This window comes from Halobellus sp. H-GB7 (assembly GCF_030848585.1).
GTDB lineage: Archaea > Halobacteriota > Halobacteria > Halobacteriales > Haloferacaceae > Haloquadratum > Haloquadratum inordinatus.
Genome location: NZ_JAVDDW010000004.1, coordinates 275430 through 326920 on the forward strand (window position 1 = coordinate 275430; position 51491 = coordinate 326920).

Here is a 51491-nt window from a genome sequence, read left to right on the forward strand (position 1 = left end):
CTACGAGGAGGACGCCTGGCAGTTGGACCTCTCGGCGTTCGGGTTAGAGAAGAACCTCGTCTTCCTCCGCTCTGACGACACCACGCTGTACACAACCCGCGACCTCGCACACCACGAGTGGAAGTTCGACAACTACGACGAGGCGGTGACGATCCTCGGAGAAGACCACAAGCTCCAGGCCGAGCAGCTGGAAGCCGCGCTCGACATTCTGGGTAACGACACCGACCAGCTCCGGCAGACGTTCTACTCGTGGGTAAACCTCCCGGAGGGCGGGATGTCGACCCGCGAGGGGACCGGCGTCGACCTCGACGACTTACTCGACGAGTCCGTCCGGCGTGCTCGCGAAGAAGTCGAGGAGCGTCTGGACTCGCGGATCCGGAACGACGAACTCACCGACGACGACATCGACCGCATCGCCCGCCAGGTCGGCATCGGCGCCGTCCGCTACGACATCGTCTCGAAACAGCCGACGAAGGGCATCACCTTCGAGTGGGAACGCGCGCTCGACTTCGAGGCGCAGTCGGCTCCGTACGTCCAGTACGTCCACGCGCGCTGTTGCGGCATCGAGAGCGAAGCCGCCGATGCGGGCATCGAGGCGTCGGCCGACGTTTCGGTGCTCGACACCGACGCCGAGCGCGCGCTCCTGCGAGACGTCGCGCGCTTCCCGGCCGTGATCGAACAGGCGGCCGACGACCTCGAACCCCACGTCGTCGCGACGTTCGCTCGCGAGTTCGCAGAGACGTTCAACACGTTCTACCGCGAGTGTTCGGTCCTCAACGCCGACGACGAGGCGGTCGCAGCGGCACGGCTCGGTCTCGTGGAGGCGTCGCGGCACACGGTCGCGAACGCGCTCGACGTCCTCGGGATCGAGGCGCCGGGTTCGATGTAGCTCCCGTAGGGGCACACCCCGTCGAGAGTCTCGATTTCCCTAGATTACAGTCCGAACGGTGTGACCGGAACGATGGCCCCGGCGACGAGCGATCCGCCGACGGCAAGCACCGTTGCGACCCCGGCTCCGAGCGCTAACAGTAGGAACAGGACGAGCCACCAGAAGGGAACGCTGGAATCTTTCTCTGCCATATCCTCGATTCACCGCACCCGCATAAAAGAAGCTCCCGCTTCGGCGCGCTGACAGCTAGCGGAAGATGCGCCCGAAGAACCCCTTTTTCGTGTCGTCGCCGTCTTCGGAGGCATCGTCGGCGGCGTCTTCGTCGTCGGCGTCGGCGCTGGAACGGTCGTCGGCGTCGTCTCGCCCGGAACGGTCGGCGTCGCTACCCTCTCCGAGATCGGCCTCCTCCGCCAGCGACGTCGTATAGACGCCGCCTTCCGAGTCCTCCTCGGCAGTCGCGTCCGACCCGGACGGCGTTACTTCGGCGGCGCTCGCAGACTCGACGAGCGGCCGCTCGTCCTCGGTAGCAGCGTCGGCGTCCGATTCGGCATCCGAGTCCGACTCCGCATCCACGTTCGGCTCGACGTCCCTGTCCAATTCGGCGTCTCGAACGTCGGCCGGCGTCGGCCCGACCTCGGCGTCGGGATCGACCGACGACGCTTCCTCGTGTGCTTCGATCACCTCGACTGTCTCTGGGTCGAGGTCACCTTCGTGTCTCCCGGCGACGACGATGTCTTCCTCGGAGAGGCGTACGTCTTCGCCGTCTGCTCCCGTCGATTCGCTGTCGTCGGACGGCGTTTCCGGAGTCGCATCCGCCTCGTCGTCGGAAGCCGTCTCGTCCGTATCCGGGGTCGTCTCGAGGATCTCCGCATCGTCGTCGACGCCCGGCTCCGATTCGTCTTCTGAGGCCGTAGCGGACTCATCGCTCGACGGGAGGTCGCCTCCCGACAGCGACTCCTCGTCCGGAAGTGGATCGTCCTCTGAGAGTGCGTTGCCGAGGGGGTCGTCGGGACCGAGCGCGTCGTCGGCGCCGAGTTCGGCGGCGGCATTCGTACCCGGAACGTCGGTGTCGGCGGCGGCAGAGGCTTCGGACGCGTCGTCGACGGAGGCTTCGGACGTGTCGTCGACGGCAGACGCGTCGGGCGTATCGTCTGCAGACGCTCCTGAGACGTCGTTGGATGCTGTTTCGGGAGGTTCGTCTGCTGCGACGTCTTCGCCGGTGAGACTGCTCGCGAGCGATCGATACGCCGCGGCCGCCGTGCTCCCGGGGGCGAACGTGGTCAGCGGCTCACCGGCGTCGGACGCCTGCCGGACCGCGGCGGCGTCCGGAATCGTCTCGATGACGTCCGCATCGAGCAGTTCGGCGACAAGTTCGGCGTCGACCTCGACGGGATCGGCGCGCGTGAGTGCGGTGCCCGCGACGGGGATGCCGAGGCGGTCTGCGACCTGCCGGGTCTTGTCGGTGTCGCCGAGCGCGTCCCGCGTCGGGGTCGAGACGAGAAGTGCCTCGTCGACGTGGGTAAGCGGTACCACGGTGTCGTTGCTGAGTCCCGCGCCCGTGTCGAGGACGACGTACTCGTAGCGGTCGGCGAGCGCTTCGAGGACGGATTGCATCTCCTCGGGATCGGCGCGCGAGAACGCGTCGAGATCCGCCGATCCGGGGACGACCGCCATCCCGTGCGGTCCTTCGTGGATGGCGTCGTCGACGTCGGCGTCGCCGGCGAGAACGTCGTGAAGCGTTACGTCACCGACGGTGACGCCGACCGCACCGGCGAGGTTCGCCATCCCGAGATCGCCGTCGACGATGGCGACGCTCGATCCCGCGGCGGCGAGCGTGGCAGCGAGATTCGCCGCCGTCGTCGTCTTGCCGACCCCCCCTTTCGCGCTGACGACTGCGTACACACGGCCCATTGTTTCGTTCCGTGAGTCCCGCGTGGAGAATATAAATCTGTCCGGGGCGTCGAGGTGACGCGCGAGCACGCTGTGACGACATAGTCGCAGGTTACTTACCCACTGGAGGGGCTAGTACGGGTAATGAGTACCGACGCCGACGAGGTGAACGAGGACCGCCGGAAATACGAGTTCCGGAAGGTCATCGAGGAACTCAAAGACTACGAGGGTTCCGGCACGCAGCTCGTCACGATCTACATCCCCCCGGACAAGCAGATCTCCGACGTCGTCGCCCACGTTACCCAGGAGCACTCGGAGGCGTCCAACATCAAGTCCAAGCAGACGCGGACGAACGTGCAGGACGCGCTCACGTCGATCAAAGACCGGCTCCGCTACTACGACACGTACCCGCCGGACAACGGTATCGTCCTGTTCTCGGGTGCGGTCAACTCCGGCGGCGGCCAGACGGATATGGTGACGCGGGCGCTCGAAAGCCCGCCCGAACCGATCCAGTCGTTCCGCTATCACTGCGACTCGAACTTCCTCACCGAGCCGTTAGAGGAGATGCTGACCGACAAGGGCCTCTTCGGCCTGATCGTCCTCGACCGGCGCGAGGCGAACGTCGGCTGGCTGAAGGGCAAGCGCGTCGAGCCGGTCAAGTCCGCCTCCTCGCTCGTCCCCGGCAAGCAGCGGAAAGGTGGCCAGTCAGCGCAGCGGTTCGCCCGCCTCCGTCTCGAAGCCATCGACAACTTCTATCAGGAGGTCGCAGAGATGGCGAACGATCTGATGGTCCCCAAGCGCCACGAGATGGACGGGATCCTCGTCGGCGGCCCCTCGCCGACGAAAGACGAGTTCCTCGACGGCGACTACCTACACCACGAACTTCAGGACCACGTGAAAGGGAAGTTCGACGTCTCCTACACCGACGAGTCGGGACTCTACGACCTCGTCGACGCCGCACAGGACGTCCTCGCCGACCAGGAGGTAATGAAGGACAAAGCCCAGATGGAGGAGTTCTTCGAGAACCTTCATACGGGCGAGGAGGCGACCTACGGCTTCGGACCGACCCGTAAGAACCTGATGATGGGATCCGTAGACCGACTCTTGCTCTCGGAGGATCTCCGCTCGGACGTCGTGATCTACGAGTGTCCGAACGGCCACGAGGAGTACGAGGTCGTCGACCGCCGCCACAGCGACCCCGGCCACGTCTGCACCGAGTGCGGCGAGGAAGCCGAGAAAGTCGACCGCGAGGACGTGATCGAGCATCTGATGGAGATCGCCGAACAGCGCGGCACCGAGACGAAGTTCATCTCGACGGACTTCGAGAAGGGCGAACAGCTCTACGACGCCTTCGGCGGCATCGCCGGCATTCTGCGGTACTCCACCGGCGTCTAAGCGGACGCTGTTATTCGAGAATCGATTCGAGCTGTCGCCGTCGACGCGCTAAATCCACGTATGGCTCGACCGTCTCGTCGGCCGCGAGTCGATCTAACGTCAGAAAGACGTCCGCACCCGCTCGCTCGGCGTACTCGACGAGTGACTGGATCGCCGGGCGGTTCGTCGCCAGCGAATCGAGCAGGCCGACCGCGAGAACCAGTGCGACTCCGCCCTCCCCGGTTGGGATGGCCGACGGGGCTTCCGCCGATCCAGCGTCCGTAGTCGCTTCTGTCTCGAATTCGTCGTCGTCTTCGAGCGGATACGTGCGAAGACAGCGCGGACAGTACCCGACGACGGCGGCCGGTTCGGGGGCGAACTCGCGTATTTCTGACGGGACCGCGACGCGAACGAGGGGGCGCTCGCAGTGCGAGCACGTTGCTGACATACGAGGGCCTACGCGGGCAGCCCTGAAAGACGCTGTCGCTGTGGCTCCCCGGCCGACGAGCGACACGGGACCGGTATCCCTATTCACGCCGACGCCCTACCGCGAGGCAATCAATGGCCTCGGACGCCCACTCCTCGCTCGACGACCCGCGGACGCACCTCCGCGCGTTCGGTGGCACCTTCGTCGTCGTCGCGCTCGTAGTGCTACTCGCGTCAGTGACCGTCTCGCTCGGGATCGCGCTGCTGGACGCCGCCGGCGTCGATCGAGAGAGCGCGCTCGGTCTCGCACTCCGGAGCGCGTTCCAGTTCGTCGGCTTCGGCATCGCGGGCGCCGGCTTCCTTCTCGTGACGGACCAGAGCGATCTCGTCCCGGTTCGCAGGCCGACGCGGCAGGATCTGACGTGGCTCGTCGGCGGTTTCTTCGGCCTACTGGGACTGTTCGTCGCGGTCTCGGGCCTGCTGAGCGTGCTCGGAATCCAGGGGGCCGACAGCGCGATCGTCGCCCAGGGGAGCGATCAGCCGATCTACTTCCTGTATCTGATTCCGGTGACGATCCTGCTCGTCGGACCGACTGAGGAACTGATCTTCCGGGGAGTCGTGCAGGGACTGTTCCGCCGTGCGTACGGATCCGGGTTCGCTATCGCCGCCGCCAGCGCGGTCTTCGCCGCCGTGCACGTCACGTCCTACAGCGGCGATGGCCTGCTCGCGACGCTCGCGACCGTGCTCGTCCTCGGGGGTGTCCTCGGCGTCGTCTACGAGAAGAGCGAGAACCTCGTGGTTCCCGCCGTGATTCACGGCCTGTTCAACACCGTGCAGTTCGTCGCCGTCTACGCGACGACGACCGGGCTCGTCAGTCTATAAGTACGCATAGGCGCGTTCGAGACAGGGACGCGTCGCTCAGTAGGTAATCTGGACCCGATAAGCGAGAGCGCGATCGGCGTTCGGACCGACGCTTACGCTGGGTTCTTGCGCGCCAGCTCCATCCCGCAGATCGGACAGCGGTCGCGGTGTTCGTCGAACTCGCGGCCACAGCCCTGACACTGGAACTTCCAGTCGCGCTTCTCCGAGATGCCCTCGCGGGCGATGATCTTCACGTCGATGTCGACGTGGTCTGCGACGTTCTGCATCGCGTAGTCGTCAGTGACGAGCGTGGCATCGAGTTCGAAAGCCGCGGCGAGAAGCCTGACGTCAGTTTCCGAGAGCGTCTCGGAGTCGCCGGTCTCGCGGGCCGCGCGCTGGATCTTCTCGACCGTCCCGCCAGCGGGGATGTGGATGTGCATTCCAGACCCCTCGTCGGCGTCGTAGCGATACGACGCCTCGCCCTCCAGTTCCTCGCGGACCATCGGGATCGACGCGATGTCGTCTGTGGTGTGATACTCGTGGATGAACGCCGAAGAATCGAGAACCTGCATCGGACGTCGCCCTGAGTTATGGTTGCACGACGATGTAGTCTTTGACGTCCTGTACGTGAGAGACGGGGACCCGGATGACCTGCTCGTGGTCGTCCTGGATCGTCTCGAACCGGAGTTGATCCGGATTGACGTCTTCGTACGGCGAGACGAGGAGATCGTTGACCGTTCCGGTCTTTACGTTCATCTCGACGTTGTACAGCACTCCGAGTTGCGCGCCGTCTGACCCCATCACGCCTTTCCCGGAGAGGTCCTCGGCGAGTTCGTCCGGCATACCCCGCAATACTGCGTACTGTTACATAAACGCCACGGGCCACGCGGCCAGCGGCCGCACAGCGGAGGTCAGATGACGCGTACAGACGACGTACGAAGGCGCACACAGAGGACGTACTATGCGTGGACCGCGCCGCGACACAGACGTTCGATATCGCCGAAACGACGCCATCCGCGGATGACGATGGACTTAACTACAGTCCAGCAGTGATCTACACACAAGGAACTTCTCCGGGGTGATTCTCTATGTCTGACACCGACGCCGACGCCGCCTCGACAGCCGAATCGAACGCGCTACGCACACCGATCGTCGCCGTTCTCGGCCACGTCGACCACGGCAAGACGACGCTGCTCGATAAGATCCGCGGCTCCGCGGTGAGCGAAGGCGAAGCCGGTGCGATCACCCAGCACATCGGCGCGACCGCCGTCCCGCTCGACACCGTCTCGGAGATGGCGGGCGACCTCGTCGACCCGACGGACTTCGATCTCCCCGGTCTCCTCTTCATCGACACCCCGGGGCACCACTCGTTCACGACGCTCCGCTCGCGCGGCGGGGCACTGGCCGACATCGCGGTCGTCGTCGTCGACGTCAACGACGGCTTCCAGCCACAGACGATCGAGGCGCTCGAAATCCTCCAGCGGACGGGCACGCCGTTCGTCGTCGCCGCCAACAAGATCGACACGACGCCCGGCTGGAACCCCAACGAGGGGATGCCGATCCAGGCGACCTACGAACAGCAGTCGGGCAACGCGCGAAGCCGCCTCGACGAGAATCTCTACGAGATCATCGGCGACCTCTCCGATGAGGGCTTCTCGGCCGACCTCTACTGGCGCGTCCAGAACTTTACGAAGAACGTCGGTGTCGTCCCGATCTCTGCGATCACCAGCGAGGGAATCCCGGACCTCCTGGCCGTCCTGATGGGCCTCTCCCAGCGCTATATGAAAGAGCAGATGGCCGTCGACGTCACCGGCCCCGGCGCGGGGACGGTCCTGGAAGTCAAAGACGAACGGGGCTTCGGAGCGACCGTCGACGTCGTCCTCTACGACGGGAGCATACGCGCGGACGATCAGATCGTCGTCGGCGGCATCGACGGGCCGATCGTGACCGACGTCCGCGCGCTCCTCCAGCCGCGCCCGAACGCCGAGATCCGAGTCGAGAAGCGCTTCGACAAGGTCGAGGAGGTACGGGCCGCAGCGGGGATCAAAGTCGCCGCCCCGGAACTCGACGATGCGATGGCTGGCGCGCCGATCCGCGTCGTCCGCGACCGCGACCTCGACGACGTCATCGACGAAGTCGAGGCCGAACTCGCCGAGATTCAGGTCTCCACCGAGGAGGAGGGCGTCGTCGTCAAAGCGGACACGCTCGGCAGCCTCGAAGCGATGGCGAACGCCCTGCGAGAGGCCGAAGTGCCGATCCTCCGTGCCGAGGTCGGCGACATCGCGCCGCGGGACGTCGCCGTCGCGTCGACCGCGAACGAGGAGAAACACCGCGTCATCCTCGGATTCAACGTCGATGTGCTCTCGAACGCCGAGACCGAACTCGACGAGAGCGAGGTCAAACTGTTCGACGACGACGTCATCTATCAGCTCATCGAAGACTACGAGGGCTTCGTCGAGGACCTCGAACGCGCCCAGCAGGAGACCGTCCTGGACAAGATCGTCCGGCCGTGTCGCTTCCGCATCCTCGAAGACCACGTCTTCCGGCAGTCGGATCCGGCCGTCGTCGGCGTCGAGGTCCTCTCGGGGACGCTGAAGAACAACCAGAACGTCGTGAAGTGGGAGGGTAACGAACCCACCCGCGTCGGCCAGCTCTCGGGGATCCAAGAGCAGGGCGAAGACGTCTCGGAGGCTCGTTCGGGCACGCGCGTCTCCGTCGCCATCGACGGACCGACCGTGGGTCGGCAGATCGACGAGGGTGACGAACTGTGGATCGAACTGCCCGAAAAGCACGCGAAGATCCTCGAACAGGAACTCTCCGACGACATCCCGGCCGACGAACTGGAGGCACTGACGAGCTACCTCGACAAGCACCGCAAGCGCGACCCCTTCTGGGGCAAATAGCGACGCTGGCGGCGACGAGTTCTTTTCCAGTACGCAGTCCGAACGAAACGAGTCGCGACTATCGCGCCGTCGGCGTGAGGCCGTCGCCGACGGTGTTCATCACCTGGAGCGCGGCGGAGGCGGCGAGACCGCGGGCGACCTCGTCGCGGTCCTCGTCGGTGAGGCCCGATTCGAGGTCCTCCTCGTCGGGCGTGAAGCCCGCGCTGACCGGGCGGCCGGCGGGCGGACGGACCGCCACCGTCGCCTGCGGCCCGTTCGCGCCGTAGGAGAGTTCCGAGCCGACGGCGTAGCCGTCGGGAAGATACGCCTGCGTCCGGGAAACGATGCCGGCGACAGCGGTCCGAAGCTGCCGTACCTGCGCCACCGAAAGCTCGACGTCCTCGGGACGGCCCGCGTCGACGACACCAGGAGCGCCTGCGTAAGGGTTGTTTCCGTTCATACAGTGAGTCACCGTGAATAGGGTTACGCGTCGTATAAAGCCGTCGGCAGCATCAAAACGTTCGGCCTCACAGCGCCGCCGGTCGCCGACGGCGTCGATACGCTAGAAGATCGACTCGCTGTCGCCGTAGACCGCGAGCGTGACAGCCGTTGTGTAGCCTTCGCCGTCGGCCTCGGCGGTCGTGACCGTGACCTGCTCGTCGGTGAACTCCCAGTCGTCGCGGAGGTCGCGGCCGGCGTCGAGTCCGACCACGACACTTCGGCGAACCGCGGTCGGATCCTCGCCGGACGCTTCGTAGAACAGTCCCGGGCCGGGGCCCGTCGCCCAGCCGAGCCCTGCGGAGACGCTCCCGACGCCACCGATCGTGGCCCGCGCTTCGACAACCGTGAGTCGGTTACCCGCCGGCCCCAGGTCGGGTGCAGTGCCGACTTCCTCGACAGTCGCGTCGGCGGGGATCACCGAGGAGACGGCGACCAGATTGTAGTTGTGGACGTTCGCGTCGGCGAGGGCGGCGTCGTACGACGCCATCTTCGTGGGGGCGTCGCCCACGCCGTGAACGATCCGGATGGTGCTCATACCGGACAACGACGGCGCGGAGAATAAGCGGTTACGAATCGACCGCGAAACGACAGTCGACCGCGAAACGACAGTCGGACGCGGAGTCCGCAGAAAAGAGCCCAGGTGGCCGCCTCAGTACTGATAGGTCGTCGGACCCGGAATCGTCGTCTGCTCGTCGGCGTCTTCGATCTTCGCGTAGGCGTCGTCGAAGTCCCGGCGGCGGACTTCGGTGCGACCGTCGCGGATGGCGAACATCCCGGCTTCGGTCGAGAGAGCGGCGATCTCGGCGCCGGAGTAGTCGTCGAGCAACTTGGCGAGGTCGCCGAAGTCGACGTCGTCGGCGACGTTCATCTCGCGCGTGTGAATCTCGAGGATGTGTTCGCGACCTTCCTGGCCGGGCTTGGGGACTTCGATGAGGCGGTCGAAGCGGCCGGGGCGGAGGATCGCCTCGTCGAGCATATCGAAGCGGTTCGTCGCCGCCATAATCCGGACGTCGCCGCGGTCGTCGAAGCCGTCCATCTCCGAGAGTAGTTGCATCATCGTGCGCTGGACCTCGGCGTCGCCGGAGGTCTTCGAGTCCGTCCGCTTGGAGGCGACGGCGTCGATCTCGTCGATGAAGATGACGGCGGGTTCGCGCTCGGCGGCGAGGTCGAAGAGGTCCCGGACGAGCCGGGAGCCCTCGCCGATGAACTTCCGAACGAGTTCGGAGCCGGCCATCTTGATGAACGTCGCGTCGGTCTCGTTGGCGACGGCCTTCGCGAGCATCGTCTTGCCGGTGCCCGGCGGGCCGTACAGCAGGACGCCCGAGGGCGGGTCGACGCCGACTTCCTCGAACATCTCGGGGCTCGTGAGCGGGTCTTCGACGGCCTCGCGGACCTCGCGGATCTGGTCGTCGATACCGCCGATGTCCTCGTAGGAGACCGTCGGGGAGGCGTCGATCTCCATCGCCTGCGCCCGCGAGTCGGTTTCGTCGTCGAGCAACTGCTGAATGGCGAAGGAGTCGTTGATCGCGACGCGGTCGCCAGCTTCGAGTTCGCTATCGAGGTGTGGCGACGCTTCGGTGAGGACCTCCTGGTTGTTCCCGTGCTGTTTGATCACGACGCCGTCGTCGGTGAGTTCCTCGACCGTCGCGAGGTACAGCGAGGAGGTCTTCAGCGTCTCGTTGCGACGCTTGAGCTGTTCGACCTCCTCGTGTAGTTCCTCCTGGCGGTCGGTCGCCTCCGAGAGGCGTTCGTCGAGTTCGTCGTTGACGGAGACGAGTCGTTCGTAGTGTTGGCGGATCGCCGCTAAGCGCTCCGCATCCGACATCTCTGGGTCGAGGTCCAGACGCGGCCGGTCTGGTAGAGAGGGACTCCGGGACATCAGTTAGCCGCACTTGGAGGTGGGCGTAAATGTGCTTTTGGGTAGTCCCGATCCCCTGTGGGTATCCGGCGGCGGGACTCGGCGGGCCTCACATCGCCGTCACTCGTCAAGGCGCTCGCGCTGGTAGGAGCCGTCGTAGACGTCCTCGTGCGACGCCTCGGCGAGGACGAGCTGGGCGACGCGCGCGCCGCGTTCGAGCCGGACGGGATGGTGCACCTGGAGCAGCCCTTCGCCCTTTCCTTCGTAGCCGGCGTCCCAAACGGCCGTGTTGAGCATACAGGAGTTACGCATCAGCGTCGACCGCGGGTAGAGGAATCCGACGTGGCCCTCGGGGATCGCGATCGTCTCCGCGTACTGGAGAATGTAGCCGCCGGTGTCGAGCTGGAAGATCTCGTCCGCGTCGGCGCCGACGGACTCGCGCTCGCCGACGGTTTTCCCGTCCGTGCCGACGAATCCGGGTTCGGTCTGTTCGAGAACGTCGCCGAGGGTCAGATCGATGCCGTTCGGCTGCACTTGCTCGTCGTCGATAGCGTCGATGTGCGAGGCGACGAACGATCCGGAACGGAACATATCGGGAGGCTGCGGGCCGGGCGCAAAACCGTGTCGTTCTTCCGGGTCGAGGGAAGGGTGACCGGACCAGCCGCGCGCGAGATATTTATTATACTGGGGGTAAACTAATCGGCAGCGAGAGAGCCTGTTCCTATTGAATTAGGACAAACTATGTGTATTATGGACATACTTCTGGCCTCAAACATGCGGGATTTATAGTCGTAGACGGTCGACCCACGGATGTTATGGGACAGACGCTCACAGAAAAGATTCTCGACGATCACCTCGTCGAGGGCGAACTCGAACCCGGAGAGGAGATCGGGATCGAGATCGACCAGGTCCTCGCACAGGACACGACAGGTACGATGGTATGGCTGCAGTTCGAGGCGCTCGAGCTCGACGAAGTCCAGACCGAGCTCGCAGCCCAGTACTGTGACCACCAGACCTACCAGTTCGACTTCAAGAACACCGACGACCACCGCTTCCTCCGCTCTGCGGCCGGCACCTACGGCGCGTACTTCTCTCGCCCAGGCAACGGCATCTGCCACAACGTCCACAAAGAGAACTTCGCCGCACCCGGTAAGACGCTGCTCGGCTCGGACTCGCACACCCCGACGCCCGGCGGCCTCGGTCAGCTCGCGATCGGCGCGGGTGGCCTCGACATCTCCGTCGCGATGGGCGGCGGCGCGTACTACGTCGAGATGCCGGAAGTCGTCAACGTCCGCCTCGAAGGCGAGCTCCCCGAGTGGGCGAGCGCGAAGGACGTCATCCTCGAGATGCTCCGTCGGCTCTCCGTGAAGGGCGGCGTCGGCAAGGTCTTCGAGTACACCGGTCCCGGCGTCGAGACGCTCTCGGTTCCGGAGCGGACGACGATCACGAACATGGGTACCGAACTCGGCGCGACCTCCTCGATCTTCCCGACCGACGAGAAGACCGAAGACTACCTCGCGCGACAGGGTCGTGAAGACGAGTACGTCGAGCTCTCGCCCGACGAGGACGCCGAGTACGCCGACGAGGTCGTCATCGACCTCTCGGAGATCGAGCCGCTCGTCGCGAAGCCGTCGATGCCGGACAAGGTCGTTCCCGTCCGCGAAGTCGAAGGCGAGTCCGTCGAGCAGGTCATCGTCGGCTCCTGTACGAACGGTGGCTACGAGGACATCCTCCCGGCCGCGAAGATGCTCGAAGGCCGCGAGGTCGACATGAAGACCGAGATGATCGTCGCGCCCGGTTCCAAGCAGGCGTCGGAGATCCTCGCCCGCGAAGGCTGGACCGCCGAGATGATGGCGGCCGGCGTCAACTTCTCGGAGGCGACGTGTGGTGCCTGTATCGGCATCGGCCACGTCCCCGCCTCGGACTCCGTCTCCGTGCGGACGTTCAACCGCAACTTCGAGGGTCGTTCGGGCATCGAAGACGACTCCGTCTTCCTCGCCTCGCCGGAGGTCGCCGCCGCCGCGGCGATCAAAGGCGAACTCGTCGACCCGCGTGACCTCGCCGACGAACTCGGCGACCTCGAAGCGCCCGGCGTCGAGCTCCCCGACGCGTACGACGGCTCGAAGACCGACATCATCGAGCCCGAGGAGGCCGTCGACGACGAACTCGTCAAGGGCCCCAACATCGGCTCCGCGCCGATCGGCGAGCCGCTCGAGGCCGACATCGAGGGTGAAGTGCTCCTGAAGATGGAGGACAACATCACGACGGACCACATCATCCCGGCCACGTCGGACATCCTCAAGTACCGCTCGAACATCGAGAAGCTCTCGGAGTTCACGCTCTCGCGCGTCGACGACACGTTCGCACAGCGCGCACTCGACGCGGACGGCGGCGTCCTCGTCGCGGGCGAGAACTACGGCCAGGGCTCCTCGCGCGAGCACGCGGCGATGTGTCCGCAGTACCTCGGCATCGAGGCCGTTCTCGCCGAGTCGTTCGCCCGCATCCACAAGGCGAACCTGTTCAACTTCGGCATCGTCCCGCTCTCGATCGACGAGGAGACCTACGCGGACATCGAGCAGGGCGACGACGTCGAGATCGTCACCGACGTCGCCGAGGCCGTCGCGTCCGGCGAAACCGAGTTCACCATCCGCGTGAACGACGACTGGGAGGCCACCGCGGAACTCGACGCCTCCGAGCGCGAGCGCGGCATCCTCGAAGCCGGCGGCAAGCTCCGACTCACGAAGGAGCAGTACAAAGAGGGCGGTAGCGGCGCAGCCCCCGCCGACGACTGATCGGGCCAGCTCCGTCGGCACTCACGACAGCGCGATTTTTCTTTCGTTGCGATCGACTCGGAGCCACAGCAGCCGCAGCGTCGCGTCGCTGGGGTGCGGAGCGATGATCGCGACACCCCTGTCTCATCGCCAGTCGAACTGCCCCGAGCCAGCGGATTTTTGCCTCTCACTGTCGAACCCACTCGCGTGAGCGACTCCGAGAGTGACCGCGGAAACCGGACGGACGAGACGGAATCCGGTGTGGACGGATCGAACATCGCACCCGACGTCCGGGTCCGTCCGGTCGACCGCGCCGACCTGCTCGACGTTCTCGGCATCGAGCGCGCGTCCTTCTCGGAGCCGTGGCCCTACGCGGCGTTCGAGTCGGTACTCGACGCGCCGGCGTTTCTGGTGGCGGTTCGGACCACAGAGACCGTCGGAAGCAACGAGGAGATTCTCGGCTACGTCGTCGGCGACGTGATGCCGAATCACGGCCACGACATCGGCCACATCAAAGACCTCGCCGTCCGTCCCGACGCGCGCGGGGAGGGCGTCGGTCGCCGGCTGCTCCGCGAAGCACTGTTCGGGCTCTCGCTCGCGGGCGCGGCGATCGTGAAGCTCGAAGTTCGTGAGAGCAACGACGTCGCCCGGTCGCTGTACCGCAACGAGGGCTTCGAACCGACCCGGCGGATTCCGCAGTACTACTCCGATGGCGAGGATGCCCTTTTGCTCGTCGTCGACCTCCAGAGCCGGGACAGCGACGGATAGCCCACGGCTGCAACATACGGCCGCTCGGGACCCACACGCCCTTGTACTCCGACGCCGTACCCGCGGGTATGGGCTTTTCCTGTCCGGTCTGTGAGGTTCCGCAGCAAGATGCGACCCACCTCGCGAACCATCTCGCGTTCACCGCGATGGTCAACAACGACGACCACGAGACGTGGCTCGACGAGCACGTCCCAGAGTGGTCCGAGCACGGCGAGGCGGAACTCGCTCCGAAAGTGGCCGAACTTGCATCGGAGGCGGACTACGAACAGGTATTCGAAGACACCGCCCACGCGCACGGACACGACGGTCACACCCACCAGCACGGCCATCAGCACGGGCACCAGCACGACCAGTCCGGTCCGGGCGCGGTCGATCCCGAAGCGGCCGCCGCGGCCGGGCAAGGGTCGCTCGACGAGGAGGCCCGCTCGATTCTCGCGGAGGCGCGGGAGATGACCGCCGAGATGATCGGCTCGGACGCGGAGGCCGAGGCGGACGCGGAGACCGACGGAGAGGCAGATGAGGAGTCAGAACCCGAACCTGGTCCGAACACGGGTGCGGCGGGCGAAGAAACAGACCAGTAGCGCCGGAGAACTGATAGGGATTATCGTAAGTCCTCATAGATTTCTCGCCGGACGGTACGGCGAGAATCTCCGAACAGTTACGATAATCTCTATGACGAGACCGAAAACGTTTGTTCGCGAGTGGCCGACGGACGCGTATGGAGACCGAGGGAACCCTCTCGCCGGAGTCGCTGGCGACGGCGCGTGCGGCGTTCGAGTCGGCCGGCCCGACCGCGAAGCAGGTCGTTCGGGAGGCGGCCAAGGCGATGGCGTTCGATCGCGAGGAGTATCGCGAGCGCGTGACGGGCGAGGTCGTCGAACGGGCGCGAAACGTCCTATTCGCCGATCAGCTAGCTGTCACCGTCGGGTCACGTGCGGAGTTCGACGCGTGGGTCGACGAGCATCCCGACTACGAAGTGATCACGCTCGGCAGCGACGACGTCGACCGCGTCGCCTGGCACGCCGCGCCGTTCGCCGAGACGGCCGTCGCGGCGACGTTCCAGAACGAGCGCGAGGCTGCGGTCGGGACGCTCCGCAAACAGGCGTTCAGTCGGCTGTACCGGCCGGAGTTCGAGGTCGACAGCGACGGCTCATCGACAGACGACGATAGTCAGACCAGCGACACGGACAGCGAGACGAGTGACAGTGGCAACGAAGCAGATAGCAGTACCGAGACGAACGGACCCGAGTAACCACACGATTAAGCCGCGTCCCGCCGGACTGTCGTGTGATGACTGAGGACGGACGCAGACACGAGCCGTTACCGGATCCCGAGTGGCCCGTCCGCGAGTCCGAAACCGAGTACGAGACGGGCTGGTACACCGGCGGCTACGACCTCGTCGAACAGCCGAACGGGACGACGAAGCAGTACTACTGGGCCGAACTCGCCACGGCCGTCGTCGTCGTCGCCGTCGAGGACGACTCGGTGGTGTTCGTCGAACAGTACCGGCCGACGATCCGAGAGACGCAGTTGGAACTGCCCGCGGGGATCGTCGAGGCGGGCGAGTCGTTCACGACCGCCGCGGCACGCGAACTCCGCGAGGAGACGGGCTTCGAGGCCGGAAGCACGGCGCTCCTGCAGGACTTCTGGTGTTCGACGGGTGTGCTGCGACACCGCCGCGGCTTCGTCTTCGCGACCGATCTCACGCCGGTCGAGCGCGACCTGGACGACAACGAGTTCCTCTCGGTTCACTCGGTGCCGGTCGAGGAAGCCATCGACGTCGCCCGTGCCGAACCGACGAACGACGCGACGCTGGAAGGCGTGCTGCTGGCTCGCGAGGAAGGACTGCTGTAGCGCCGCGTCCAGGTCGATACTGTCGGACAGACGTTCGTGAACCATGTTGGCACCCACGGGGTGCCGAGAATTTTCACATCGTTCTGTCCGACAGTATGACGACCACGATTCGGGGTGTGAGCGTCAGCGTTAACCGCGGCGACGGCCTCCGCTCGCGTATGTTCGAAGATCGCCCGGACCGCGAGGAGGTCGTGCTCGTCGGCCGGTCGAACGTCGGGAAGTCGACGCTGATGCGGGAGTTGACCGGGCACTCGAAGATCACGACCGGACAGAAGCCCGGCGTGACGCGGTCGCCGAATCACTTCGATTGGGTCTCGGAGAACTTCATGTTCACCGACCTCCCCGGGTTCGGCTTTATGTCCGGCGTCGACGAGGAGCGGCGCGAGCAGATCAAGACCGACGTCGTCCAGTACGTCGAGTCCAACGCCGATGACATTCTCGCGGCCGTACTCGTCGTCGACGGCAAGAGCGTCATCGACATCATCGACCGGCACTCCGGCCCCGACGAGATCCCCCACGACGTCGAACTGTTCCACTTCCTGTGGGAACTCGACGTGCCGACGGTCGTCGCCGTCAACAAGATGGACAAGGTCGGCGACCGCGACGAGCGGCTCGACGCGCTCTGTGACCGACTCGGCCTGCACCCGCCGTGGAAGCAGTGGCGCGAGACGATCGCCCCGATCAGCGCGAAGCGTGGCGACGTCGACGCGCTGAACGAGGCGCTCCGGACGCAGTTCCACGAACAGAAGCGCGACGATCTGCTGAAGTTCGTCAGCTAGCGGCGTTGCTACTCGGGTGCGTGGCTCGGAAACGGTGGCTCAGTAAAGAGGCGTCATCACAAGGGGCTGAGTGGGGGTAACCCTCGTCATCGCCACCGGTAGACGATCGGCGCGCGCGAGTGAAGAACCTCTCGCTTCTCGTACTTCCGTCCGACCGCCGCACTCGTTCCTCGCCGCGCTCGCTGCGCCCCTCAGTCCGTGCGCTCCGCGTCCCACGCCGCGTTCGCCGCGTGGGCTTCGGCCACCGCCTGTACGTCGCGCCCGCCGAGCAGCCCCGCCTCGGTGGCGACGCCGTCGACGAGCGTTCCGGGGACAATCTCGAACGTCGGCGCGTGGACGTCGATGTCGGCGTCGCCGTCGTAGACGGCGCTTGCGGGCGAGGTCGCTGCGGGGGCGCGCTCAGCGTCGCCGTGCTCACCACCGGTCGCGGCCGACTCATCGATCGCGGCCGGCCGGATCTTATCCCGCGCGGCCACGGCGTAGACGGGAACGCCCACGTCGCGCGCGGCGAGCGCGAGCACGCGGGTCCCCGTCTTGTTCACCACGTCCCCGTTCGGGAACACCGCGTCGGCGCCGACGAGGACGGCGTCGACGTCGCGGTCGTCGAGCGCCGTCGGGAGCGCGGCCTCCGTCGTCAGCGTCACCCAGGCGTCCGTCTCGGCGGCGGTCCACTCCGCGACGCCGACGCCCTCGCATTCGGGGCGCGATTCCGCCACGACGACCGTCGAGGGGTTCAGGGCCGCGAGTGCCTCGCGGACGGTCCCGGAGCGCGAGAGCGTCGCCACCGCCGTCGCATCGGCGTCCCGAAGGCGGGTCGCGGCCGTCGTCGCCGCGCCGGAGTCAGCCTCGAACGCGTCGTGGATCGCGTCGATTGCGCGCTCTGCGACCGCGTGTGGGTCGGGCGCCGTGCCGTCGTCTGTGGCCTGCCACACCTCGGCGACGACGCGATTCACGCGGTTCGGGACGGCAGCCATCTCCGGTCGCGCGTCGCCGAGACTGCGCGCGACCTCCGCGACCGCCGCCCAGTCGTCGGCCTCGATAGCCGCGTCGCGGAGCACTTCGAGCGCGCGTGCGGCGATCCACGCCGAGCCGTGAGTCCGATCGTCTCGCACGTCCGCGACCGTGGGGGCGACTCGCAGCCAGGTCTCCCAGAGGCGCGGGACCGTCGCTCTGTCTCTGATCGCGGTCGGGTCGACCCACTCGACGGCGGCGAGTTCCTCGTTGGTCGTGAGTTCGCGCGTCCCGGTCTCGAACAGGAACGGGTGGACGGTGAACGAGCCCTGCTCGTCGTCGACCGCGAGTGCGTCGCCGGCGCGGACGAATGCGAGGTCGGTGTCCGTCAGGCCGACCTCCTCGCGGAGTTCCCGATACGCGTCGCGCTCGGCGTCGGCCGGGTCGCCCTCGACGTACCCCGAGACGCCGGCCCAGCGGCCCCGGTAGGTCCCGACAGCGTCGCTGCGGCGAGTGAGCAGGATCTGCCCGCGGTTTCTGAGGAAGCTAGTGACTACGTGTGCCATTGCCAGTAGTTCGCACGCCGGGCGAAACGTCTTTTCGGTGGGTCACCGAGATACCGTCGGTCGTCCAACTCACACGCGTCGCAAAACTGTGGTACTCGACCGTATACCGGAGACGCTAGCCATCACCTGTTCGCTTTTTACCGCCGCGCACGCTCACTCTGTATGGAACTGTTCGCTGTCCCCGATCTGCCAGAGGTACGGGCAGGCGACGACGTCGCGGCGCTGATCCGCGAGCGCGTCGATCTCCGCCCCGACGACGTCGTCTGCGTCGCCTCGACTATCGTCTCGAAGGCGGAGGGGCGTAGCGCCGATCTGTCTGACTTTCCGGCCGGACCGCGAGCCCGCGAGATCGCAGACTCGCTCGCCGAGCACACCGGCGAGGAGAAGGACCCGCGCTTCGCACAGGCCGTCCTCGAAGAGAGCGTCGAGATTCTGATGGACGCGCCGTTTCTCCTGACGGAGACGCGGTTCGGCCACGTCGGCGTCAACGCCGGCATCGACCGCTCGAACGTCCCCGACGGCGACCTGCTGTTGCTCCCGGAGCGCCCCACAGAGAGTGCAAAACGGATCCGAGAGGGCCTTCCCGCCGATCGCGTGGTGGTCACCGACACCTGCGGGAGACCGTTCCGGCACGGCCAGCGCGGCGTCGCCATCGGCTGGGCCGGACTCTCGGCGTCCCGCGACTGGCGCGGCGAGACCGACCGCGACGGGCGCGAACTCGGCGTCACCGTCGAAAACGTCGTCGACGAACTCGCCGCCGCCGCGAACCTCGTGGCCGGCGAGGGCGACGACGGCACCCCCGCGGTCGTCGTCCGCGACTTCGAGTGGGGCGACCACGGCGGCAGCGACGCGCACTTCCGAGAGATCGAGACCGACTTCGTTCGCCAGGCGGTCCGGGGGTGGTCGTATGCACAGTGACGACGCGACCGGTGCCGGAAGCGAGCCTCACGACGAGAGGGGACCAGACGACGGACCCACGCTCGGCATCGAACTGGTGCCCGACGACCGGATTTCGGCGGTCGTCGACGAGGGCGCCATCGCCGAATCCGTCGGCTACGACGTCGCGTTCGTGACGTGTCACTACAACAACCGCGACCCCTTCGCGACCCTGACGCGACTCGCGAGCGAGACCGAGACGATGCGGATCGGTCCGGGCATCGCGAACCCCTACGAACTGCATCCCGTGACGCTCGCCTCGAAGACCGCCACCGTCGCGGAACTGTCGGACGGCCGGGCGGCGTTCGGGATCGGCCCGGGCGACCCCTCGACGCTCCGGAACCTCGGCCTCGAGGACGAGCGCGGCCTGCGGTCGGTGCTGGAGGCGTTCAAAGTCGCACAGGACCTCTGGGCGGGCGAGCGCGTCACCCACGACGGCACGTTCGAGGCGCACGACGCCGGACTCAACTTCGAGGTGCCCGGCGAGATCCCCGTCTACGTCGGCGGCGAGGGACCGCATATGTGCCGGATGGCGGGCAAACACGCCGACGGACTGCTGTACAACGGCTCACACCCGGACGATCTCGCGTGGGCGCGCGACCGGGTCGAAGAGGGCAGCGAAGACCGCCCCGACCACCGCGGCGACTTCGAGTTGCTGGCGTACGCCAGCGTCAGCGTCGACGACGACGCCGAGGCGGCGCGCGAAGCGGCCCGCCCCCCGGTCGCGTTCATCGTCGCCGGAGCGGCTCCACCGGTGCTCGACAGACACGGCATCGACGCGTCGCTGGCCGAAGAGATCGGCGAGCAGATCAGTGCGGGCGCGTTCGGCGAGGCCTTCGAGCGCGTCACGCCGGCGATGATCGACGCGTTCTCGATCGCCGGCACACCCGCGGACGCCGTCCAGCGAATGAGCGCACTCCTCGATCACGCGGACGGTATCGTCGTGGGATCGCCGCTCGGGCCCGATCCCGAGACGGCGATCGAACTCGCAGCCGACGCGTTCGAGCAGGCGCAGTAGCTCGGCGGCGGTCTTCGTACAGCGGAAGAAAAGCGCGGTGCGGCTTATTGGACCGGCCGGTTGGGCGACGATTCGCGGGCGCTCGATCCCAGGCCGGTGAGCTGGTTCACGAGCGCACCGAGCGTGAGGTAGGTGAAGTACAGCACCGCTGCGGTCGTCAGCCCGCCGCCGAACAGGAACAGCACTGCGGTGAGCGGATCGACGCCGAGGAACACCTCGAAGAGGAACGTCCTGACGAGAGTGACGATGCTCGTGACCAACTGCACGATGAAATCGATGACCGAGACCATAGCCGGGGGTTCGTCCTCATCGTATATGTGTGTGCGGAACTCCGCGTGGCGAGTCGCCACCGCTAAGCCGACGCCGCCACTGGAGACTCGTATGGAGCGGGACCGGTCCCTCGAGGAATTCGTCGGCGACGCCGCAGAGGAATCGGGAGCGGACGAGCCCGAGACGGAGTCAGAAAACGGCGGCGCCGAGACGGAAGCAGGCGACGACGAGGGCGAGGCCCCCACCGGAACTCGCAGCGGCGACGTCGACGACGGCAAAGCCCCCATTGACGACGTCCAGGCGGCGACGGCCACGTACCGCTGGGACCCCGACGGCGTCGAGTGCCCTGCCTGTGGCAACGTCGCCGACCGGCTCTGGTCGCAGGACGGCCGACACGTCTGTGTGGACTGCAAAGACTGGTGAGCCGACAGCCGCAGGCCGATCCTGCATCGCTCCCGGCCGATCACTGCCTACGATTCTGAGACGCGGAGAGTGAGGAGGATCACGGCCGCGAGAACGACGGCGACGATCCAGTACCCCTCGTCGAAGTAGCCGCGGTCGGCGATCGCGCCGAACAGGACCGGACCGGCAGCCCCAAGCGTCGCGGTCGTGGTACGGACCACACCCAGGCCGGTCCCGCGGATCTCTTCTGAGAACGCATCCGAGAAGTACGACTGCGTGATCGCGCCGGAGCCGAGCATCGTGCTCACGAGCGCCGTGATCCCGACGAGTCCGACGAGGCTGTCGACGACCGGAAGCAGCGCAAAGCCGACGACGGGGCCCGAGAGCACGATCACGAGCGACCGACGGAGCCCGATCCGGTCGTAGGCCGCTCCGGCGACGGGCTTGACGAGGACGCCGATGGCGAAAAAGAGGCTGAAAAGAAGCGCCGCCGTCGAGGAGGATAACCCCTTCTCCTCGACGAGATACGTCGGATACAGCCCCGTGAACGCCTGCCAGACGAGGATGTAGAGAAAGAGGATGAACGCGAGAAAGACCACGTTGCTCGCGCGGATTTCGGCGAGTACGTGCCGCGCCGTGTCGGCGGAGAGTTCGTCGATACCGCTCTCGGAGTCAGTCTGTCGCGGTAGCAACACCCAGAGCGCGATCGCCGCGGCGGCGAGCAGTGGAATCATAAACGCGAGCCCCGCCTGCCAGACGACGGCGACGGCCAGCGCCCCCGCGACCGGCGGGAGGACGGTCTGTCCGAGGTCTCCTGTCGCCATCGTCACGCCGAGCGCGCTCCCGATTCGATCGGGGTAGATGGTCGCGAGGATCGTGATCCGCGCGATCGGGTACAGCGACTGGCCCAGGCCGACGAACGCGGTCGCCGCGAACAGCGCCAGCGCCGTGGGTGCGGCGACGACCGCCGCGACGGCGACGGCGACGACAGCGGCACCGGCCGTCATCACGAGGCGTTCGCTGTATCGGTCGGCCAAGATTCCACCCGGAAGCTGTCCGATCGCCGACCCGAGCCACAGGATCGTCACGAGCAACCCCGCGACCGAGAGACTGAGGCCGAAGGTCTCGCGGAAGTACGGGAGAAGAACCGGGTAGATCATCCGCGTGCCCAAGAGGAGGCCCCAACCGCCGGCGATGACGGCCAGCGAACGGCCCTCGCCGTCGCCCCAGAGCGCACTGGCTTCCCGACCGATCGAGCCGAGAATCGTCATCGACGTATCGGCTCCCGGCGAGGCTGTTCAGGGTGATCGGTCGGACGGACGTGCACTGCCGAAGCCTCGTGAGGGCGGTTGTAAAGAATTTCGACATCCCGCACTATAGTAGCGTTTGCAAGTCTTCACGCGCCTAATCGCACGCAGTCGTGCGATTGGCTGTGTAATCATAGGGATTATCGTCACTGTTCGGAAAGTCTCGCCGTACCGTCCGGCGAGAAATCTATGCGGACTTACGATAGTCCCTATCAGTTGCAAACGCTACTATAGCGCCGACGCCCCAGTGACGCGACTAATCCGGCGATGCGGCTGCCCCGGCGACGGTCGCGGTATCTCAATCCATCCGGGTGCCGCGTCGTCCGAATCCCCGAACGAGCGCGTCCTCCCCGATCGTGAGCACCGTCGGGCGGCCGTGCGGGCAGGCGTAAGGGTTCTCACAGGAACCGAGCCGGTCGACGAGCGCCGTCGCCTCCGCGTCGCTCAGTTCGTCGCCGGCCTTCAGCGAGGGGTGGCACGCGAGGTCTTTCAACAGCGCGTCGCGGCCGTCTTCAGGTGTCTCGCCGTGCCGAAGCGCGTCGACTGCGTCGCGGACGCTCTCGGGGGCGGCCGCTCGGCCCATCGGTGCCGGTACCGAACGGACGCGAACCGTCGTCTCGCCGAAGCAGTCGAGGTCGTATCCGAGTTTGGACAACTCATCACGGTGTGAGTCGACGGCCGCGTACTGTCCCGGCGTCAGTGAGACGCTCTCGGGCGGTTCGACCGGGGCAGTCGGGGTCTCACCCGAGACCGCGGCCCGGAGACGCTCGTAGTTCACCCGCTCGTGGGCCGCGTGCTGGTCGACGACGAGCAGTTCGTCCTCGAACGCACAGAGGAGATAGAGATCGCGGAACTGTCCGAGCACGCGCACGTCCTCGAAGGCCGATTCAGTGTCCGACAGCGGTTCCAGCGTGTCGTCGAGAGCCATCGAGAGGTCCGCCGCGCGCCGCTGATCGGCAGTCGAGAGCGCGTCACGGACGGCGCCCGCGACTGCGTCCGCGACCTCGTCGGACGACCGGAGACGGACCCGCCGCTTGCGCGGGTGGACGTTGTGGTCCGCCCACGACGTCGGCAGCGACAGCGACACGACCGCGATGGGCGCGCGGCCGTCAGCGAGCAGATCCCCGTAGCCATCGACGACGGCGCGCTGCAACTGCGCGTTGCGGACGGGGCGCCCGTCGACAGCGACGTACACGTGATCACGCCGCGCGCGGCTGATCGACGGCTGGACGAGCGCCCCGTCGAGTGTGAGCCCCGCGCCTTCGCCTTCTGGGCCGGAACCGACGCGCAGCACGGCATCGAACGCCGTCGCTCGCGAGGCGACCTGGCGGTCGTACACGCCCAGTAGCGCGTCGGCGAACTCGCCGGTCCCAGGCGTCGAGAACACCTCCGAGCCGTCGTGTCCGAGCGTGATCGCGACGTCCGGACGGACGAGCGCGTACCGGGAGACCGCGTCGCTGATGCGGGCGAACTCCGTCTGAGAGGCCGCGAGCGACTCGCGGCGCGCGGGCGTCTCCGCGAACAGTTCGCGGACGGTGACTGTCGTTCCCCGGCCGCGCCCGGCGGGTTCGACGCGGTCCGGGCCGGGACCGCCCGACGCGACGACGCGCGTTCCGCGCGGCCCGCCGTCGTTCGTCACGACTTCGAGTTCGGCGACCGTCGCGATACTAGCGAGCGCTTCGCCGCGGAAGCCGAGCGTCTCGACCGCCGAGAGCGACTCCCCGGAGGCGAGTTTGCTCGTCGTGTGCCGCTCGACCGCGAGCTCGGCGTCCCGGCGGCTCATTCCACCGCCGTCGTCGCGGACGCGGATCCGCGCTGTCCCATCGCCGTCGACCGCGACGTCGATCCGCGAGGCTCCGGCGTCGAGCGCGTTTTCGAGCAGTTCGACGACGACGTCCGCCGGGCGGGTGATCACCTCGCCGGCCGCGACGCTCGCGACCGTCGCGTCGTCCAGCCGACGGACCGAGTCGGGGTCGCCGCGCGACCCCGGGCGCTCCTCACTCATCTAGTTGCCGTCGTAGGGCTTCCAGCGTGTTGAGCGCTTCGAGCGGGGTGGTTCGGGCGACGTCGAGATCCCGGAGTTCGTCGAGGACGGCGCGCTCGGCGTCTGTCGGCGCGGCGTCCGTCGGCACGGCATCGTGCGAGTCGTCCGGTCGGCCGGGGGCATCCGGTCGATCGGGGTCGTCCGTCGCGTCGAGGCCGTCGACGTACGCCGCGAGCGTGTCGTTTCGGTCGGCTGCAGGATCGTCGAATTCGCCGTTCGTCGCCCGTGCCGGCGGGTGTGACGCATCCTCCGCGGGCGACGCACCCTCGTGCGGGAGACGTGCGTGCGCCGGCTCCGAATCCGTGTCGTCGCCGGCCGACGCCCGGAGGTGCTCTCTGGCGCGGGCGACGACGCGGTCCGGCACGCCGGCCAGTTTCGCCACCTCGACGCCGTACGACGACGAGGACGCGCCGCGCGCGACGCGGTGGAGAAACGTCACGTCGGGCCCGGAGGGAGACTCGCTCCCGTCGTCCGACGGGGAGTCGCCGTCCTCGCTTTTGCTCACCGTGAAGTGGAGGTTGAACGCGTTCGGCAGGTCGTCGGCGAGCGCGGTCAGATCGTGATAGTGAGTCGCAAAGAGCGTCGTCGCGCCGATCTCGTCGTGGATGAACTCCGTCGTCGCGCGGGCGATCGCGAGGCCGTCGGCGGTAGAGGTACCGCGCCCGACCTCGTCGAGGAGCACGAGCGAGTCGTCGGTGGCATCGTGGAGGATGTCGGTGAGTTCGGCCATCTCGCGCATAAACGTCGACTGCCCGCCAGCGATATCGTCGGAGGCACCGACCCGGGTGAAGATTCGATCGATGACGGGCAATCTCGCCGCGTCCGCCGGGACGAAACTCCCCGCCTGCGCGAGCAGCGCGATGAGTGCCGTCTGCCGCATATACGTCGACTTGCCACTCATATTCGGGCCGGTGATGACAGCGACGTGGCCGTCCGTGAAGTCGACGCCGTTCGGGACGAACTCCGCTTGGGTCCGCTCGACGACGGGATGCCGCCCGGCCTCGATACGGAGCGTCTCCGCACCCATCTCGGGGCGGACGTAGTTCTCGCCGGCGGCGACGGCGGCGAACGACGTCAGCACGTCGAGGCGGGCGAGCGCGTCCGCGAGCGCCTGGATCCGCTCGGTCTCGTCGGCGACGCGCGAGCGCACCTCGCAGAACACCTCGTACTCTAAGGAATCGGCGCGGTCGGCGGCCGAGAGAATCTCGTCCTCGCGACGCTTCAACTCCGGCGTGTAGAATCGCTCGGCGTTCTTCAGCGTCTGCCGCCGGGTGTAGTCGTCGGGGACGCGGTCGAGGTTCGGGTTCGTCACCTCGATGTAGTAGCCGTGGACCTGGTTGTAGCCGACCTCCAGGGAGTCGATGCCGGTCCGCTCGCGCTCGCGCGCTTCGAGCGAGGCGACCCACTCGCGGCCTTCCCGCTCGGTCGCGCGGATCTCGTCGAGTTCGTCGTCGAATCCCTCGCGAACGACGCCCCCCTCCGTGATCTCCTGCGGCGGGTCGGGTTCGATCGCCTGCTCGATCAGGTCGCGGACGTCGGCCAGTTCGTCGAGCGACGCCCGAAGGTCACAGAGGGCGTCCGATTCGGCGTCTTCGAGGGCGGCTCTGACGTCCGGGACGACGTCGAGGGTCGTCTGCAGCGAGCGCAGGTCGCGGGCGTTCGCACGCTCTCGGGAGAGGCGAGCGGCCAGACGTTCGAGGTCGTACACCTGTTCGAGGTGGTCTCGGACCGTCTCTCTGGCCATCGGCCGGTCGAGCAGTTCCGCGACGGCGTCGTGTCGGCGCTCGATTCGCTCCCGGTCGAGCAGCGGGCGCCGCAGCCACGACTCCAGTTTGCGGCGGCCGGGCGCGCACGCGGTCCGATCGAGCGCGTCGAGCAACGTCTCCCCGCGTCCGGGGTGCCGCGAGTCGAACAGTTCGAGACTCCGCATCGCCGTCGCGTCGAGTCTGAGCGAGCGTCGGAGGTCGTACCGGCGGACGCGCGAAACGTACGAGAGCGCGCCGTCGTCGCCCTGCGTGTACTCGGCGTAGTCGAGGAGCGCCCCCACAGCGCGCCGTTCGGTGGGTGAGTCGAGGACGGCGGTTGGTTCCGCGACGTACGCCGCGAGCGTCTCGTCGGCTCGATCGAGAGCGAACGCCTCGGGGTCGTGTTCGGTGAGCATCGTCTCGAAGCCGAGCGTCGACGGCTCGACGCCCGCGTCGGGGGCGACGAGCAGTTCAGCGGGTGCGAGGCGTTCGAGTTCGTCGTCGATCCGCGCGGCGGGGGCGCTCGTCACCTGACACTCGCCCGTCGAGACGTCGAGCGTCGCGAGTGCGGCCTCGGCGTCGGTCGCGTCGGTCGACTCGCCCGCGCGTCTCTCGTCGCGCCCCCCGTCTCGCCCGAGGCCGACGACCGCGCCGAGATACGTCGCGCTCGCGCGGTCGAGCAGTTCGTCGTCGACGACCGTGCCCGGACTGACGACGTTCGTCACGGCGCGGTCGACCAGCCCCGAGGCCTCCTCGGCGTCTTCGACCTGATCGGCGATGGCGACCCGGTACTCGGCGCCGAGGAGTGATTCGAGATACGACGCAGCGTTGTCGATCGGGATGCCCGCCATCGGATAGGTCCCCGTCGAGTCCTCGCGCTTGGTCAGCGTCACCTCGCAGACGCGGGCGACCGTCTCGGCCGCCTCGCAGAACGCCTCGTAGAAGTCGCCGACCTGAAAGAGCACGAGCGCGTCGGGGTGCGCCTCGCAGAGTTCGAGATACTGCGAGAGCATCGGCGTGAGTTCCTCTCGACGGTCGAGCATCTTCTGTGGTGGCCCCTCCGGGCGTCGCTCGGACTCGTCGCCGGACTGCGACGGCGCGCCGGCCGCAGCCGTCTCCTCGGCGTGCTCTCCGGCCCCGTCGCTCGCGTCGGACTCCGCGCCTTCCATACCTACCGGACGGCGGTCGAAGACCAAAAGCGGACGGGAAGACGGCGCTCCCGCGACGCGTCCGGTGGCCTCGCGGACGGCACCGTCAGGAGCGGTCGTCGAAGAGGCCGACGATCCGATCGCGGTTCGCGTAGCCGAGCGCCGACAGAGCGAGGATGACGGCAGTGAGCGCGGCGGCAGCCACGAACTGATCGCCCCCGAGGAAATCGCCGACGACGTTCGCGAGGAAGAACGCTGGCGTCCGGCCGACGATCGCGAGCGCGACGAGTTGCCACAGGGGTAGTCTGGTCAGGCCGCCGGCGAAGCAAATGACGTCGTCGGGGAGTCCGGGGATGAAAAAGAGGACGAACAACCCGAGGCGGGCGTAGTCGTCGCTGATCGAATCGAAGGACGCGAGCGCGTCTTCGTGGACCATACGTTCGACGTAGGCTCGGCCGAACCGCCGGGAGAGCCAGAACGCGATCGTACTCCCAATCGTGATGCCAATCATATTGTAGAGCGTCCCCCACCACGCGCCGAAGAGGTAGCCGGCGACGACTGCGAGGATCTGCCCCGGGACCGGAGCGGCGACGACTTGCACGGCTTGCAGCACGACGAGCACGAGCGGGGCCCAGATGCCGTACTGGGAGATGAACGCGCGGAGGGCGGGCGCGTCGGTCAGAAGCGCGAGATGGGGACGGGCGAGGAGAGCGAGCGCGACGAGCACGACGATGGCGACGGCGAAGTGGAGCAGAAAGCGCCGTCGGGTTCGTTCCGAGGCGAAGATCTGCACCCCTTCGAGCCGTGTTCGCATCCGGTCGATGAATGTGTCACTCACGCGTTACTCGTGGTGAGGATGCCTCGATACTTAGAGCCCGAGCCTCTCGGCGTGTCGGTCGAGTATCGACGCCAGCGTGACGTTCTTCTCTTCGAGTTCGTAGCGAACGCGCACGATCGGCACGTCGACGTCGAGAACCCGTCCGAGGTCGTGGGGTGTTCCCGAGACGACGACCTCCGGGTCGGCGTTTCTGATCGTCGCCTCCAGATCTCGGATCTGTGCGTCGTTGTACCCCATCGCCGGGAGGACGGCGTCGAGGTGGTCGTAGGCGGCGAAGACACGTTCGAGCGATCCGACCGCCGCCGGTTTTGGGTCGATGATCTCCGCCGCGCCGTACTTGCGGGCGGCGATCAGTCCGGCCCCGTGGGAGGCGTCGCCGTGGGTAAGCGTCGGCCCGTCCTCGACGACGAGTGCGCGCTTGCCCGCGATGGCGTCCCCGTCGGCGGTGATCGTCGAGTTCGCGTGGACGATCTCGGCGTCGGGATTCGTCTCGCGAACGTTGGCTTCGACTTCCTGGATGCCCGCGACGTCGGCGGTGTTCTCCTTGTTGATGAGGACGTAGTCCGCGAGGCGGAGGTTGGTCTCGCCCGGGTGGTATCGCAGTTCTGCGCCGGGGCGGTGTGGGTCGGCCACGACGACGTGGACGTCCGGGACGTAGAACGGGAGTTCGTTGTTGCCGCCGTCCCAGACGATCACGTCGGCCTCGGCTTCGGCCCGTTCGAGGATCGCCGCGTAGTCGACGCCGGCGTAGACGACGTGGCCGCGTTCGATGTGGCTCTCGTACTCCTCGCGCTCTTCGATCGTGACGTCGCTCTCGTCTAAGTCCGCGAGCGTCTCGAAGCGCTGGACGCGCTGGGCCGCGAGGTCGCCGTACGGCATCGGCTCTCGGACGACGACGACGTCTCTCCCCCGCTCGGTCAGCAGGTCGGCGAACTTCCGGGCTGTCTGTGACTTGCCACAGCCGGTTCGCACCGCGTCGACGGCGACCACCGGGACAGCGGCTTCGAGCATCATCCGATCGGGGCCGATCAGTCGGAAGTCCGCACCAGCCGCGAGCGCTCGCGACGCCTGGTGCATCACGTGCTCGTGAGAGACGTCCGAGTACGAGAAGACGACCGTGTCGACGTCCGCTTCGTCGACGAGGCGCTCTAAGTCCGATTCGGGATAGATCGGGATTCCGTCGGGATAGCGGTCGCCAGCCAGTTCCGGTGGATAGCGTCGCTCGGGGAGTTCGTCGAGTTCGCCGACGTTCTGGGTGCTCGTCTGGGTGAACGCGACGACTTCGTGCGCCGGGTCGTCGCGGAAGACGGTGTTGAAGTCGTGGAAGTCGCGTCCGGCCGCACCCATAATGAGGACTCGCGTGGGGGCCATGCGGTACACTTCGCCGGGATCGTACATAGAATCCCGGCCAGTTATCGACCGGGCGAACGCTTTCGGTCGCGGCCGGTAGAGGATGTCGTATGGCAGCCGAATCTTCCGCGAGCGACGCCCCCGTCGTCGTCGCATTGGGCGGGAACACCCTGCTCGGCGAGCACGGCCCGTGGACGCTCGACCAGCAGTTGGCGGTCGTAGAGCAGACGGCCGCGCGAATCGCGGCGGCCGTCGACGCCGGCTACGACGTCGTGCTCACGCACGGCAACGGCCCGCAGGTCGGCAATCTGCTCCTCCAGCAGGAACACGCGAGCGAGACGCCACAGCTCCCGCTGGACGTACTCGTTGCCGAGACGCAGGCGCAGATCGGCTACCTCCTGCAGCAGGCGCTCGACAACGGGCGCGAGGCACGGACAGACTCGATGACGATCGTGACGCAGGTGGTCGTCGATCGCGACGACCCCGCGTTTGCAGAGCCGACGAAGCCCGTCGGCCCGTTCTACACGGAGTCTGAAGCGGCGGAGAAACCCTTCGAGACGCGGCGCGTGTCCGACGGCGAGCGCCCCTTCCGGCGGGTCGTCCCGTCGCCCGATCCCGTCGAAATCGTCGAAGCCGACGAGATCGGACAACTCGTCGAGCGTGGGAACTCCGTGGTGTGTGCGGGCGGCGGCGGCGTCCCGGTCGTCCGCGGCGAGTCCGGCCTGCGCGGCGTCGAGGCCGTCGTCGACAAAGACAGCACGTCGCGGTTGCTCGCGGAGAAACTGGGCTCCGAGACGCTCGTCATCCTGACCGACGTCGCGCACGCCTACGTGAACTACGGCGAGGACGGCGAGCGACCGCTTCGGCGAGTCGGCGCCGACGAACTTCGCTCGCACCTCGACGCGGGCGAGTTCGGCGCGGGGAGTATGCGGCCGAAAGTCGAGGCCTGTCTCCAGTTCGTAGAAGGCGGCGGCGAGCGAGCCATCGTTACCACGCCAGAGCAGTTGACGGACGCGCTGGCGGGCGACGCCGGGACACAGGTGTACGCGGACGCCCCCGCAGAGGACGAACCATAGTGTGATAGTTAGTATCACTCTATGCCAGCAAAGTTACGTGGACCGGGAAGCAATGGATCGGTGATAGCGTGAACAGGGCGCGTGACGGTCGGGACGCCCTCGTTCAGCGCTCTCTGCCCCCACACAATGACCGACGTAGACGCCCTTCCCGAGTCGACTCCGGACGCAGATTCGGTTACCCCGCTCGCCGTCGACGAGGCGGCTGAACTGACCACACGTATCGTCGACAACGTCGAGCGCGTCATCGTCGGCCACCGCGACGCGATCGAACACATCCTCGTCGCGCTGTTCGCCCGCGGCAACCTCCTCTTAGAAGACGTGCCGGGCGTCGGAAAGACGATGCTGGCGCGCGCGGTGGCGACCTCGCTCGACTGCTCGTTCAAGCGCGTGCAGTTCACGCCCGATCTCCTGCCCTCCGACGTGACCGGTGTGAGCGTGTTCAACGAGAAGACGCGCGAGTTCGAGTTTCAGCCGGGACCGGTGTTCGCGAACGTCGTCCTCGGCGACGAGATCAACCGCGCGCCGCCGAAGACGCAGGCGGCGCTCCTGGAAGTGATGGCGGAACAGCAGGTGACCGTCGACGGGGAGACCTACCCCGTCCCGGACCCGTTCACCGTCATCGCGACCCAGAACGACGTCGAACCCGGACGGACCTACGAACTCCCGGTCGCCGAGATCGACCGCTTCACGAAGAAGATCCGACTCGGGTACCCCACCGAAGCCGAGGAGACCGAGTTACTCGGCCGCCTGACGGGCGAGCATCCGATCGAGTCCCTGGCGCCGGTCGCGACCGTCGAAGACGTCCGGCGCGCGCGTGAGACCGTCTCGAAGGCGACGGTCCGCGAGCCCGTGCGCGCGTACGTCTCTCGGCTGGCGGGCTACACGCGGGAGCACGCTCGCCTCGGTGCGAGCCCACGCGGGGCGCTCGCGCTCGTCCGCGCGTCACAGGCCCGCGCGGTCTTCGAGGGCCGCGGCTACGTCACGCCCGACGACGTCCAGCTGGAAGCGCCGACCGTGTTGAGCCATCGCGTCCGGACGGACACGGAAGTCGACGGCGCGACGGTGGTCGAACGCGCGCTCGAAGACGTCGCCGTCGAGTAGTATGCGACCGACACGACGCGGCTACACGGTCGGCATCGTGGTGCTCGGCGCGCTCGCGCTCGGGGCGCTCTTCGGGGCGCGCGCGCTCGACGCGGTCGTGATCCCCGGCGCACTCGCGCTCGTCGCCGCCGCCGTCCAGGTCTGGCGCGCGCCGACGCCGGAGGTCCAGCGGACGCTCCCGCCCGCCGACGTTCCGGGCGTGACCGGAACGGTCGAGGTGACGCTCGACGCTCCCTCGTCGTACCCGGCGACGGTCCGGGATCGACTCCCCCCTAGCATCGATAGCGGCGCGAGCGGAGGGGCGCAAGCGGTATCGAGCGGCGACGCCGGCGGTGCGTCGACCGCGACACACGAGGCTGTCGTCGCCGGAGCGACCGACGCGGACGTCACCTACGAGATCACGCCACAGCGGCGCGGCGAGCACGAACTCGGCCCGGTGAGCGTCGTCGTAACCGACGTCCTGGGACTGCTCAAACGCACGACGACGGTCGACGAGCGGGACGGACTCGTCGTCTTTCCCGCCGTCGGCGTCCTCTCTGAGGGGGTGCAGGCCGACCTGCGGACGCTGACGCAATCGCCGCGCGCGAACCGTCGCGAGGAGTTCGACGACCTGCGCGAGTACGTACGCGGCGACGCGCTCCGCGACGTCCACTGGAAGTCCTCGGCGAAGCGCGGCAATCTGATGGTTCGGGAGTTCACTGCCGAGGCGGACCCCGATCAGGTGCGCGTCGTCGCCGGCATCGAGTCCAGCCGTGGAGCCGACAGGGAACACACGACGGCGAGCAAATCGACGACTGCTGTGGGGGAAGCGGCAGACACAGCGGACGATGCGGCCGACACGATGGCCGAGGCGGCGGCGACGGTCTGTCTGTCGCTGCTCCGCGACGGGGCGTCGGTGGCACTCACGACGCCGTCGGGATGTGTCGAGGCGACACCCGGAACGACCAGACCGCTGCTCGATCACCTCGCTGTCGCCGGGGCGGGCCCGGTACCGACGCGGGAGTCCGACGTCGTCGTCGTCGCCGACGGGGAGTCGGCGTCGATCAGATTCGACGGGCGTGAACATCGCTTCGAGGAGTTGACGACCGGGGCCGGAGACACAGCGGCCCCCACCGCACAGGAGGTCACCGGATGAGTTCGGGCGTCGGCCGCGACGCGCCGTCGCTTGGTGGGTCGCAGTCAGGCCGGAGCGACAGGTCCGACGGGATCGAGACCGCGGGATTCGTAAGCGATATCGACGGCAGCCGTGCGCTCGCCGTCGTGAGCCTCCTGGCGCTGACGTGGTCGTACGCGGGCGTCCTCTGGCGCGTCACCGACGTCGTCGGCGGGAGCACCGAATTCGCCGTCGTCGTGGCTGGGACGATCGCGTTCGCCGTCCTCGTCGGTCGCTTCGTCGGTGTGCGCGTCGCGTTCGTCGTCACCTCGCTCTTGCTCGGCCTCGGTCTAGCGGTGTATCTGTTCACGCTCCCACAGAGCCAGATCCAGTTGTTGACGCCCGAGCGCGCCCTCAGCGACACGGTCGCGCTTTTGACCGGGCTCTCGGTCCTGCGACTCGTCGGCGCAGGCGTGTGGGCGATGGCCGTCGTGCCCGGCCCCGTCTTTCTCTCGTGGTACCTCACGGTCCGGAAGCGCTACGTCTCCGCGGCGGTCGCCGGCGGCGTCGCGCTCGGATTGGTCGTTCTCACCGGCGACGCGGAGGGCGTTGCGACGCTCGTCGGCGTCGTGGGCGCGACGGGACTGCTCGCGGCGTCCACGTTCGACCGCCACGGGACCGCCGTCGGGCAGGCGGACGTGCTGACGGTCCTTCTCGCGGCGATGATCGTCGCCGCCTCGACGCTGTCGGTCGTCCCCGGCGCAGCGGGATCGCCGATCCTCCCGGACCGCGGCGCGCCGACGGTCGAAGCGAGCCTCGTCGACGCCGACGACAGCGTCGAAATCGTCGGGAGTATCCGGCTCTCGCCGTCGGTCCGGTTCACCGTCGATAGCCCGCGCGCGGAGTACTGGCAGACGGCCGCATACGACCGCTACACCGGCAGCGGGTGGGTCCGAACCGGGAACGAACGGCCGTACGACGGTCGCCTCCGGGGACCGCCGGGACCGTCCCGTCGACTCGAACAGACCGTCACGGCCGAGGATCCGATCTCGATCCTGCCGGCGGCGTGGCGACCGGTCGATCTCGACGGCCCGGTGAGGTCGAGCGCGCTCGTGACGCCACAGGGGAACGTGCGGCCGGGCGGGACGCTCCAGGCCGGCGAGACGTTCACGGTCACGAGCAGAGTCCCGAACGCGACGAGCGAGCGACTCCGGCGAGCGGGGACGGACTATCCCGACAGGGTGACCGAAGCGTACCTCCAGTTGCCCGAGAGCACGACCCAGCGAGTCCGTGAGCGGGCCGAATCCGTCGCCGGCGACGCGGAGACGCCCTACGCGAAGGCCGTCGCGATCGAAGCCCACCTCGAATCCAGCAAGGAGTACTCCCTCAGCGTCCCCGCGCCGTCGGGCGATGCGGCGGACACGTTCCTGTTCGAGATGGACGCCGGCTACTGCACCTACTACGCGACGACGATGGTCGTGATGCTGCGTTCCCAGGGCGTCCCCGCACGGTTCGTCACCGGCTACACGCCGGGAGAGAACGTCGGGAACGACAGCTACGTCGTCCGCGGGCTCAACTCCCACGCCTGGGTCGAGGTGTACTTCCCCGACGTCGGCTGGGTCCGGTTCGACCCCACGCCGTCGGGGCCGCGCGAGACGGCGGAGAACACGCGCCTCACCGAGGCACGACAGAACGAAGAGGAGAACATCGACCTACCGGGCCCGAACGAGACGGTGACGCCGCCGCCGGGGGCGGGCATCGAGAACCAGACGCCCGCCGTGTCTGGCGCCCCCGGCGGATCGACGCCGGCGGGGGTGACGGCGACGACGCCCGCGAGCGCGACATCGGCGGCCACTGCGGACGCGACCGACACGTCGTCGGCGCCGATCGGCGGCGGGATCCCGGTGCCGAACCTACCGTCGGGACGGACGCTCCTCGTCGGAGCCGTCGCGCTCGTCGGCCTCACAGCCGGCGCGCACCGAACCGGTGCAGCGGATCGGACCGTGCGGTTGCTCGCGATCCAGTACCAGCGGCGGCGCGACCCAGAGGCCGACGTCGCTCGGGCGTACCGTCGTCTCGAAGGCGTGCTCGAACGCGAGTACCGCCCGCGTCGCCGGGGCGAGACGCCGCGGTCGTACCTGCAGTCGGTGCCGTTGACGGAGCAGTTCGAAGACGCACGGCGCGTCGGCGAGTACTACGAGCGCGCACGCTACGGCGACGGTGTCAGTGCGGCCGAGGCCGACGAAGCGGTCTCGACTGTCGACCGACTGGTCCGTTCGTCGACGCCGCTCCTCCGGTGGTTCCAGTGAACGTGTCGTGCGTGCTGATGTCGGCAGCGGAGCAGAGTCGCACCTCCTCGGACCTCGGTGGCTGTGCACTCGGGACGGATTCCCGATACTGTTTAATATCCCCATCCTGTAGGTTCGATTTGTAATGTCGGAAGTCTGCTCGACGTGCGGACTCCCTGAGGAGCTTTGCGTCTGCGAAGACGTCGCAAAAGAGTCCCAGGAGATCACCATCCGCATCGACGAGCGCCGCTACGGAAAAGAGGTAACGGTCATCGAAGGGTTCGACCCCAAGGACGTAGATATGGACAGTCTGTCCTCGGATCTGAAGTCGAAGTTCGCCTGCGGTGGCACAGTCGAGGACGGTTCCATCGAACTCCAGGGGAACCACACCGGTCGCGTCGAGGATTTCCTCCGCGACAAGGGCTTCAACGTCGCGTGACCGTCACCTAACCGTCCCACGTCGAGCGGTTTTTTGTTCGACGCCACGCAAATAGCGGCGGCGCTGTAGTCACACAGCGCTCCCGCCCGAGAACGGACATTGAGCGGTAGCTTTCGTCATTCGAGCACCGCTGCGACCGAAAGGGTTCTGACAGTGGCGCCGTCACGCGGAGTATGGTCGACTCAGATTGGTGGGTCGGCGTCGCCCTCCCTCCAGTACTCGAAGTCGTCGGATGGCTCGGTCTCGTCTTGACACCCGAGTCGAGTGGATCGGCGACGACCCTCGGACTCCTCGCCGGTGTCCTCGTCGTCGTGAGTCAACTGTCGATTCCCGTATTCGCGATCGCGCTGTACTTCGATGCGCGAGCGGTCGCACGGAGTGCCGAAACGTGGGTTCCGCGGCCTCGAATCTGGGGCGGACTCGGGATCGCGGTCCCGATCGTCGGGCTGGTACTCGCAGACTCGCCGCTTCTGGTGTTCGTCGCGAGCGCGTACCTCCTGCGCCGGTTCCGCTCCAGCGACGCCGGGAGCGGTGCCGCACGGGACGTCTACAGCGGCGATGGGTGGTACGAAGACGACCGCGTTCGCGACAAGGCAGGATCAGACGACGCACGCGAAGCGCCTGAACGAATCTCGCGGTGGTACTACGGCGTCGCGCTCACGGTCGCGGCATTCCTCGTCGTCGTCGTGGCAACACCGGTCTTGGTCGCAGTGATGGGGATGCCGGAGAACGCACGGTTCGTCTACGAGACGATCCCAACAGTGGGCGTGTTCCTCCCGTTCGCCGTCGTATTCTCGCTGGTCGCGTCCGCGGTACTCATCCCGGTGTTCAGCCTCTCGCTGTTCCTCGACACGCGGCGGATCCGCGAGAGCGACGTCGCGTGGGCACCCGACCGGCGCGTGTGGGGAGCCGTGGCCGTCGTCCACCTCTGCAACGTGCTCGTGCCGCTTGTCTGGCTGCTCTCGGTTCCGGCGGGCGGGTATTACCTCTGGCTACGCCGTCAGCAGGTCGGACGGCCGTAGGGGCCCGTCGGAGATGGCTGCGACGGAGAAGCCCCGTACGCGGAGGACGGCCCCGCCCCGAAGTTAAAACGAACAATTATGTAAGTTCGTGAGAGGCTACCAGTATCGACAGATGGGAGCCGGTGGAGACGACGTAGACGTTCGCGAGATTTCGCCGATGGCGTGGCGCCTCCTCCGGGTTGCGGCAGGATATAGCCAGCGGGACGTCGAAACCGAGGTCGACGACATTATGCAGGCACACATTTCGATGCTGGAAAGCGATACGCGGAGTCTCTCCGATGACCGCCTCGAACAGTTGTTCGACACCTACCGCGCGAACCTGACCGACCAGCAGATCGAGGTGTTGGTGGTGAACTTCTGATGCTGTGGAGCGCACAGGCGTCGGGACGACGGCGCGCCATCGCGATTCTCGTCGCGGTCGTCGCGACCGCGCTCATCGCCACGGCACCGACACCCGCGGGACTCGACAAGGCCGCGCAACTGGCGCTCGCGACGATGGCGCTCGCGGCGATTCTGTGGGTGACGAAGGCGCTCCCGCTCGCAGTGACGGCACTGCTCATCCCGGTCGTGTTGACGATCTTCGGGATCTACGACCAGATGGAGACGGCGCTGTCGGGCTTCGCCGATCCGCTCATCTTCCTGTTCATTGCGGGCTTTATGCTGGCGAAAGCGTTGCAGACGCACAACATCGACCGACGGCTGGCGCTGTATCTGATCAACTGGATGGGACGCTCCCCGCGACTGCTCATCCTGACGATCATGCTCTCGACGGCGTTCCTGTCGATGTGGGTCTCGAACACCGCGACGACGGCGATGATGACGCCGGTCGCGCTCGGCGTCCTCGCGCGGGTCGTCGGCCGTGAAGCCGACGGAGGGGTGTCGAATATGCGGGTCGCGACCCTGCTGGGGACGGCTTACGCCGCCAGCGTCGGCGGGGTCGGCACGCTCATCGGCACGCCGCCGAACGTCGTCGCGGTCGCGTTCTTGGATCGCCTCGTCGGCGTCGAGATCTCGTTCGTACAGTGGCTGGTCGTGGGGCTCCCGATCGTCGTCGTGACGCTGCCACTGACCTGGTACGTGTTGACGTTCTGGCTGTATCCGCCGGAGATCGACGACGTGACCGAAGCGCAGGCGCAGGCTGGCGACTTCCTCGCAGAGGAGGGGCCACTCTCGCCGCGGGCCCGGCGGGCGACGTACATCTTCGCCGCGACGGCGGCGCTGTGGATCCTCGGTGGGCTCGGCTTCCTCTTCGAGGGGATTCTCCCCCCAGCGTGGCAGGTGACGCTGTTCGGCGGTGCGGGACCGAACCTGTTCGGCCTGGAGGGCCACCGCGGGATCCTCTACTTCGTCGTCGTCGGGCTCTTGGCGATCCCCGCACTCGTGGTGAGCGACGCGGACGACTGGGAGAACCTCGTCGACATCGACTGGGGAACGATCGTCCTGTTCGGCGGTGGGATCTCGCTGGCCGACGCGTTGGCCGACACCGACGCCACCGCGTGGCTCGCACAGTCGCTTTTCGAGACCGTCGTGGGAGCACCGCTCGTGCTCGTGATCGTCGTCGTGATCGTCTTCGCGGTGCTGGCGACCGAACTCACCTCGAACACGGCGACGACGACGATCCTGGCGCCGATCCTCATCGGACTCGGGAGCGTGCTCGCGGGGACGCTGGGGGTCGATCCCGTGCCGGCCGCCATCTTCCTCACCGTCACCGGCGCGATCGCTGCGAGTTTCGCGTTCGCGCTCCCCGTGGCGACGCCGCCCAACGCGATCGTCTTCGGGAGCGGGCACCTCGAACAGCGCGATATGATCCGCGCCGGCGTGATCCTGAACGCGCTGATGACGCTCGTGCTCACGGTGCTCGTCGTCGTACTATTCACTTTCGTCTGGCCGATCGTCCTCTGGTGATCGCCTCCGAGTGAGACCGACGCGGAGGCGGTCCCCGGGGCGCTCGATACGTACCGACGGACGAGCGACGGCCCGCACCGGCGGACGGGAGACAGCCTACCAGTGACCTATAGTCGCATAGAGTGGCGTACGTAGTCCTCCGGATCAACCATTAACATTTATTACCGTGATAGACTATGGCCAGTACAGAGCGTGTATCGTTGATACGCGCTTGCCAGAGTAACTATGGCAGACAAACAGAATCGACGGACGTTCCTACGAGTTGCGGGAAGCACAGGTGCAGTCGGGCTCGCCGGCCTCGCGGGCTGTTCCGGCGGCGGCAACGGCGACGGCGAGTCGACCGATAGCGGCGGATCGACCGATGGGGGCGAGTCGACCGACGGCGGCACGACCGGGAGCGCCGACAGCGGGATGGACACCATCACGCTCGGCGGTTCGATGAGTCTCACCGGCGACAACGCCGACCTGGGCCAACTGTACAAGGACGCTTACGAACTGACGATTCAGCGCATCAACGACAACGGCGGCGTCGAGGCGGGCGACGGCAACACCTACGAACTGGAGATGATCCTCCGGGACGACGGGACCGACGCCTCCACCTCGAAAAGCATCTATCAGGAGCTCATCGACCGCGAGAACGTCGATTACCTGCTCGGCCCGTACTCCAGTACGGTGACGCTCCCGGCGAGCGCAGTCGCCGCGCAGAATCAGAAGCCGATGGTCGAGGGCGGCGGTGCGAGCCCCGAGATCTTCGCGCAGGGCAACGAGTGGATCTTCGGCCTCCTGCCGACGGCCAACAAGTACGCGAAGAGCTACATCGATATGTGCCTCGCGCAGGACGAGACGCCGGAGTCAATCGCCATCCTCGCCGAGGACGGCACGTTCAGCCAGTCCACCGCCGAGGGCGCGCGGAACAAGATCGAACAGACCGACCTCGAACTGGTCGTCGACCAGACGTTCCCCTCGGGGACGTCGGACCTCTCGACGAACCTCGGTCGGGTGCGCGACGCCGGCGCGGACGTGCTGCTCCTCTGTGCCCACCAGAAGCACAACATCATCCTGGCGAACCAGATGGAGAGCCAGGGCGTCAACGTCGACGCCGCGATGGGGACGGTCGGCAGCCTCAACGAGTCGTTCAAAAACGAGGTCGGTGCGAACGGCGACTACATGTACGGCCCCTCCTCGTGGGCGGTCAACGCCGACTTCGAGGACCCGGTGTACGGAGCGACCGGCGACTTCGTCTCCGCCATCGAGGAGAACTACGACTACACGCCGGACTACCACAGCGCGGCCGGCGAGGCAGTCATTATGACGTTCGTCGACGCGTTCGAGAACGTTAGCGAAGTCACGCCGACAGCGGTCCGCGACCACATCCGGCAGGCGGAGTTCTCGACGGTGTACGGCACGGTGTCCTTCGATGACACCGGCGTCATCAACAAGAATATGCTCGTCTACCAGTGGCAGCCCGATCCGGGCCTCCAGATCACCTACCCCGAGAACGTCGCCCAATCGGACCCCATCTACCCGATGCCCGACTGGAGTGAGCGCTGAGACCGATGGCAGTAACGCAGTTCGTCGTCAACGGCCTGCTCGTCGGCGCGCTATTCGCGGCGGTAGCCGTCGGTTTCGCACTCATCTGGGGGGTCGTCGACATCATCAACCTCGCGCACGGCGAGATGGTGATGCTCGGCGGCTACACCTCCTATTGGGTGTTGAGCCTCATTACCGGAAACGCCGAAGGGTCGCCAGCGCTGTTCTTGGCGACGATTCCGGCCGCGGTCGGCGTGCTGTACGTCGTGGGCTATGCGCTCCAGCGGACGCTCGTCTCTCGCGTCATCGGGACCGACATCTTCCTGACGCTTCTGGTCACCTTCGGCATCAGCATCGCGATCCAGCAGTTGGCGATCCAGGCGTGGTCGGCGAACCCCCGTTCGATCCAGGTGTCGTTCGCCGATCCATCGCTGATCGTCGCCGGACTCGTCATCCCGAAGATGAAACTGATCGCGTTCGTCGGCGCGATCCTCCTGACTGTCGCACTCTACGCGTTCTTGCAGCGGACGCGGACAGGCCGGGCGATTCGGGCCGTCTCCCAGAATCCCGAGGCCGCCGCGCTGGTCGGCATCGACGTCGAACACACCCGTGCGGTCACGTTCGGGGTGTCGTCGGCCATCGCAGGCGGCGTCGGCGCGTTCATCGCGACGATCCTCAACATTCAGCCACAGATGGGCCTCATCTACACACTCAAGAGCTTCGTCATCGTCGTGTTCGGCGGCGTCGGCTCCATCCCCGGCGCGCTCGTCGGCGGACTGCTACTCGGCTCGGTCGAGGAACTGACCGCGGGGTTCGTCTCCTCGCAGTGGACGCTCGCAGTGAGTTTCACGCTGCTCATCGTCCTCCTGGTGGTCAAGCCGAACGGCCTGTTCGGCGAGGGGGCTGAACAATGAGCACGAGCGAATCCGAGGACAGTACCGGACTGCTCCGGACGGTACTCCCCCCAGATCAGGTCGACCGCGTCTTCGATTTCTGTGGCGAAAACGGCTGGAAACTGCTGGCTCTCGGGGCCGTCGTCGGGGCGCTTCCGCCCCTGCTCGGCCTCGAACAGGGCTACTATATGACGGTCGTCTCCGAGATGTACCTGTTCGCGATCCTGGCGCTCTCGTGGGACCTCGTCGGCGGCCAGACCGGCTACCCGAGTTTCGGGAATATGGCCTTCTTCGGGATCGGCGCGTACGCGACGGCGATCCTCGTCAAGGACTTCGCCGTCGCGTTCCCGGTCGCGTTGGTCGCCGCCGGACTGTTGGCCGTTGTGTTCGCGGCGCTCATCGGCGCCGCCGTCCTCAGACTGCGCGGGCACTACTTCGCCATCGCGACGCTCGGCGTCCTCCTGGCCGCCCAGCAGATCTCGCGGAACCTCGACATCACGGGCGGGGCCAGCGGGAAGATCCTGCTGCAGGTCCCCTCGGGAACAGTGTTTTACTACCTGTTCTTCGGCGTGCTCATCGCCGAGATGGCGCTCATCTACTACCTCTCGAACACGCGGTTCGGCTTCATCCTGAACGCCATCCGCGACGACGAGGAGAAAGCGACCGCGATGGGGTTCAACACGACCTATTACAAGACCGCCGCGTGGATGCTAGCCGCGCTGTTCACCGGCGTCGCGGGCGGTACCTACAGTCTGTTCAACACTTTCATCAACCCACAAACCGCCTACAACAGCGCGTGGAACGTCGAACTCATTGCGATGGCGCTCATCGGTGGCTCCGGCACCGTCGCCGGACCGGTCATCGGCGCCTTCGGTCTCCATACACTCATCGAGTTCGTCGAGACGGCGTTCGTCGGCTGGCAGCTCGTGTTGCTCGGCGGCGCGGTCATCGTGACGGTGATCGGCTTCCCCGAGGGCGTGGTCGGCACGCTCCGGGAGTACGCCAGCGAGATGGCGTACTACGAGCGCGGCGGGATGGCCGCCGTCGACAGCGGCGAGGATACGGAGGTGACGGCCGATGAGTGAGACGACAGAGCCCGACGCGCGCACTGCCGCGGCCGCGACCGACAGCGACCGCGCGGTGCTCCGAACCGACGGCGTCACGAAGCGCTTCGGCGGCCTCACCGCCGTCGACGACGTCGACGTCGAAGTACAGAAGGGCGAAATCGTCGGCCTCATCGGCCCGAACGGCGCTGGCAAGTCCACGCTGTTCAACTGTATCACGGGGACGCTCAGCGCCGACGAGGGTCGCGTCTACCTCCAAGGGCAGGACGTCACCGACTGGCCCGAGTACAAGATCGCCCGGGCCGGGCTCGGCCGGATGTTCCAGGAAACCCGGATCTTCGGCGATATGACCGTCCGGAAGAACCTGTTGTTGGCCGCCCAGGAGGGCGGTGCCAACGTCGGGAGTCTCCTGCGCCGGCCCGACGACACGCTCATCGAACGAACGGAAGAACTGCTGGACTACGTCGACCTCGGCGGCCTCGCGGAGACCCGCGCGGGCCGGCTGAGCTTCGGCCAGCAGAAACTCATCGAATTCGCGATGGAGTTGATGGCCGAACCGGATCTGCTGTTGATGGACGAGCCGGCCGGGGGAATCAACCCCTCGATGCTGGAGAACCTCATCGAGTACATCCGAACGGCCAACGAAGACGAGGAGGCGACGATCTTCCTCATCGAACACAATATGGACTTCGTTATGGAAATCGCCGACCGCATCTACGTCCTCGCCCACGGCGAGCGCATCGCCGAGGGCACGCCCGAAGAGATTCAGAACGATCAGCGCGTCCTCAACGCGTATCTCGGGAGGGAGTGATTGTGGCAACGACGTCCGACGCGGACCCACGGTCCACGTCCGATCCGCTCTTGGAGATGAACAACGTCGTCGCGGGCTACGGCAACACGACCGTCCTGCACGACGTGAACATCGCCGTCGAAGACGGACAGATCGCCTGTCTCATCGGGCCGAACGGCTCGGGAAAGTCGACGCTGATGAAGAGCATCTACGGCTTCGCCGACGTGAAAGACGGGACCATCACGCTCCGCGACGAGGACATCACCGGGCGCTCGCCCCAGGAGAACCTCGCCAACGGGATGAGCTACGTCCTTCAAGAGGCGAGCGTCTTCCCCGGAATGAGCGTCCACGAGAATATGCTGATGGGCGGGTACATCTTCAACGACGACGAGCGCGCCGAAAAGCGCGCCGAGGAGTTGTACGACGAGTTCCCCGTCCTGGGCGACATCCGCGGACAGAAGGCCGGCACGCTCTCGGGCGGGCAGCGCCGCCTGCTCGAGTTGGCACGTGCGCTGATGGTCGACCCCGAAGTGATGATGCTCGACGAGCCCTCGATCGGGCTCGAACCGCGCTTCATCGACGACGTCTTCGACCGGATCCAACAGCTCAACGACCTCGGGACGACGATTCTCCTGGTCGAACAGAACGCCGAGAAGGGCCTCTCGGTCGCCGACCGCGGGTTCGTGCTCGCGAGCGGCGAGATCAAGTTCACCGGCACCGGCACCGAACTCCTCAACGACGAGGAGGTCGGCCGGCTCTATCTCGGAGGCTAAGATGTACCGCATACTCCTTCCCGTCGACGACGACGAAGACCGTGCCCGTGCACAGGCCGCGTTCGTCGCTGGACTCCCGGCAGCCGATAGCGACATCAGCGTCGTCGTAACGCACACGCTGACTAGCGCGGAGACCGACGCACCGGAGGAACTCCGGAACGTCGAGCGCGTGGATACGGTGAAACTCGTCCGCGACACTCTCGAAGAGCGTGGGATCGCGGTCGAACTCGTAGAGGCACGTCACCCACCCGCTGAGGGTATCCTCGACATCGTCGCGGAGTTCGAGGTCGACCACGTCGCGATGGGATCGCGACAGCGCTCGCCCGCCGGAAAAGCGATCTTCGGCAGCGTCGCCCAGCAGGTGATCCTCGAGGCCGACGTGCCAGTCACGGTAGTCGGTCCCACGCCAGACTGAGAGCGGCGCCGGCGCAGACGCTCACCGTTCTGTTCTCCTCGGAACGCCGGGACACACCGCCGCGCTTCATAATGATTACTCTCGTCTCTTACCGCCGACCATCGCCACCGGGAGTGGCGCTCGGCGGTACACAGTGAGAGTAATCGCTATCAGTCGTCGAGGTCTCGGAGCAACTGCTCTGCGACTGGCGTCGTCACGTAGTAGGTGTGTTTGCGGTGCGTCTCTGATTTCGGTTTCAGTTTCCGTTCGCTCCCTTTGATTGTGCTGCCCTCGTAGGTCGTCACGAGGCCGACGCGCTGCAGCGCCCGATAGAGGTGACGGACGTACTCGAAGTCCATCTCGAGTTCTTCTGCCGTCATTCGGGGGTAGTCGGGGCCGCCGCGTGCGAGTCGCTTCGCGATGCGCTGGCCGTCCTGGAGGTGCCGGAGCACGTTCAGTTTCCCCTCGCGCTCCGAGAGGAATCGGAGGAGGTGATCGCCCTCGCGTGAAAGCCGGTAGTAGGTGTGATGCTGGCGGACTTCGTCGGCCTGCTTCGCCTTCACACGTCGCTGTTTGACCGTGCCCGACTCCACGCGTTCGAGGAGGCCAGCCGTTTCCATCTCCGAACAGAGGTCTTCGACGTGGTTCCGTTCGGCGTCGAGGTGTCCCGCCATCGACCGCGGATAGTTGCCTTCGACGGTGTCGAGATGATAGCAGACGAGGTACGCGACCGGATCGGCCGGCAGCGGTGCGAGTTGCCCCACGACGGCGCGCTGCCGTTCGAGTTCAGCTTCCAGTTCAGCGGCTCTCTCGTAGCGGAGCTGGGCGTTCTCCGCCGCGTCGGCATCGAAGTCTAAACTGACGTCGATGGGCTCTCCCTGGGGCGTCGCAAGCGTCGTCGTGAGTTCACCGTCGTCCCAGTGGTCGCCCGGGTTCTCACGCGCCCGTGCGAGTGTCTCCTCGACCGCCTGGATTCGCGTGAGAATCGTGTCGGCTTCTCGCCGTAACCGTTCGATCTCTGCCTCCGAGACCATCCTGTCGCGCGGCCGTAGGCGTGTGAGACGTAAGTATGTACGGAGCCACCAGTCGGGCGAGACACGAACCAGCGTGTGTCCGACGCGCCGTGGCGACCACAGATACTCGCAATCCCAGATTTATTATGTATTTGACGCATATCGTTGGCCGTATGGTGAAGCTGGAACCTCGGGCCGATGGAGGGGCAGGGGTGTTGCGGGGTTACGCAGTGAGAACGCCGCTCCCGGACGAGGACGCCGAGAGGATGTTCCACGGCAATATGCAGACCATCGCCGAGGGTCGCGAGCGGAAGGCGGAGTTGCTCGCCGACCCTGCCGTCTCGGTGGCGGACGCGTACGAGGAGGAGGTACAGCGCGTCGCCAAAACGTTCGAGGGACGACTCCGCCATCTCGCTGGCGAGAACTACGAGTCGGTCGCCCGCGAGTACCTCAGAGGCGAGCGCAACGACCGAATCGGGCGCCTCACCGCGTACTACACCGAAGGTCTGTGGCGGATCCAACAGCGTTCGACCATCTCGGAGATGCTGTTTTTCCCGCTCATCCTGCGCTATCCGGATAGTTTCACGGTCAATCTCCGATTCACCGACGACTACACGACGACGGAGTCGATTCCCTTCGAGTCGCCGGAGCACACGACCGTCGACGCCGACGAAACGTACTCCCAGCAGTACTTCAACGAGAGCCAGTACGAACAGAAGCAGGCCGCCGAATATCTCCGCAAGACCGCACAGATCATCCGCGATGAGTTCCCTAGTCCCGACGAAGCGCCCTTCTCGGAGCGCAAATACGGCGGCATCGTCTCCGCCGGCGGGCGACACGAATCGGAGTTCTCCGAGATGTTAGCGCGAGTTACGCCGGACCCCGACCGGTTCTCCGAGGCGGTCACGGAACCGACGCTGGTCCGCGAAGGGAGCGAGGCAAAGCGCACGGCGCGGCGGTATCTCCAGAGCGCGAAAGTGGAGATGTGACCTCCCCGCGCGCGGACGACAGCCCGGCGCGGATCGGTAGCGCAGGTGGTCCCGCAGATCTCCCGCGGGATTTCCCCGACTATGACACACTGTGTGCGGCGTCGGTCGCTCGTACACATAGATAATATTATACTTGTCTGACGAATGTTTATGTTTTAGTTGTCTTTAGTTAGCATATGGTTGAAACGATGCGGACCGTCTCCGAGCGGGTAATCCGAGCCGTGGCCGAGGCGACCGATACCGATCCTGCGACGTTGCCGCCGCTGTACGAGTCCGTCGACCCGGACGCGCTGAACGAGCTCGTAGATTCGATGTCCGACGGCGAGATCTCGTTCGAGCACGCGGACTGTGAAATCACAGTCGACAGCGACGGCGGCGTGCATCTGACCGGGTCCTTCACGCGCGGGGCCCCCACTGAAGCGGTCGTTGGCGACGACTGACGGCGACGCCGCCGCGCTTCACTCCCCACAAAGGCTATTTTTCGTTCGGGGAGAGTCAACTGCGGCTTCGGAAATTCGTTCGGATAGACACTACATCACGCAATATGAGCGGCTCGTCGGACGACTGACGGAGTTACAACTCCTTGGGTTGCGTCGAAAGAGTTGGAGTGGACTTGCGGGGTCCCCGCGAGCGAAGGGGGGGAAGCGAGAGAACGAACGGAGTGAGTGGACTCGCGGGGGTCCCGTGAGCGATAGCGAACGGGACCAAGCGAGGGAACGAGACGAACGAAGTGAGTCGAGTGGACTCGCGGGGATTTGAACCCCGGGCCTCTTCCTTGCGAAGGAAGCGATCTACCCCTGATCTACGAGCCCGCATTACGTTCGAAGACAGCGGATCATTTGTACCTTCTGTTTCGCTCGCCGCGCGAGACGCGCTATCACACCACCGAAAGAGACGTCACGGTGGTGACGCCGACGCCTTAGCGCCGTCACCCGGTGCAGTCGTGAGACCGCGCGGGCCGGAAGGGGGGCGTCGTGCAGTCGGACGCAGTCCGACCGTCCTCAGTCTTCGAGGACGATCTCGATGCTGACGTCGTTGGGCACCTGAATCCGCATCAGCTGCCGGAGCGCGCGTTCGTCGGCGTCGATGTCGATGAGACGCTTGTGGACGCGCATCTCCCAGTGCTCCCAGGTAGCGGTCCCCTCACCGTCCGGGGACTTCCGTGCGGGCACTTCGAGCGTCTTCGTCGGCAGCGGGATCGGTCCGCTGAGGTTGACCCCCGTCTTGCTCGCGATCTCGCGAACGTCGTCGCAGATGTCGTCAAGGTCGTCCGGGCTGGTCCCGGCGAGGCGGACGCGTGCCTGCTGCATCTATCGCTCGTTGACCTCGAGGACCTTGCCGGCCGCGATGGTCTGACCCATGTCACGGACTGCGAAGGACCCGAGTTCCGGGATCTCGCCCGACGGCTCGATGCTGAGCGGCTTCTGCGGTCGCACGGTCACGACAGCAGCGTCGCCGGACTGGATGAAGTCGGGGTTCTCTTCTGCGACCTCGCCCGAGGCGGGGTCGAGCTTCTGATCGATCGATTCGATCGTACACGCGACCTGTGCCGTGTGGGCGTGGAAGACCGGCGTGTAACCCGCGGTGATGACCGAGGGGTGCTGCATCACGACGATCTGGGCCTTGAAGGTCTCGGCGACCGACGGCGGGTCGTCTGCGGGACCACAGACGTCACCGCGACGGATGTCGTCCTTGCCGATGCCGCGGACGTTGAACCCGACGTTGTCACCGGGGCCGGCCTGCGGCACTTCTTCGTGGTGCATCTCGACGGTCTTGACTTCGCCGCCGACGTCCGACGGCTGGAAGGAGACGTTGTCGCCGGGGCTGATGGTACCCGTCTCGACACGTCCGACCGGGACCGTACCGATGCCCGAGATCGTGTAGACGTCCTGGATCGGCAGGCGCAGCGGCGCGTCCGTCGGCGGCTGCGGCTCCGGCAGGTTGTTCAGTGCTTCCAGCAGGGTGGGGCCGTCGTACCACGACGTGTTCTCCGACGCTTCGGCGACGTTGTCGCCCTCGAACGCGGAGATCGGGATGTACAGCGCGTCGTCGGAGTTGAACTGGACCTGCTTGAGGAGCTGGTTGACTTCCTCTTGGACCTCCTTGTAGGAGTCCTCGCTGTAGTCGACGAGGTCCATCTTGTTGACGCCGATGATGAGCTCGTTGATGCCCAGGGTGCGGGCGAGGAAGACGTGCTCACGGGTCTGCGGCGCGACGCCGTCGTCTGCGGCGACGACGAGGACCGCGTTGTCTGCCTGGGACGCGCCCGTGATCATGTTCTTCACGAAGTCGCGGTGGCCCGGACAGTCGACGATGGTGAAGTAGTACTCGTCGGTGTCGAATTCCTGGTGGGCGATGTCGATGGTGACACCACGCTCGCGCTCTTCGGCGAGGTTGTCCATCACGTAGGCGAACTCGAATCCGCCTTTACCCTTCTCTTCGGCTTCCTCTCGGTGCTGCTCGATTACGTGCTCGGGGACGGATCCTGTCTCGAACAGGAGTCGCCCGACCAGCGTACTCTTACCGTGGTCGACGTGGCCAATGATGGCCAGGTTCTGGTGCGGTTTGTCACTCATAGGTGGGTCACGCGCTAAGGCGCTCTGTACCGACGACTTTGGCCAGAAAGCCCTAAAACCATTTCGATACGTAGACGGCCGAAACGCCGGAGTATCGCGGTTTGTGGGAGCATCTACCACGGCATTTCGAGCGACCCCGAGGTGGTCCGACCCCCCGTTATTCGAGTCGTCCGACGTCGCCGAGCACCGCCGAAGCGGTCTCGGGACCGCCCGCACCGCGGCCGCTGAGGTTCAGTTGCCCGGCGTGCGTCGTCTCCAGTTGCACGATGTTCCGCGTGCCCGTCACCGCGAGCGCGGCGTTCTGCGGGACCAGGCGCGGGCCCACGCGGATGCCATCGCGCGTCGCCTCACCGACGAGGCGGATCGTCCGTCCGTCCTCGGCGGCGAGTTCGAGCGCGCTGCCCGGTACGTTCGTGATACCCTCGACGTCGGCGTCCGAGAGCGTGAACTCCTGTTCGCCCTCCGAGAGGACGTTCGCGAGGATGACGCACTTCAGCGCGGCGTCGGTCCCCTCGACGTCGAACGTCGGGTCCGCCTCGGCGACGCCGAGGTCCTGGGCCTCCGCGAGGACGTGCTCGTAGTCGATGCCCTCGGCGGCCATCCGCGAGAGGATGAAGTTCGCCGTCCCGTTGAGGATGCCGCGCGCGGCGGTGACGTGCGACGGCGAGAGGTCCTCGACCGTCGAGACGATCGGAATCGCGCCGCCGACGGTCGCCTCGAATCGGACCTGTCCCGCGCTGTTTCGCTCCAGGTCGCGGACGTCGCCGTAGCGTTCGGCGACGGGGCCTTTGTTCGCGAGCACGACGTGACGGTCGCGCTCCAGTGCGGTCTGCAGGTGCGAGAAGCCCGGTTCGGCGTCGCCGAGCGTCGTCGGCGTCGCCTCGACGAGGACGTCGTAGTCGGCGTGCAACGCGTCGTCGGGGTCGGCGTCGCCGACGGTTCCCTCGTCAGCCTTGCGGTCGAGGGCCGCAGCCGCGTCGATCCCGGAATCGTCGCCGGCGACGGCCGCCGACGAGGAGTCTGCGAAGGCGACGACGGTGTGGCCGTACTCCGCGGCGAGGTCGACGACGGAACCGCCGACCGCGCCCGCGCCAACGACGGCGAGTCGCTTTCCGTCGCTCATGCCGCACCTCCCGTGAGGGGTTCGACGACGTGCAGTTCTTTCTCCTCGGCGATGTCGGAGACCATCTCCAATGCCTCGGCGGTCGCGCCGGCGCGCGTCGCTATCCGGAGGCGCGCGCTCGACGTATCGGTCCGGCCCTCGGGTGCGTTCAGCGAGAAGTCCGCGATCGAGGCCGCGGGGCACTGTTCGATCCGGCGGAGCGTATCCGAGAGGTCCGTATCGACCAAGTGGCCGACGAGCAGCACGACGACCTCCTCGGCGTAGTGTTCGGCGCCCGCCTGCACCACGTTGACGCCCCCGTCGCGGAGCGCCGAGACGATGGCGTCGAAGCGGTCCGGCGTGGCCTCGACGTCGACTTCGACCGGGATGCGGCCGCGCGGCGTGACGTTCCCGCGCTCGTGGAAGATCGACAGGAGGTTCCCGCCGTTGTCGGAGATGGGCTCCAGCGCGGCGAGAAGCTGTCCCGGCTGGTCGGGGAGTTCGAGCCGGATCGTGTGCGGCTGTGGCTGTCCGTCGGCGCCGGTGTCGACGTCCGAATCGCCGCGCGAACCACACGACTGCGACCGCGTCCGGTCGTCGGATTCGGCGTCGGCTTCGGACTCGGAGTTCAGCGCAGACGTCATAGACAGATCACTCCCGAGAGGTTCAGTTCCTCACGAGCCGATGTGCGGTGAGAGACGGCACAACGGTCCGGTCTCGCATCGACGGCTCGGGATCGTGAGGTCGTTCCCGTACGCATACTCCAAGGTCAACCTCCGGACCGATATAAGCCTTCGTCGATGGCACGCATTGCCGGCGTCCCAACCCGGCGCACGATACGCGAGGCGGAGAAGCAGACGGGAGCCCCGAAGAGAATATCAGGCCGCTCGCGGCAGCGACAGCGTCACCGTCGTCGCGTCGTCGGTCTCGGTGAACGACAGCGACCCGCCGTGGGTGTCTGCGACCGTCTTCGCGACCCAGAGTCCGAGCCCGCTGCCGTGCGTCAACTGGGTGATGTCCACGTCCCCCGCGACGACTTTTCGCTCGTGTTCGGGGATGCCCGATCCGTGATCGGTGACCGAAAGCTCGACCACGTCGGGAAGGATGCGAACCGACCCTTCGACCGGTGAGCCGCCGTGTTCGGCGGCGTTTTCGAGCAGTTCGTCGAGCGCCGTCCGGAGCCCGTCACTGGCGCGCACAGTCCCGTCGAGGTCGTCGGGCGCGTCGAACGCGAAGTCGGTCTCGGTGAATCGGTCCCGGGCGTGTGCGACGGCGTCTTCGAACACGGCCGTCGGATCGGTCGCGTCGTACTCCTCGGGACCGCGGTCGCGCTCCCGCGTGATCGTCTTCGCGCCGTCGGCGAGGCTCCCGACGGTGTCGGCGCTGCGCTTTAAGACGGCCGCAGACTGCCGGATCTGGTCGTCGTCCGGGACGGTGGCGACGATATCGGCGTGCCCCGTGAGCACCTGCGCCTCGTTGCGGAGGTTGTGTCGAAGCACGCGGTTCAGCACCGCCGTCCGCCGCCGCTCGCGGGCGAGTTGTTCCGCACGCACCCGGCGGGCGTCGTAGACGCCGATGATGACGTGTGCCGCCGCGCCGATCGCCAGCAGATTGCCGACGGTGAACATCGACGGCGCGATTCCGCCGGACAGTCGGTTCTGCGCGTACGCGTGTGCGATCATCACGCTCCCGAGGACGACGACGCCGAGGAGGTTCCAGACCGCGATGCGGGCCGCGTTGCGGTCGCTGAACCCGCTGACGTACAGGAGGCCGCCGATGGCGATCAGGCCGATCGAGACGAGCGTTCCGACGACGCCGAGCACGACCGCCAGCGGGCCGCCGCCGTCCAAAAGCGGGAACAGATTCGGCACGAGCAACCCGAGCCCAGTGAGCGAGACGACAGCGCTGGCGGCGACGCGCACCGCCGACGGTCCGGTCGGCGCGGCCGCCTCGGGTGGTGATCCGAACCCGAGTTGATCGATCAGGGTGAGAAGTCGCGTTCGCATAGATCGTTC

51 protein-coding genes and 1 tRNA gene (1 of these 52 only partly in view) are annotated in these 51491 nt (G+C 66.7%); 29 read left to right on the forward strand and 23 right to left on the reverse strand.

The features are described from left to right. Positions 1–889 carry the 3' portion of an arginine--tRNA ligase gene (argS, locus tag RBH22_RS10030; protein ID WP_306677381.1) on the forward strand. 866 nt of this gene lie to the left of the window's left edge, so the window shows 889 of its 1755 coding nt (coding positions 867–1755); its start codon lies off the left edge, out of view; the stop codon is at positions 887–889. A gap of 44 nt (positions 890–933) precedes the next feature. Here the strand turns inward: argS and RBH22_RS10035 are convergent, their stop codons facing one another. Next, a complete protein-coding gene (locus tag RBH22_RS10035; RefSeq protein ID WP_199722996.1) occupies positions 934–1080 on the reverse strand; it encodes a hypothetical protein in 147 nt (48 codons plus the stop codon). Between the two features lie 55 nt (positions 1081–1135). Further along, positions 1136–2800, reverse strand: a complete 1665-nt coding sequence (minD, locus tag RBH22_RS10040; RefSeq protein ID WP_306677382.1) for a cell division ATPase MinD — start codon at positions 2798–2800, stop codon at positions 1136–1138. Positions 2801–2923: 123 nt separating this feature from the next. On the opposite strand from minD, the gene prf1 reads away from it, so the two are divergent. Continuing rightward, positions 2924–4174: a peptide chain release factor aRF-1 gene (gene prf1, locus RBH22_RS10045; protein ID WP_121568487.1), complete on the forward strand. Its 1251-nt coding sequence runs from the start codon at positions 2924–2926 to the stop codon at positions 4172–4174. Between the two features lie 10 nt (positions 4175–4184). Here the strand turns inward: prf1 and RBH22_RS10050 are convergent, their stop codons facing one another. Next, positions 4185–4601, reverse strand: a complete 417-nt coding sequence (locus RBH22_RS10050) for a DUF6276 family protein (RefSeq protein ID WP_256545881.1) — start codon at positions 4599–4601, stop codon at positions 4185–4187. Between the two features lie 113 nt (positions 4602–4714). Between RBH22_RS10050 and RBH22_RS10055 the strand changes: the two genes are divergently transcribed. Continuing rightward, the gene (locus RBH22_RS10055; protein ID WP_306677383.1) at positions 4715–5461 is read left to right on the forward strand and encodes a type II CAAX endopeptidase family protein; all 747 of its coding nucleotides are present in this window, start codon (positions 4715–4717) and stop codon (positions 5459–5461) included. A gap of 92 nt (positions 5462–5553) precedes the next feature. On the opposite strand, the gene RBH22_RS10060 is transcribed toward RBH22_RS10055, so the two are convergent. Both RBH22_RS10060 and RBH22_RS10065 read right to left on the reverse strand, forming a co-directional pair. Next, a complete protein-coding gene (locus RBH22_RS10060) occupies positions 5554–6012 on the reverse strand; it encodes an NOB1 family endonuclease (protein WP_256545883.1) in 459 nt (152 codons plus the stop codon). A gap of 16 nt (positions 6013–6028) precedes the next feature. Next, on the reverse strand, positions 6029–6283 hold the full coding sequence (locus RBH22_RS10065) for a PRC-barrel domain-containing protein (protein ID WP_121568491.1): 255 nt from the start codon (positions 6281–6283) through the stop codon (positions 6029–6031). 245 nt (positions 6284–6528) lie between these two features. Here RBH22_RS10065 and infB point away from each other — a divergent pair, with 245 nt between their 5' ends. Further along, positions 6529–8343, forward strand: a complete 1815-nt coding sequence (gene infB, locus RBH22_RS10070; RefSeq protein ID WP_256288844.1) for a translation initiation factor IF-2 — start codon at positions 6529–6531, stop codon at positions 8341–8343. 58 nt (positions 8344–8401) lie between these two features. On the opposite strand, the gene RBH22_RS10075 is transcribed toward infB, so the two are convergent. The 4 genes from RBH22_RS10075 to RBH22_RS10090 all read right to left on the reverse strand — a co-directional run bounded on the left by RBH22_RS10075 (position 8402) and on the right by RBH22_RS10090 (position 11272). Further along, the gene (locus RBH22_RS10075) at positions 8402–8782 is read right to left on the reverse strand and encodes a DUF5811 family protein (RefSeq protein ID WP_121568493.1); all 381 of its coding nucleotides are present in this window, start codon (positions 8780–8782) and stop codon (positions 8402–8404) included. A gap of 102 nt (positions 8783–8884) precedes the next feature. Continuing rightward, positions 8885–9358, reverse strand: a complete 474-nt coding sequence (locus RBH22_RS10080; RefSeq protein WP_306677384.1) for a pyruvoyl-dependent arginine decarboxylase — start codon at positions 9356–9358, stop codon at positions 8885–8887. 114 nt (positions 9359–9472) lie between these two features. Continuing rightward, entirely contained in the window at positions 9473–10702 is a 1230-nt protein-coding gene (locus tag RBH22_RS10085; RefSeq protein WP_121568495.1) for a proteasome-activating nucleotidase, read from the reverse strand. A gap of 99 nt (positions 10703–10801) precedes the next feature. Next, positions 10802–11272: a deoxyuridine 5'-triphosphate nucleotidohydrolase gene (locus RBH22_RS10090; RefSeq protein WP_306677385.1), complete on the reverse strand. Its 471-nt coding sequence runs from the start codon at positions 11270–11272 to the stop codon at positions 10802–10804. Positions 11273–11496: 224 nt separating this feature from the next. Between RBH22_RS10090 and RBH22_RS10095 the strand changes: the two genes are divergently transcribed. The 6 genes from RBH22_RS10095 to engB all read left to right on the forward strand — a co-directional run bounded on the left by RBH22_RS10095 (position 11497) and on the right by engB (position 16853). Further along, a complete protein-coding gene (locus tag RBH22_RS10095; RefSeq protein WP_306677386.1) occupies positions 11497–13473 on the forward strand; it encodes an aconitate hydratase in 1977 nt (658 codons plus the stop codon). 240 nt (positions 13474–13713) lie between these two features. Next, positions 13714–14220 (forward strand): ribosomal protein S18-alanine N-acetyltransferase, encoded by a 507-nt coding sequence (rimI, locus tag RBH22_RS10100; protein WP_256546653.1) that lies wholly within the window; start codon positions 13714–13716, stop codon positions 14218–14220. 68 nt (positions 14221–14288) lie between these two features. After that, entirely contained in the window at positions 14289–14801 is a 513-nt protein-coding gene (locus RBH22_RS10105) for a DUF5810 domain-containing protein (RefSeq protein ID WP_306677387.1), read from the forward strand. Positions 14802–14938: 137 nt separating this feature from the next. After that, on the forward strand, positions 14939–15472 hold the full coding sequence (locus RBH22_RS10110; RefSeq protein WP_306677388.1) for a DUF5809 family protein: 534 nt from the start codon (positions 14939–14941) through the stop codon (positions 15470–15472). A gap of 38 nt (positions 15473–15510) precedes the next feature. After that, the gene (locus RBH22_RS10115) at positions 15511–16074 is read left to right on the forward strand and encodes an NUDIX hydrolase (RefSeq protein WP_306677389.1); all 564 of its coding nucleotides are present in this window, start codon (positions 15511–15513) and stop codon (positions 16072–16074) included. 158 nt (positions 16075–16232) lie between these two features. Then, positions 16233–16853: a GTP-binding protein EngB gene (engB, locus tag RBH22_RS10120; protein WP_121568805.1), complete on the forward strand. Its 621-nt coding sequence runs from the start codon at positions 16233–16235 to the stop codon at positions 16851–16853. 191 nt (positions 16854–17044) lie between these two features. Here the strand turns inward: engB and RBH22_RS10125 are convergent, their stop codons facing one another. Beyond that, on the reverse strand, positions 17045–18370 hold the full coding sequence (locus RBH22_RS10125; RefSeq protein ID WP_306677390.1) for an NUDIX domain-containing protein: 1326 nt from the start codon (positions 18368–18370) through the stop codon (positions 17045–17047). A gap of 162 nt (positions 18371–18532) precedes the next feature. Between RBH22_RS10125 and RBH22_RS10130 the strand changes: the two genes are divergently transcribed. Beyond that, a complete protein-coding gene (locus tag RBH22_RS10130; protein ID WP_256288833.1) occupies positions 18533–19288 on the forward strand; it encodes a coenzyme F420-0:L-glutamate ligase in 756 nt (251 codons plus the stop codon). Then, entirely contained in the window at positions 19278–20324 is a 1047-nt protein-coding gene (locus RBH22_RS10135; protein ID WP_306677391.1) for a 5,10-methylenetetrahydromethanopterin reductase, read from the forward strand. Before RBH22_RS10130 ends, RBH22_RS10135 begins: the two co-directional genes overlap by 11 nt. A gap of 44 nt (positions 20325–20368) precedes the next feature. Here the strand turns inward: RBH22_RS10135 and RBH22_RS10140 are convergent, their stop codons facing one another. After that, entirely contained in the window at positions 20369–20614 is a 246-nt protein-coding gene (locus RBH22_RS10140) for a hypothetical protein (RefSeq protein ID WP_256288831.1), read from the reverse strand. Between the two features lie 91 nt (positions 20615–20705). On the opposite strand from RBH22_RS10140, the gene RBH22_RS10145 reads away from it, so the two are divergent. Then, a complete protein-coding gene (locus RBH22_RS10145; protein WP_306677392.1) occupies positions 20706–21017 on the forward strand; it encodes a hypothetical protein in 312 nt (103 codons plus the stop codon). A 47-nt stretch (positions 21018–21064) separates the two neighbouring features. Here the strand turns inward: RBH22_RS10145 and RBH22_RS10150 are convergent, their stop codons facing one another. The 5 genes from RBH22_RS10150 to RBH22_RS10170 form a co-directional block, all read right to left on the reverse strand. After that, positions 21065–22267: an MFS transporter gene (locus RBH22_RS10150; RefSeq protein ID WP_306677393.1), complete on the reverse strand. Its 1203-nt coding sequence runs from the start codon at positions 22265–22267 to the stop codon at positions 21065–21067. Positions 22268–22601: 334 nt separating this feature from the next. After that, complete coding sequence (gene mutL / locus RBH22_RS10155) at positions 22602–24308, reverse strand: DNA mismatch repair endonuclease MutL (RefSeq protein ID WP_306677394.1); 1707 nt, start codon at positions 24306–24308, stop codon at positions 22602–22604. Continuing rightward, positions 24301–27135 (reverse strand): DNA mismatch repair protein MutS, encoded by a 2835-nt coding sequence (gene mutS / locus RBH22_RS10160; RefSeq protein WP_306677418.1) that lies wholly within the window; start codon positions 27133–27135, stop codon positions 24301–24303. Before mutS ends, mutL begins: the two co-directional genes overlap by 8 nt. A 211-nt stretch (positions 27136–27346) precedes the next feature. After that, positions 27347–28078 carry a TVP38/TMEM64 family protein gene (locus RBH22_RS10165; RefSeq protein ID WP_306677395.1) on the reverse strand — a complete coding sequence of 244 codons (732 nt, stop codon included), beginning with the start codon at positions 28076–28078 and terminating at the stop codon, positions 27347–27349. Positions 28079–28108: 30 nt separating this feature from the next. Beyond that, a complete protein-coding gene (locus RBH22_RS10170; protein ID WP_306677396.1) occupies positions 28109–29449 on the reverse strand; it encodes a hypothetical protein in 1341 nt (446 codons plus the stop codon). 89 nt (positions 29450–29538) lie between these two features. On the opposite strand from RBH22_RS10170, the gene arcC reads away from it, so the two are divergent. The 14 genes from arcC (at position 29539) to RBH22_RS10240 (ending at position 43817) form a co-directional block, all read left to right on the forward strand. Next, positions 29539–30504, forward strand: coding sequence for a carbamate kinase (arcC, locus tag RBH22_RS10175; protein WP_306677397.1), 966 nt, complete (start codon positions 29539–29541; stop codon positions 30502–30504). 126 nt (positions 30505–30630) lie between these two features. After that, positions 30631–31605 (forward strand): AAA family ATPase, encoded by a 975-nt coding sequence (locus RBH22_RS10180; RefSeq protein ID WP_306677398.1) that lies wholly within the window; start codon positions 30631–30633, stop codon positions 31603–31605. A 1-nt stretch (position 31606) separates the two neighbouring features. Next, positions 31607–32740 (forward strand): DUF58 domain-containing protein, encoded by a 1134-nt coding sequence (locus RBH22_RS10185; RefSeq protein WP_306677399.1) that lies wholly within the window; start codon positions 31607–31609, stop codon positions 32738–32740. Beyond that, a complete protein-coding gene (locus RBH22_RS10190) occupies positions 32737–35007 on the forward strand; it encodes a transglutaminaseTgpA domain-containing protein (protein ID WP_306677400.1) in 2271 nt (756 codons plus the stop codon). Before RBH22_RS10185 ends, RBH22_RS10190 begins: the two co-directional genes overlap by 4 nt. 124 nt (positions 35008–35131) lie before the next feature. Continuing rightward, positions 35132–35425, forward strand: a complete 294-nt coding sequence (gene yciH, locus RBH22_RS10195) for a stress response translation initiation inhibitor YciH (protein WP_049985144.1) — start codon at positions 35132–35134, stop codon at positions 35423–35425. A gap of 173 nt (positions 35426–35598) precedes the next feature. Continuing rightward, the gene (locus RBH22_RS10200) at positions 35599–36447 is read left to right on the forward strand and encodes a hypothetical protein (protein WP_306677401.1); all 849 of its coding nucleotides are present in this window, start codon (positions 35599–35601) and stop codon (positions 36445–36447) included. 112 nt (positions 36448–36559) lie between these two features. Beyond that, positions 36560–36808, forward strand: a complete 249-nt coding sequence (locus RBH22_RS10205) for a helix-turn-helix transcriptional regulator (protein WP_115821740.1) — start codon at positions 36560–36562, stop codon at positions 36806–36808. Further along, positions 36808–38352 carry a DASS family sodium-coupled anion symporter gene (locus RBH22_RS10210; protein WP_306677402.1) on the forward strand — a complete coding sequence of 515 codons (1545 nt, stop codon included), beginning with the start codon at positions 36808–36810 and terminating at the stop codon, positions 38350–38352. Before RBH22_RS10205 ends, RBH22_RS10210 begins: the two co-directional genes overlap by 1 nt. Before the next feature lie 225 nt (positions 38353–38577). Then, positions 38578–39903 carry an amino acid ABC transporter substrate-binding protein gene (locus RBH22_RS10215; RefSeq protein ID WP_306677403.1) on the forward strand — a complete coding sequence of 442 codons (1326 nt, stop codon included), beginning with the start codon at positions 38578–38580 and terminating at the stop codon, positions 39901–39903. A gap of 5 nt (positions 39904–39908) precedes the next feature. Further along, positions 39909–40796 carry a branched-chain amino acid ABC transporter permease gene (locus RBH22_RS10220; RefSeq protein ID WP_306677404.1) on the forward strand — a complete coding sequence of 296 codons (888 nt, stop codon included), beginning with the start codon at positions 39909–39911 and terminating at the stop codon, positions 40794–40796. Next, complete coding sequence (locus tag RBH22_RS10225; protein ID WP_306677405.1) at positions 40793–41860, forward strand: branched-chain amino acid ABC transporter permease; 1068 nt, start codon at positions 40793–40795, stop codon at positions 41858–41860. Before RBH22_RS10220 ends, RBH22_RS10225 begins: the two co-directional genes overlap by 4 nt. Next, positions 41853–42650 (forward strand): ABC transporter ATP-binding protein, encoded by a 798-nt coding sequence (locus RBH22_RS10230; RefSeq protein ID WP_256288813.1) that lies wholly within the window; start codon positions 41853–41855, stop codon positions 42648–42650. Before RBH22_RS10225 ends, RBH22_RS10230 begins: the two co-directional genes overlap by 8 nt. Positions 42651–42652: 2 nt before the next feature. Next, positions 42653–43402, forward strand: a complete 750-nt coding sequence (locus RBH22_RS10235) for an ABC transporter ATP-binding protein (RefSeq protein ID WP_306677406.1) — start codon at positions 42653–42655, stop codon at positions 43400–43402. Between the two features lies 1 nt (position 43403). After that, positions 43404–43817: a universal stress protein gene (locus RBH22_RS10240; protein ID WP_306677407.1), complete on the forward strand. Its 414-nt coding sequence runs from the start codon at positions 43404–43406 to the stop codon at positions 43815–43817. 149 nt (positions 43818–43966) lie between these two features. Here RBH22_RS10240 and RBH22_RS10245 read toward each other — a convergent pair whose 3' ends face one another. Next, positions 43967–44830, reverse strand: a complete 864-nt coding sequence (locus RBH22_RS10245) for a DUF2250 domain-containing protein (RefSeq protein WP_256545911.1) — start codon at positions 44828–44830, stop codon at positions 43967–43969. 152 nt (positions 44831–44982) lie between these two features. Here RBH22_RS10245 and RBH22_RS10250 point away from each other — a divergent pair, with 152 nt between their 5' ends. Next, positions 44983–45798 (forward strand): hypothetical protein, encoded by an 816-nt coding sequence (locus RBH22_RS10250; RefSeq protein WP_343218156.1) that lies wholly within the window; start codon positions 44983–44985, stop codon positions 45796–45798. A gap of 176 nt (positions 45799–45974) precedes the next feature. Next, positions 45975–46238, forward strand: coding sequence for a HalOD1 output domain-containing protein (locus tag RBH22_RS10255; RefSeq protein ID WP_306677408.1), 264 nt, complete (start codon positions 45975–45977; stop codon positions 46236–46238). A 300-nt stretch (positions 46239–46538) separates the two neighbouring features. Here RBH22_RS10255 and RBH22_RS10260 read toward each other — a convergent pair. The 6 genes from RBH22_RS10260 to RBH22_RS10285 all read right to left on the reverse strand — a co-directional run. Beyond that, positions 46539–46610: transfer RNA gene (locus tag RBH22_RS10260), tRNA-Ala, on the reverse strand. Positions 46611–46799: 189 nt separating this feature from the next. Beyond that, positions 46800–47108 (reverse strand): 30S ribosomal protein S10, encoded by a 309-nt coding sequence (gene rpsJ, locus RBH22_RS10265; protein WP_121568522.1) that lies wholly within the window; start codon positions 47106–47108, stop codon positions 46800–46802. Then, positions 47109–48374, reverse strand: a complete 1266-nt coding sequence (gene tuf, locus RBH22_RS10270) for a translation elongation factor EF-1 subunit alpha (RefSeq protein ID WP_121568523.1) — start codon at positions 48372–48374, stop codon at positions 47109–47111. Positions 48375–48531: 157 nt separating this feature from the next. Further along, positions 48532–49497 carry a homoserine dehydrogenase gene (locus tag RBH22_RS10275; RefSeq protein WP_306677409.1) on the reverse strand — a complete coding sequence of 322 codons (966 nt, stop codon included), beginning with the start codon at positions 49495–49497 and terminating at the stop codon, positions 48532–48534. Then, entirely contained in the window at positions 49494–50120 is a 627-nt protein-coding gene (locus RBH22_RS10280) for an amino acid-binding protein (protein WP_306677410.1), read from the reverse strand. Before RBH22_RS10280 ends, RBH22_RS10275 begins: the two co-directional genes overlap by 4 nt. Before the next feature lie 234 nt (positions 50121–50354). Continuing rightward, positions 50355–51491 (reverse strand): HAMP domain-containing sensor histidine kinase (locus tag RBH22_RS10285; RefSeq protein WP_306677411.1); only part of this gene is annotated, 1137 nt, incomplete at its 5' end.

What these genes read in the sequence shown, in the direction of transcription:
- RBH22_RS10035 (WP_199722996.1), bottom strand. Translation starts at nt 1,080, where the DNA reads ATGGCAGAGAAAGATTCCAGCGTTCCCTTCTGGTGGCTCGTCCTGTTC.
- minD (WP_306677382.1), bottom strand. Translation starts at nt 2,800, where the DNA reads ATGGGCCGTGTGTACGCAGTCGTCAGCGCGAAAGGGGGGGTCGGCAAG.
- prf1 (WP_121568487.1), top strand. Translation starts at nt 2,924, where the DNA reads ATGAGTACCGACGCCGACGAGGTGAACGAGGACCGCCGGAAATACGAG.
- RBH22_RS10050 (WP_256545881.1), bottom strand. Translation starts at nt 4,601, where the DNA reads ATGTCAGCAACGTGCTCGCACTGCGAGCGCCCCCTCGTTCGCGTCGCG.
- RBH22_RS10055 (WP_306677383.1), top strand. Translation starts at nt 4,715, where the DNA reads ATGGCCTCGGACGCCCACTCCTCGCTCGACGACCCGCGGACGCACCTC.
- RBH22_RS10060 (WP_256545883.1), bottom strand. Translation starts at nt 6,012, where the DNA reads ATGCAGGTTCTCGATTCTTCGGCGTTCATCCACGAGTATCACACCACA.
- RBH22_RS10065 (WP_121568491.1), bottom strand. Translation starts at nt 6,283, where the DNA reads ATGCCGGACGAACTCGCCGAGGACCTCTCCGGGAAAGGCGTGATGGGG.
- infB (WP_256288844.1), top strand. Translation starts at nt 6,529, where the DNA reads ATGTCTGACACCGACGCCGACGCCGCCTCGACAGCCGAATCGAACGCG.
- RBH22_RS10075 (WP_121568493.1), bottom strand. Translation starts at nt 8,782, where the DNA reads ATGAACGGAAACAACCCTTACGCAGGCGCTCCTGGTGTCGTCGACGCG.
- RBH22_RS10080 (WP_306677384.1), bottom strand. Translation starts at nt 9,358, where the DNA reads ATGAGCACCATCCGGATCGTTCACGGCGTGGGCGACGCCCCCACGAAG.
- RBH22_RS10085 (WP_121568495.1), bottom strand. Translation starts at nt 10,702, where the DNA reads ATGTCCCGGAGTCCCTCTCTACCAGACCGGCCGCGTCTGGACCTCGAC.
- RBH22_RS10090 (WP_306677385.1), bottom strand. Translation starts at nt 11,272, where the DNA reads ATGTTCCGTTCCGGATCGTTCGTCGCCTCGCACATCGACGCTATCGAC.
- RBH22_RS10095 (WP_306677386.1), top strand. Translation starts at nt 11,497, where the DNA reads ATGGGACAGACGCTCACAGAAAAGATTCTCGACGATCACCTCGTCGAG.
- RBH22_RS10105 (WP_306677387.1), top strand. Translation starts at nt 14,289, where the DNA reads ATGGGCTTTTCCTGTCCGGTCTGTGAGGTTCCGCAGCAAGATGCGACC.
- RBH22_RS10110 (WP_306677388.1), top strand. Translation starts at nt 14,939, where the DNA reads ATGGAGACCGAGGGAACCCTCTCGCCGGAGTCGCTGGCGACGGCGCGT.
- RBH22_RS10115 (WP_306677389.1), top strand. Translation starts at nt 15,511, where the DNA reads ATGACTGAGGACGGACGCAGACACGAGCCGTTACCGGATCCCGAGTGG.
- engB (WP_121568805.1), top strand. Translation starts at nt 16,233, where the DNA reads ATGTTCGAAGATCGCCCGGACCGCGAGGAGGTCGTGCTCGTCGGCCGG.
- RBH22_RS10125 (WP_306677390.1), bottom strand. Translation starts at nt 18,370, where the DNA reads ATGGCACACGTAGTCACTAGCTTCCTCAGAAACCGCGGGCAGATCCTG.
- RBH22_RS10130 (WP_256288833.1), top strand. Translation starts at nt 18,533, where the DNA reads ATGGAACTGTTCGCTGTCCCCGATCTGCCAGAGGTACGGGCAGGCGAC.
- RBH22_RS10135 (WP_306677391.1), top strand. Translation starts at nt 19,278, where the DNA reads ATGCACAGTGACGACGCGACCGGTGCCGGAAGCGAGCCTCACGACGAG.
- RBH22_RS10140 (WP_256288831.1), bottom strand. Translation starts at nt 20,614, where the DNA reads ATGGTCTCGGTCATCGATTTCATCGTGCAGTTGGTCACGAGCATCGTC.
- RBH22_RS10145 (WP_306677392.1), top strand. Translation starts at nt 20,706, where the DNA reads ATGGAGCGGGACCGGTCCCTCGAGGAATTCGTCGGCGACGCCGCAGAG.
- RBH22_RS10150 (WP_306677393.1), bottom strand. Translation starts at nt 22,267, where the DNA reads ATGACGATTCTCGGCTCGATCGGTCGGGAAGCCAGTGCGCTCTGGGGC.
- mutL (WP_306677394.1), bottom strand. Translation starts at nt 24,308, where the DNA reads ATGAGTGAGGAGCGCCCGGGGTCGCGCGGCGACCCCGACTCGGTCCGT.
- mutS (WP_306677418.1), bottom strand. Translation starts at nt 27,135, where the DNA reads ATGCTCGACCGTCGAGAGGAACTCACGCCGATGCTCTCGCAGTATCTC.
- RBH22_RS10170 (WP_306677396.1), bottom strand. Translation starts at nt 29,449, where the DNA reads ATGGCCCCCACGCGAGTCCTCATTATGGGTGCGGCCGGACGCGACTTC.
- arcC (WP_306677397.1), top strand. Translation starts at nt 29,539, where the DNA reads ATGGCAGCCGAATCTTCCGCGAGCGACGCCCCCGTCGTCGTCGCATTG.
- RBH22_RS10180 (WP_306677398.1), top strand. Translation starts at nt 30,631, where the DNA reads ATGACCGACGTAGACGCCCTTCCCGAGTCGACTCCGGACGCAGATTCG.
- RBH22_RS10185 (WP_306677399.1), top strand. Translation starts at nt 31,607, where the DNA reads ATGCGACCGACACGACGCGGCTACACGGTCGGCATCGTGGTGCTCGGC.
- RBH22_RS10190 (WP_306677400.1), top strand. Translation starts at nt 32,737, where the DNA reads ATGAGTTCGGGCGTCGGCCGCGACGCGCCGTCGCTTGGTGGGTCGCAG.
- yciH (WP_049985144.1), top strand. Translation starts at nt 35,132, where the DNA reads ATGTCGGAAGTCTGCTCGACGTGCGGACTCCCTGAGGAGCTTTGCGTC.
- RBH22_RS10200 (WP_306677401.1), top strand. Translation starts at nt 35,599, where the DNA reads ATGGTCGACTCAGATTGGTGGGTCGGCGTCGCCCTCCCTCCAGTACTC.
- RBH22_RS10205 (WP_115821740.1), top strand. Translation starts at nt 36,560, where the DNA reads ATGGGAGCCGGTGGAGACGACGTAGACGTTCGCGAGATTTCGCCGATG.
- RBH22_RS10210 (WP_306677402.1), top strand. Translation starts at nt 36,808, where the DNA reads ATGCTGTGGAGCGCACAGGCGTCGGGACGACGGCGCGCCATCGCGATT.
- RBH22_RS10215 (WP_306677403.1), top strand. Translation starts at nt 38,578, where the DNA reads ATGGCAGACAAACAGAATCGACGGACGTTCCTACGAGTTGCGGGAAGC.
- RBH22_RS10220 (WP_306677404.1), top strand. Translation starts at nt 39,909, where the DNA reads ATGGCAGTAACGCAGTTCGTCGTCAACGGCCTGCTCGTCGGCGCGCTA.
- RBH22_RS10225 (WP_306677405.1), top strand. Translation starts at nt 40,793, where the DNA reads ATGAGCACGAGCGAATCCGAGGACAGTACCGGACTGCTCCGGACGGTA.
- RBH22_RS10230 (WP_256288813.1), top strand. Translation starts at nt 41,853, where the DNA reads ATGAGTGAGACGACAGAGCCCGACGCGCGCACTGCCGCGGCCGCGACC.
- RBH22_RS10240 (WP_306677407.1), top strand. Translation starts at nt 43,404, where the DNA reads ATGTACCGCATACTCCTTCCCGTCGACGACGACGAAGACCGTGCCCGT.
- RBH22_RS10245 (WP_256545911.1), bottom strand. Translation starts at nt 44,830, where the DNA reads ATGGTCTCGGAGGCAGAGATCGAACGGTTACGGCGAGAAGCCGACACG.
- RBH22_RS10250 (WP_343218156.1), top strand. Translation starts at nt 44,983, where the DNA reads ATGGTGAAGCTGGAACCTCGGGCCGATGGAGGGGCAGGGGTGTTGCGG.
- RBH22_RS10255 (WP_306677408.1), top strand. Translation starts at nt 45,975, where the DNA reads ATGGTTGAAACGATGCGGACCGTCTCCGAGCGGGTAATCCGAGCCGTG.
- rpsJ (WP_121568522.1), bottom strand. Translation starts at nt 47,108, where the DNA reads ATGCAGCAGGCACGCGTCCGCCTCGCCGGGACCAGCCCGGACGACCTT.
- tuf (WP_121568523.1), bottom strand. Translation starts at nt 48,374, where the DNA reads ATGAGTGACAAACCGCACCAGAACCTGGCCATCATTGGCCACGTCGAC.
- RBH22_RS10275 (WP_306677409.1), bottom strand. Translation starts at nt 49,497, where the DNA reads ATGAGCGACGGAAAGCGACTCGCCGTCGTTGGCGCGGGCGCGGTCGGC.
- RBH22_RS10280 (WP_306677410.1), bottom strand. Translation starts at nt 50,120, where the DNA reads ATGACGTCTGCGCTGAACTCCGAGTCCGAAGCCGACGCCGAATCCGAC.